This window comes from Corynebacterium sp. A21 (assembly GCF_052266655.1).
Classification (GTDB): Bacteria; Actinomycetota; Actinomycetes; order Mycobacteriales; family Mycobacteriaceae; genus Corynebacterium.
Genome location: NZ_JBQPQY010000015.1, coordinates 1 through 57,671 on the forward strand (window position 1 = coordinate 1; position 57,671 = coordinate 57,671).

The 57,671-nt window shown below is 57.0% G+C and carries 50 protein-coding genes and 3 pseudogenes (1 of these 53 running past the window's edge); 31 read left to right on the plus strand and 22 right to left on the minus strand.

What is annotated here, in order from left to right:
- Positions 1–339: 339 nt before the first annotated feature.
- The 4 genes from ACTU46_RS14440 to ACTU46_RS14455 are packed head-to-tail and all read right to left on the minus strand — an operon-like array spanning position 340 to position 3,776.
- Positions 340–1,050: a GntR family transcriptional regulator gene (locus ACTU46_RS14440; protein WP_443383054.1), complete on the minus strand. Its 711-nt coding sequence runs from the start codon at positions 1,048–1,050 to the stop codon at positions 340–342.
- A 3-nt stretch (positions 1,051–1,053) separates the two neighbouring features.
- Positions 1,054–1,812 (minus strand): maleate cis-trans isomerase family protein, encoded by a 759-nt coding sequence (locus tag ACTU46_RS14445; RefSeq protein ID WP_443383056.1) that lies wholly within the window; start codon positions 1,810–1,812, stop codon positions 1,054–1,056.
- A 3-nt stretch (positions 1,813–1,815) separates the two neighbouring features.
- The gene (locus ACTU46_RS14450; protein ID WP_443383059.1) at positions 1,816–2,703 is read right to left on the minus strand and encodes a fumarylacetoacetate hydrolase family protein; all 888 of its coding nucleotides are present in this window, start codon (positions 2,701–2,703) and stop codon (positions 1,816–1,818) included.
- 44 nt (positions 2,704–2,747) lie between these two features.
- Positions 2,748–3,776: a carbon-nitrogen hydrolase family protein gene (locus ACTU46_RS14455; RefSeq protein ID WP_443383062.1), complete on the minus strand. Its 1,029-nt coding sequence runs from the start codon at positions 3,774–3,776 to the stop codon at positions 2,748–2,750.
- A 404-nt stretch (positions 3,777–4,180) separates the two neighbouring features.
- Here ACTU46_RS14455 and ACTU46_RS14460 point away from each other — a divergent pair, with 404 nt between their 5' ends.
- From ACTU46_RS14460 to ACTU46_RS14485, 6 genes are all read left to right on the plus strand, one after another.
- Positions 4,181–5,293, plus strand: a complete 1,113-nt coding sequence (locus ACTU46_RS14460; RefSeq protein ID WP_443383064.1) for a cupin domain-containing protein — start codon at positions 4,181–4,183, stop codon at positions 5,291–5,293.
- A 23-nt stretch (positions 5,294–5,316) separates the two neighbouring features.
- Positions 5,317–5,916 (plus strand): flavin reductase family protein, encoded by a 600-nt coding sequence (locus tag ACTU46_RS14465; RefSeq protein WP_443383067.1) that lies wholly within the window; start codon positions 5,317–5,319, stop codon positions 5,914–5,916.
- 265 nt (positions 5,917–6,181) lie between these two features.
- A complete protein-coding gene (locus ACTU46_RS14470) occupies positions 6,182–6,673 on the plus strand; it encodes a hypothetical protein (RefSeq protein WP_443383070.1) in 492 nt (163 codons plus the stop codon).
- Positions 6,654–7,478: an alpha/beta hydrolase gene (locus tag ACTU46_RS14475; RefSeq protein WP_443383073.1), complete on the plus strand. Its 825-nt coding sequence runs from the start codon at positions 6,654–6,656 to the stop codon at positions 7,476–7,478. Before ACTU46_RS14470 ends, ACTU46_RS14475 begins: the two co-directional genes overlap by 20 nt.
- A gap of 58 nt (positions 7,479–7,536) precedes the next feature.
- Positions 7,537–7,665 (plus strand): hypothetical protein, encoded by a 129-nt coding sequence (locus tag ACTU46_RS14480; RefSeq protein ID WP_443383075.1) that lies wholly within the window; start codon positions 7,537–7,539, stop codon positions 7,663–7,665.
- Positions 7,662–7,868, plus strand: coding sequence for a hypothetical protein (locus ACTU46_RS14485; protein WP_443383078.1), 207 nt, complete (start codon positions 7,662–7,664; stop codon positions 7,866–7,868). The genes ACTU46_RS14480 and ACTU46_RS14485 overlap by 4 nt, the downstream gene beginning before the upstream one ends.
- Before the next feature lie 19 nt (positions 7,869–7,887).
- Here the strand turns inward: ACTU46_RS14485 and ACTU46_RS14490 are convergent.
- The 3 genes and pseudogenes from ACTU46_RS14490 to ACTU46_RS14500 form a co-directional block, all read right to left on the minus strand.
- Positions 7,888–8,283 (minus strand): annotated as a pseudogene (locus tag ACTU46_RS14490) (transposase); the annotation flags it as partial.
- Positions 8,284–8,460: 177 nt separating this feature from the next.
- Positions 8,461–8,682 carry a transposase gene (locus ACTU46_RS14495; RefSeq protein ID WP_443383081.1) on the minus strand — a complete coding sequence of 74 codons (222 nt, stop codon included), beginning with the start codon at positions 8,680–8,682 and terminating at the stop codon, positions 8,461–8,463.
- Positions 8,683–8,809: 127 nt separating this feature from the next.
- On the minus strand, positions 8,810–10,114 hold the full coding sequence (locus tag ACTU46_RS14500; protein WP_443383084.1) for an MFS transporter: 1,305 nt from the start codon (positions 10,112–10,114) through the stop codon (positions 8,810–8,812).
- A gap of 520 nt (positions 10,115–10,634) precedes the next feature.
- On the opposite strand from ACTU46_RS14500, the gene ACTU46_RS14505 reads away from it, so the two are divergent.
- The 7 genes and pseudogenes from ACTU46_RS14505 (at position 10,635) to ACTU46_RS14535 (ending at position 15,897) form a co-directional block, all read left to right on the plus strand.
- The gene (locus ACTU46_RS14505; protein ID WP_443383087.1) at positions 10,635–11,510 is read left to right on the plus strand and encodes an alpha/beta hydrolase; all 876 of its coding nucleotides are present in this window, start codon (positions 10,635–10,637) and stop codon (positions 11,508–11,510) included.
- Complete coding sequence (locus ACTU46_RS14510; protein WP_443383089.1) at positions 11,507–12,220, plus strand: YoaK family protein; 714 nt, start codon at positions 11,507–11,509, stop codon at positions 12,218–12,220. Before ACTU46_RS14505 ends, ACTU46_RS14510 begins: the two co-directional genes overlap by 4 nt.
- 103 nt (positions 12,221–12,323) lie before the next feature.
- Positions 12,324–13,214, plus strand: a pseudogene (locus tag ACTU46_RS14515) (IS5 family transposase).
- Between the two features lie 51 nt (positions 13,215–13,265).
- Positions 13,266–13,535 carry a hypothetical protein gene (locus tag ACTU46_RS14520; RefSeq protein WP_443383092.1) on the plus strand — a complete coding sequence of 90 codons (270 nt, stop codon included), beginning with the start codon at positions 13,266–13,268 and terminating at the stop codon, positions 13,533–13,535.
- 245 nt (positions 13,536–13,780) lie between these two features.
- A complete protein-coding gene (locus ACTU46_RS14525) occupies positions 13,781–14,692 on the plus strand; it encodes a type IV toxin-antitoxin system AbiEi family antitoxin domain-containing protein (RefSeq protein ID WP_443383094.1) in 912 nt (303 codons plus the stop codon).
- Positions 14,693–14,768: 76 nt separating this feature from the next.
- Complete coding sequence (locus tag ACTU46_RS14530; RefSeq protein WP_443383097.1) at positions 14,769–15,671, plus strand: nucleotidyl transferase AbiEii/AbiGii toxin family protein; 903 nt, start codon at positions 14,769–14,771, stop codon at positions 15,669–15,671.
- Between the two features lie 67 nt (positions 15,672–15,738).
- Positions 15,739–15,897 (plus strand): hypothetical protein, encoded by a 159-nt coding sequence (locus tag ACTU46_RS14535; protein WP_443383099.1) that lies wholly within the window; start codon positions 15,739–15,741, stop codon positions 15,895–15,897.
- A gap of 167 nt (positions 15,898–16,064) precedes the next feature.
- Here ACTU46_RS14535 and ACTU46_RS14540 read toward each other — a convergent pair whose 3' ends face one another.
- From ACTU46_RS14540 to mobF, 3 genes are all read right to left on the minus strand, one after another.
- Positions 16,065–16,589, minus strand: coding sequence for a hypothetical protein (locus ACTU46_RS14540; protein ID WP_443383101.1), 525 nt, complete (start codon positions 16,587–16,589; stop codon positions 16,065–16,067).
- Positions 16,590–16,934: 345 nt separating this feature from the next.
- Positions 16,935–17,210, minus strand: a complete 276-nt coding sequence (locus tag ACTU46_RS14545; RefSeq protein WP_443383104.1) for a hypothetical protein — start codon at positions 17,208–17,210, stop codon at positions 16,935–16,937.
- Complete coding sequence (gene mobF, locus ACTU46_RS14550) at positions 17,207–20,779, minus strand: MobF family relaxase (RefSeq protein ID WP_443383107.1); 3,573 nt, start codon at positions 20,777–20,779, stop codon at positions 17,207–17,209. The genes ACTU46_RS14545 and mobF overlap by 4 nt, the downstream gene beginning before the upstream one ends.
- Positions 20,780–21,004: 225 nt before the next feature.
- On the opposite strand from mobF, the gene ACTU46_RS14555 reads away from it, so the two are divergent.
- Both ACTU46_RS14555 and ACTU46_RS14560 read left to right on the plus strand, forming a co-directional pair.
- Entirely contained in the window at positions 21,005–21,187 is a 183-nt protein-coding gene (locus ACTU46_RS14555; RefSeq protein WP_443383109.1) for a hypothetical protein, read from the plus strand.
- A gap of 47 nt (positions 21,188–21,234) precedes the next feature.
- A complete protein-coding gene (locus tag ACTU46_RS14560) occupies positions 21,235–21,879 on the plus strand; it encodes a hypothetical protein (RefSeq protein WP_443383112.1) in 645 nt (214 codons plus the stop codon).
- 140 nt (positions 21,880–22,019) lie between these two features.
- On the opposite strand, the gene ACTU46_RS14565 is transcribed toward ACTU46_RS14560, so the two are convergent.
- On the minus strand, positions 22,020–22,259 hold the full coding sequence (locus ACTU46_RS14565) for a TIGR02391 family protein (protein ID WP_443383186.1): 240 nt from the start codon (positions 22,257–22,259) through the stop codon (positions 22,020–22,022).
- A gap of 333 nt (positions 22,260–22,592) precedes the next feature.
- Here ACTU46_RS14565 and ACTU46_RS14570 point away from each other — a divergent pair, with 333 nt between their 5' ends.
- The 6 genes from ACTU46_RS14570 (at position 22,593) to ACTU46_RS14595 (ending at position 31,675) form a co-directional block, all read left to right on the plus strand.
- Positions 22,593–23,516 carry a hypothetical protein gene (locus ACTU46_RS14570; protein WP_443383114.1) on the plus strand — a complete coding sequence of 308 codons (924 nt, stop codon included), beginning with the start codon at positions 22,593–22,595 and terminating at the stop codon, positions 23,514–23,516.
- 53 nt (positions 23,517–23,569) lie between these two features.
- The gene (locus tag ACTU46_RS14575; RefSeq protein WP_443383117.1) at positions 23,570–24,088 is read left to right on the plus strand and encodes a Pycsar system effector family protein; all 519 of its coding nucleotides are present in this window, start codon (positions 23,570–23,572) and stop codon (positions 24,086–24,088) included.
- A 532-nt stretch (positions 24,089–24,620) separates the two neighbouring features.
- Positions 24,621–26,276: a replication initiation protein gene (locus ACTU46_RS14580; RefSeq protein WP_443383120.1), complete on the plus strand. Its 1,656-nt coding sequence runs from the start codon at positions 24,621–24,623 to the stop codon at positions 26,274–26,276.
- A 3,500-nt stretch (positions 26,277–29,776) separates the two neighbouring features.
- Entirely contained in the window at positions 29,777–30,367 is a 591-nt protein-coding gene (locus ACTU46_RS14585; protein WP_443383123.1) for an AAA family ATPase, read from the plus strand.
- On the plus strand, positions 30,364–30,633 hold the full coding sequence (locus ACTU46_RS14590) for a hypothetical protein (protein WP_443383125.1): 270 nt from the start codon (positions 30,364–30,366) through the stop codon (positions 30,631–30,633). Before ACTU46_RS14585 ends, ACTU46_RS14590 begins: the two co-directional genes overlap by 4 nt.
- A 745-nt stretch (positions 30,634–31,378) precedes the next feature.
- A complete protein-coding gene (locus ACTU46_RS14595; protein WP_443383128.1) occupies positions 31,379–31,675 on the plus strand; it encodes a hypothetical protein in 297 nt (98 codons plus the stop codon).
- A gap of 277 nt (positions 31,676–31,952) precedes the next feature.
- Here ACTU46_RS14595 and ACTU46_RS14600 read toward each other — a convergent pair whose 3' ends face one another.
- Together ACTU46_RS14600 and ACTU46_RS14605 are read right to left on the minus strand one after the other, a co-directional pair.
- Complete coding sequence (locus tag ACTU46_RS14600) at positions 31,953–32,903, minus strand: restriction endonuclease (protein ID WP_443383130.1); 951 nt, start codon at positions 32,901–32,903, stop codon at positions 31,953–31,955.
- Between the two features lie 2 nt (positions 32,904–32,905).
- Complete coding sequence (locus tag ACTU46_RS14605) at positions 32,906–37,882, minus strand: DEAD/DEAH box helicase (RefSeq protein WP_443383133.1); 4,977 nt, start codon at positions 37,880–37,882, stop codon at positions 32,906–32,908.
- Positions 37,883–38,313: 431 nt separating this feature from the next.
- Between ACTU46_RS14605 and ACTU46_RS14610 the strand changes: the two genes are divergently transcribed.
- The 3 genes from ACTU46_RS14610 to ACTU46_RS14620 all read left to right on the plus strand — a co-directional run bounded on the left by ACTU46_RS14610 (position 38,314) and on the right by ACTU46_RS14620 (position 40,110).
- Entirely contained in the window at positions 38,314–39,003 is a 690-nt protein-coding gene (locus tag ACTU46_RS14610) for an adenylate/guanylate cyclase domain-containing protein (RefSeq protein WP_443383136.1), read from the plus strand.
- Positions 39,003–39,491 carry a Pycsar system effector family protein gene (locus ACTU46_RS14615; protein ID WP_443383139.1) on the plus strand — a complete coding sequence of 163 codons (489 nt, stop codon included), beginning with the start codon at positions 39,003–39,005 and terminating at the stop codon, positions 39,489–39,491. The genes ACTU46_RS14610 and ACTU46_RS14615 overlap by 1 nt, the downstream gene beginning before the upstream one ends.
- A 403-nt stretch (positions 39,492–39,894) precedes the next feature.
- Positions 39,895–40,110 carry a hypothetical protein gene (locus ACTU46_RS14620; protein ID WP_443383142.1) on the plus strand — a complete coding sequence of 72 codons (216 nt, stop codon included), beginning with the start codon at positions 39,895–39,897 and terminating at the stop codon, positions 40,108–40,110.
- A gap of 202 nt (positions 40,111–40,312) precedes the next feature.
- Here ACTU46_RS14620 and ACTU46_RS14625 read toward each other — a convergent pair whose 3' ends face one another.
- Positions 40,313–41,047, minus strand: a complete 735-nt coding sequence (locus ACTU46_RS14625) for an adenylate/guanylate cyclase domain-containing protein (RefSeq protein ID WP_443383145.1) — start codon at positions 41,045–41,047, stop codon at positions 40,313–40,315.
- Between the two features lie 663 nt (positions 41,048–41,710).
- Here ACTU46_RS14625 and ACTU46_RS14630 point away from each other — a divergent pair.
- Together ACTU46_RS14630 and ACTU46_RS14635 are read left to right on the plus strand one after the other, a co-directional pair.
- Positions 41,711–42,658, plus strand: a complete 948-nt coding sequence (locus tag ACTU46_RS14630; protein WP_443383147.1) for a restriction endonuclease — start codon at positions 41,711–41,713, stop codon at positions 42,656–42,658.
- A gap of 345 nt (positions 42,659–43,003) precedes the next feature.
- Positions 43,004–43,529: pseudogene (locus ACTU46_RS14635) on the plus strand (IS1634 family transposase); the annotation flags it as partial.
- A 43-nt stretch (positions 43,530–43,572) separates the two neighbouring features.
- On the opposite strand, the gene ACTU46_RS14640 reads toward ACTU46_RS14635, so the two are convergent.
- From ACTU46_RS14640 to ACTU46_RS14670, 7 genes are all read right to left on the minus strand, one after another.
- A complete protein-coding gene (locus ACTU46_RS14640; protein WP_443383150.1) occupies positions 43,573–44,403 on the minus strand; it encodes an HNH endonuclease in 831 nt (276 codons plus the stop codon).
- Positions 44,404–44,405: 2 nt separating this feature from the next.
- Positions 44,406–45,842: an AAA family ATPase gene (locus ACTU46_RS14645; RefSeq protein ID WP_443383153.1), complete on the minus strand. Its 1,437-nt coding sequence runs from the start codon at positions 45,840–45,842 to the stop codon at positions 44,406–44,408.
- A gap of 345 nt (positions 45,843–46,187) precedes the next feature.
- Positions 46,188–46,805 carry a recombinase family protein gene (locus ACTU46_RS14650; RefSeq protein WP_443383189.1) on the minus strand — a complete coding sequence of 206 codons (618 nt, stop codon included), beginning with the start codon at positions 46,803–46,805 and terminating at the stop codon, positions 46,188–46,190.
- A gap of 828 nt (positions 46,806–47,633) precedes the next feature.
- Complete coding sequence (locus ACTU46_RS14655; protein ID WP_443383156.1) at positions 47,634–49,334, minus strand: CocE/NonD family hydrolase; 1,701 nt, start codon at positions 49,332–49,334, stop codon at positions 47,634–47,636.
- A gap of 206 nt (positions 49,335–49,540) precedes the next feature.
- Positions 49,541–49,960, minus strand: a complete 420-nt coding sequence (locus ACTU46_RS14660; protein ID WP_443383158.1) for a nuclear transport factor 2 family protein — start codon at positions 49,958–49,960, stop codon at positions 49,541–49,543.
- Positions 49,957–51,576 carry a bifunctional 3-(3-hydroxy-phenyl)propionate/3-hydroxycinnamic acid hydroxylase MhpA gene (gene mhpA, locus ACTU46_RS14665; RefSeq protein ID WP_443383161.1) on the minus strand — a complete coding sequence of 540 codons (1,620 nt, stop codon included), beginning with the start codon at positions 51,574–51,576 and terminating at the stop codon, positions 49,957–49,959. Before mhpA ends, ACTU46_RS14660 begins: the two co-directional genes overlap by 4 nt.
- Positions 51,577–52,007: 431 nt before the next feature.
- Complete coding sequence (locus ACTU46_RS14670; protein ID WP_443383164.1) at positions 52,008–52,847, minus strand: IclR family transcriptional regulator domain-containing protein; 840 nt, start codon at positions 52,845–52,847, stop codon at positions 52,008–52,010.
- 153 nt (positions 52,848–53,000) lie between these two features.
- On the opposite strand from ACTU46_RS14670, the gene ACTU46_RS14675 reads away from it, so the two are divergent.
- The 5 genes from ACTU46_RS14675 to ACTU46_RS14695 all read left to right on the plus strand — a co-directional run bounded on the left by ACTU46_RS14675 (position 53,001) and on the right by ACTU46_RS14695 (position 56,594).
- Positions 53,001–54,161, plus strand: coding sequence for a CaiB/BaiF CoA transferase family protein (locus tag ACTU46_RS14675; protein ID WP_443383167.1), 1,161 nt, complete (start codon positions 53,001–53,003; stop codon positions 54,159–54,161).
- Positions 54,162–54,977 carry a citryl-CoA lyase gene (locus ACTU46_RS14680; RefSeq protein ID WP_443383170.1) on the plus strand — a complete coding sequence of 272 codons (816 nt, stop codon included), beginning with the start codon at positions 54,162–54,164 and terminating at the stop codon, positions 54,975–54,977.
- 23 nt (positions 54,978–55,000) lie between these two features.
- A complete protein-coding gene (locus ACTU46_RS14685) occupies positions 55,001–55,945 on the plus strand; it encodes a hypothetical protein (protein WP_443383173.1) in 945 nt (314 codons plus the stop codon).
- Positions 55,942–56,307 (plus strand): hypothetical protein, encoded by a 366-nt coding sequence (locus tag ACTU46_RS14690; RefSeq protein WP_443383175.1) that lies wholly within the window; start codon positions 55,942–55,944, stop codon positions 56,305–56,307. The genes ACTU46_RS14685 and ACTU46_RS14690 overlap by 4 nt, the downstream gene beginning before the upstream one ends.
- Positions 56,308–56,441: 134 nt before the next feature.
- Positions 56,442–56,594 (plus strand): hypothetical protein, encoded by a 153-nt coding sequence (locus tag ACTU46_RS14695; protein WP_443383178.1) that lies wholly within the window; start codon positions 56,442–56,444, stop codon positions 56,592–56,594.
- Between the two features lie 383 nt (positions 56,595–56,977).
- Here the strand turns inward: ACTU46_RS14695 and ACTU46_RS14700 are convergent, their stop codons facing one another.
- Positions 56,978–57,671, minus strand: partial view of a nucleotidyl transferase AbiEii/AbiGii toxin family protein gene (locus ACTU46_RS14700; RefSeq protein ID WP_443383180.1) — the 3' portion only. The gene runs 266 nt beyond the window's last position; only the last 694 of its 960 coding nucleotides appear in the window; its start codon lies off the right edge, out of view — the gene reads right to left on this strand; its stop codon occupies positions 56,978–56,980.

The window sequence follows — 57,671 nt, forward strand, 5'->3', positions numbered from 1 at the left end:
CCGGCAATCTTGCGGAATGCGCAGCCGCATCCGAGAGGGTTCTGTTGCAAACAGGAATTTCTGCTTACTCACTATCAGTAAGAGTGCAGCGCAATGCTGGTGCCGGATCCGCCGTTTTCGCCAAAACTCAGGATGCTGATGGTGTGACAGTGATTATGCCGCATCGATTACTCCGTTACTCGAACTTTGCAACAGCACCAAGTGGACTACCTGCCCGGTCCTCCGCGGCGGGAGCAGGCGCCGCAGTTCCTTGGAACTGCGACACCTCATTCCTCTCTTGAATAAATGTTTAGTACGAGAAGACGGTGATCTGCCCCGCAACAACTTCAATCCAAGAGGTCAGGCCGGCAAGGCCGGTAGGGGGAACCCGAGGTCGTGGGCGATCGCTCCCGCCGCTTCATGGTCAATGGCTTGAACTGTCAGGATCAGATGATCCCGGAGAGCCAATTCCGCCCTGTCTGGATCACCAGCTACACAGGCTGCGAGAATTTCTTCGTGTTCCTGCCGACGAAAAGCCACGACCTCAGGCGTAATTTTCGCCTCGATGCGGTACCGCTCACTGTTCGCCCACGTGGGCTCGGCCGATCGAACGGCCCAGGGTGCTTGCGCAGCCTCATAAATGGTGAAGTGAAACCCCTTGTGGGCATTACGGGCCCCCTCCAGGTCATTGATTTTGTTGCGCTCTTCCTGCAAGTCGAGAAAAGCCAACGCTCGTTCTTGTGCCTCGGTGGTGAAGCAGGTAGCCGCTTGCCGGGCGAGAAAACCCTCCAACAGGATGCGCGTGCGGTAGGTGTCAATAAGATCGGTAATAGACAACTTCCGTATACGGACCCCGCGGTAAGGTTCACTTTCAATGACGCCAAGAGCCTCCAAGCGACTCAAGGCCTCTCTGACCGGCATCATGCTCATGTCCAATAATTCGGCGAGAGCATTAATCCGTAGAGGCTGTTCCGGGCGAAATTTTCCTTCCACAATGGCGGCAAGGATCGTCTCGTAGGCCTGATCAGCTGTGGTCAGACGCTTGGGGGGCTGGATGACGTCATTATTCATGGGTTAGTACTTTCCGTTGAGAAGTTCTCCACAGTCAGGAACAAAGGTCTCGAGATCAAGAGACTTGAGCATCTGATACACCGTGGCGACGGCGGCGGAGACGACCGGTTTTCCGATAGCATCCTGCACTACCTGGATCGCTTCGAGTGAGGGCATCTGGACGCAGGCGGAGAGCACCAGAACATCCGCCTGGGAATGATCCACCTGCTTTGCCAGTTCTACGAGTGCCATCGGGTCGCGCGCTCCTACTTCGAGGTTATTGGGGATTTCCAGTGCGAGGGAATCCACTACGTCGAAACCTTCATTTTTGATATAATCCACTACTTTATCAGTAAGGGGGCGCATGTAGGGAGCGATAATGGCGACCTTCTTGGCACCCAGCACCTCAAGCGCATCGATGAGGGCGCCAGCACTGGAGACGATAGGGGCGGGATAGCCGCTTTCCTCGGTGATTTTTTCGAGGCGCTCCTTCGACTTGTGGTGGTAACCGAGTTCACGGGCCATGATCGCCACGAGGCAGGCGTAGCCGATCACATCCACTTCGGCGTCTGAAATCTCGGCGGCACACCGGTCGGAGTCGTTGTCCATGGCCAGCAGCTGTTCCTGGGTCACTTCCTTCATCCGCATGCGTGCGGAGTGGAAAGTAAAACGCTCCGGAGCAACCTCTTCCCGGCGGCGGAACATCGCGGGGATTTCCGTTTCCATGGTGACATTCGAGCTGGGGACGATCTGCCCGATGCGGTACTTGGTCTTGGTGGTCATGGCTTAAACCGCCTTCACGGGGTTGGTGAGGGTGCCGATTTTCTCGACGGTCGCTTCCACGACGTCGCCCGGCTGGAGGAACTGAGGGGGATTCATCGCCGCTCCCACGCCCTGGGGGGATCCGGTGGCGATGACATCACCGGGTTCCAGGGTCATGCCGGACGCAACGTCAGCGATGAGGGTGGGGATCTTGAACAGCATGTGCTTGGTATTGCCGTTCTGGCGTTCCTGGCCATTGACGGTGAGGCGCAGGTCCAAGTCATGGGGGTCGCCGACCTCATCGGCGGTGACCAGCACCGGGCCGAAAGGCTTGTGCGAGTCCTGGCCCTTGGAGAAGAACCACTGGCCGGAGCGTCGCTGATCTCGTGCGCTGATGTCGTTCATGATGGAGTAGCCGAAGACGTGGTCAAAGGCCTGGTCCTCGTTGAGGTCGTAATGGGTGGACTTGCCCATGACGACAGCTAGTTCGCATTCCCAGTCAAGCTGATTGGTCATCTTCTCGTTGTGCCTAATCGGCGCCCCGCAGGCGGTGACAGCGGTACCGGGGGAACTAAAGAGCACCGGACGGGGCGGAAGCTCCTGGTCGGTGTCCAGGGAACGGCTGGATTCCTCGACATGCTCGACATAGTTGAGGCCGATGCCGATGATCTTCCCTGGCCGCAGGGGCGGCAGAAGGGTCAGATCTGCCTCGGCAACGATGTCGTCAGAATTCTTCTCGGTGCAGGCCACGAGATCATCAATGTTGTAGGTGCCATTGTTGCGGACATGCTCCAGTAGCGTTGCCGGGGCCTTCGGATCTGCGGCCGGGATATCGAGGACCTTGTCGTCCCCGATGCGCACACCCCAGGACGGGTTGGTCTGGCCGGGGCGTTCAAAGCTGAGCAGCTGCATGATGTTACTCCTTGAGTTTTAGTGAGCAGGTAGTGAGTGAATGGTCAGTTTTTCGTGGGAACAGTCAGTTTTTCTTCGACAGAGCTTTCCCAGTCCGAGCCAGGTGCCTCGGGGTCCAGGAGCGTAGCGGGAGTCAGCGGAGTGCGGTTGACCTGAAGATTGAAGACGTCGAACCGGTTGTAGTGGCCGATGATGTCGTGCATCTGTTTCTGCGCGATCTGGTCCTCGATATTGATCTCAGCGAAACGCATCCCTTCCTCGTCGATGAGTTCCTCGGTGATCAGGCGCCCATCGGGCCCGAAGATGCCGCTGAACGCGGATCGCTTTCGCTCGAGCATGGCCCGGGCCTTTTCATCGTCGCCAGCGACGGCATCGATGATTTCCGGAGTGATCGCGGCGCAGGAGACAACCGTGTGGACCTTGCCCTCGAAGGAATGGGCCGCCGCACGGACCTTGATCGCCTCGACCATGTCGTAGTCCGGCGGGGCGGTGGGCAACCCGATGTAGTTGGCCACGTGCACCTGTTCACCCTGCGCCAGCAGGGAGAATCGAGCCAGGGTGTTGGTGTTCTCACCGCAGGCCAGGGCCCCGAGCTTTCCGATTCTGGTGTCATAGGTCCGCAGGCTGGAGCCATCCCCGTTACCCCAGGTGAGCTTCTCCGCCCAGGTAGGAACGAGTTTGCGATGGACTCCGAGCAGTTCGCCCTGGTCGCCGATGAACACCACCGAGTTGTACAAGGTTCCCATGGACTGCGGATGGCGCTCGTTCACGCCGATCACCACGAAGATCTCATGACGACGGGCCACCTCACGTAGTTTCTTGATCTCCGGCCCATCAATCAACACGGATGCCTTGAAAAGTTCCGGGAAACGTTTCCCACCCTCTACCGGGTTCATCGTCCAGTTCCAGTAGGGATATCCCGGAACGAACACCTCGGGCAGGGCTAATAGGGAAGCGCCGTTTGCGGCTGCGTGCGTAATGAGGGAGCACGCCTTCTCAACGGTGGCGTCGGTATCGAGATAAACGGGCGCCGCCTGGGCGGTCGCTGCGATGAATTTAGGGGGGATGTGCATGGATTCCTCCGGTCCGATGGTCAGGGTGTGAAGCTGGTCATAATTTAACACTAGCATTTGATCAAATGCAATGTTATATTGTGATCCACGGAACATTGAAAATTAATAAGGTTCCGGATCGCACCCTAATCTGCCCAGCCGCCAACCCCCGTCGCGGAGGATCGATGGACGCAAGAACGGCCGCCCGAGATTTCTAGCCGAGTCATCGAGCGAGAGCCCAAAAATTACTCCCCACAGTGCTGGGGAAATGTCACCTAAACAGTCTCTAAAGCACCACCGGATACAACGAACACAACCTCAGCCAGGACACGGATCTCGTTGACGCTAGAGGTGCGGTTACCGTCAACGGCATTGCCTCACCCCGTGCCTGATTCATACTTATCGGCATCTTTGAAGGAGCCATCATGAAAACGGACGACATGCTTGGTCGCGCTCGCGTAACCACCACCCCCGAGCTGCAAGACTTCTACAACCGCCTGGAAGATCTGGGCACCGGCGCCCTGTGGACCGTGGCCAATGACATCGAACCCTGGGAGCCTGCCCCCAAGTCCATTCCCATGCACTGGTCCTATGACGAACTTCGTCCCCTGGTGGTGGAATCGGCCAGCCTGGTCAAAGGTGATGACGCCGGCCGCCGAGTGGTCATGCTCGTCAATGAGGGACGTAAGGAAGACTCCGCTGCTGTAGGACACCTCTACAGCGGACTCCAGATCATGAATCCCGGCGAGTTCATGACCGCCCATAGCCACGCAGCTTCTGCCCTGCGTTTCGTGGTGGAAGGCGAAGGTGCCTGGACCATCGTCAACGGCGACAAGCTGAAGGTGCAGACCAATGACTTCGCCATCACCCCGCGAGGCACCTGGCATGAGCACGGCAACGAATCGGATGATTCCTTCGTCATCTGGCAGGATGGCCTCGACATCCCCCTGGTCAACACGCTCGACGCTAACTTCTACGCCGTCCACCCTGATGTGTACCAGCCTCAGCCCAAGACCATCATGACCCAGTACAAGCAGTACGGATCCGGCATCCTGGGCCCGGTTGACCGTCTGGGCTGGGAGAAGATGTACTCTCCTCTCAACGCCTACCCCTGGGAGCGCACCTACGAGGCCATGCAGAACCTTGCATCAGCCGGCGCCCCTTCCCCCGTCGACGCGTACAAGCTTGAATACGTCAACCCGGCCACCGGTGGCTCTGTGATGCCGACCATGGGCGCCCACATGCAGATGCTTCCCCCAGGCATGCACACCAAGGCCCAGCGCCACACTGGTTCTGCTGTGTACCACGTGGCTAAAGGTTCCGGCTACTCGATCATCAACGGCCAGCGTTTCGATTGGAAGGAACACGACATCTTCGTGATCCCCTCTTGGGCCTGGTACGAGCACGTCAACGAAAATGAGACGGAAGATGCCTGCCTCTTCAACTTCAACGATCACCCGGCCATCCGGTCCCTGGACCTGTGGGTGCATCAGGAAATTGATGGGGACCACGGTTTCCAGATTCTCCAGGACAAATAACCCCACCCGATAAAGGTAAAGCTATGACCAGGCTCGAAATTAGCGCCCCCGACATTAGCGCTGCCAAGGCATATCACCTGCTGACTGCCTTGGTCGTTCCCCGGCCGATTGCCTGGGTCACTACTCGATCGGCCGCAGGGGTCGACAACATCGCTCCGTTTTCATTCTGCGGTGTTGTGGCCTCCGATCCACCGCTGGTGATGTTCTCCACGGTGGGATGGAAAGACAGCACTCGCAACGCCCAGGAGACAGGTGAATTCGTTTTCCACCTCGCTCCCGCCTCCAGAATCACTCAGATCAATCGGACAGGGATCGATTATCCTGCCGATCTGGATGAATTTTTTGAGGCTGGTCTGACCAAGGAAACCTCCCTGACGGTCGCTCCGCCCCGTATCGCGGAATCGCCCGCAGCCTTGGAGTGTCGAGTAACCGACATCATCGAGCGCGGCAGTGGTGTCATGGTCATCGGTGAGGTATTGCATTTCGCGGTAAATGCACAGTGCCTAACAGCGGGGCGACCCGACTTTGACCTGCTTGATCCGGTCGGACGGCTTAATGGTCCTTTATGGGCTATGCCCGGCTCTGTTCATAACGAGCCGCGTATCAAGTACAACCCCGACTAAAGAAAGGCACCTAACCCAAGCCGCTCAAGCCCCTCTACTTTTAACTTCTCACTCTTTGGCGAACTACCACAGAAGCAGGAAGGTGTTCTACGCCTTCACCTCGCCTCCAGTAGAAGGTAAGGGACACAACGTCAATAGGAAACAGTTCTTGTTCACGTTAAGAGCACTCTTGTGACCCAGGACCGTCGCTGACACTCATGCACCTGACCATCACTAATCGGGTTACAACCTTGGGTCAGCACTCTTCGTCACCCTCGCACTCAACTTGGGCGCGGTAGCGGGATCTTTCTTCACCGCCTCGTCAGGTAAACAATTTGGCACCCTAGCCACCGGAATGGTGGCGGTGTTCATTGCTGGCGTGGCCCTCATCATTATGGGCAGCGGACCACTGACGTTCCTGATCTACGTGTGCCTGGCACTTGCTGGAATTGGCACCCACGGTTCAGCGTGCCTGGTCACAGCTACGATCGCTATGCCCTACCCACTGCACCTCCGCGGCAGTGGACTGGGATGGGGTTTTGGTATTGGCAGGATTGGCGCAGTGATGGCGCCGATCTCGGCCGGGTGGATCTTGGCCATGGGATTCCCTCCCAGTGCGAACTTCTATTGGTTCGCCGTCATGGCACTCACGGCTTCCGACCTTTTCTTCGCAGTATGGACCTTGCAGAAGAAAATCCAGCGAAACACTGAAGTATCCGTTGCAGCAAAGGACGAGAGGAGCTCTAATGAGGCCCAGTATGATCGATCCGTATCTTGACGAGCAGTACGACGCGCGAGCTTTGGTGGGCAATGCTGATGAGACCCTCGCGGAGCACCGCGTATGGAGCGACGAAGTTCGTCAGGACTTTCCACCGACTGTCATTCGCTACGGAAACCACGCCTTGGAGTTGGCTGATGTTTTCGTCGGCTCATCCCAATCTCCGGTGATCTTCTTAGTCCATGGAGGGTATTGGCGAGGTTCCAGCCGCAAAGACGTGACGTTCCTGACCTCCAGAGTAATAGCCCAGGATACCTGTGTTGTATCAGTCGACTATCCGCTTGCCCCGGATACCCCTCTGCTCGATATCATCGCCAGCGTGCAAGCTGCATACGCCTGGGTCTGCAGAAACATCGCAGACTACGGCGGAGACCCTCAAAAAATAACGGTAATCGGCCACTCCGCGGGAGCCCACCTGGTCGCCTCACTGCTCGAACCGACAGCTAACGACAACTCGTGGCAACCACCCCAGCGTTTCATAGGGGTAAGCGGACTTTACGACCTGCAACCCCTACTCGCCACCAAGACGAACTCCTGGCTGGCGCTCGACCATCAGACCGCCAAACGCCTCAGCCCCGCCCTATGGCAGTGGGAAGAGATCCACACAGAGAGTTTGCTCATCGCAGGTGCACTGGAATCGACTGAGTTTCGACGACAGTCAGACCAATTTGCACAGGTGCTCCGCAAGGCAGGCGCCCCAGTAACCAGGTACGACATCGAAGGCACAGGACATTTCGATGTTCTCAATGCCTTGATGAGCGACGACATACTGGATGTTCAAGGCCAAGAGAGCCGCCAGAGGTGAAGTGAGGCGGCCTGGGTTGGTCGGAGACTAGGTTTTACCCTAGGAGGACGAACACACCATGGCACGACCCAGTCAGTACGGCACCGCCACCCAAGAACGCGCGGTGCGCATGTACTTCGAACACCTGGAAGAAGGCGCCATCTCCAAGGCCGGCGCCCGCCGGGGATCGGCGAACTACTCGGCGTGAAGGAATCCACCTTGCGCAACTGGATCCGCAAACAGGAAAGCAGACCGAAAGCTCCTGAACCCGGGTCCCTGTCCTACGAGCGGCTCCAGGCCGCCTACGAGGAGCAGGCCAAGGAAGTCGCCAAGCTGCGTCGGGTGAATGAGATCTTGAAGACGGCGTCGGCTTTTTCGCCCAGGCTTAAGCTCGACCGCAAACTTCGGTGATCGTGGACTTCATCCGCACCTACCGCCACCGCTTCGGGGTCGAGCCAATCTGCGCCACACTCACCGCCCGTGGGATCGCGATTGCCCTTAAACCACGTTTTACGTCCACCAGGCCCGCGGCTTCGGCCCCACCAGCGGAGCCTTTGGCTTTCCTGCGGCTGACCTGGTCGGACTTTTCCGGACTGGCAAACGCAATACCGCGTTTGCGCATCTCTTTCCTGGTGTGCGGATGCGAATACGCCTTGTCCGCCAGCACGCCATCCGGCCGGCCCGGCCCCTCGCGCTGGACACTGATCTGATCCAACAGCGGAAGCACCTGTGGGTTGTCTCCAGCCTGTCCACCGGTCACGGTCACGCTCATCGGCAGGCCCCGGCCGTCTACGGCGAGGTGGATCTTGCTGCTCAATCCTCCTCGGGAAGCCCGAGTCCTTCTCCGTTGACGGCGATGGACTCGATTTCTGCACTACAGCCCCCTTTTTCGGGCCCCGGCTGCGTGCTGGTGGGCCCGGACCACGGTGGAGTCGACCGAGAGGATCGACTCGAGGTCACCGACTGCGTCGTCCTTGACGACAGCGGAGTCAAGAAGCTTCTGCTAGGTGCCGTCCAAGGTCCATGTCCTCATCTGCTCATGGGCGGTTTTCCAGGGACCGTAACGTTCGGGAAGGTCCCCCCAGGGAGCACCGGTGAATAGTTTCCAGAGGAAGGAGTTGATCACCTGGCGGTGATCGCGCCACCGGCGTCCGCCGCCGTTGGCGGGTAGCAGAGGTTCGATGTGGTGCCAGGCCTTGTCTGTGAGTTCGCTGCGTCCGATCATGCCACCAGGGATAATAGGTGAGAAGTGGATTATGGTGCCGACACGACCAAAAATTACAGGATAGGCCCTAAAGCCCAAAGTTCTCTCCGGCACTTGACTGCGCGGGAGAGAACTTTATAAGACTGCGTCACCGAGCGGTGGTTACTTCACGTTCTTGGCTATCGGTGGTTACTTCACGTTCTTGGCTATCGGTGGTTGAAGTACCTTTCGGTTCGGCTGTTCGTCGAGAAAGAAAAGCAAAACCGACAGCGGCGATGACCAGAGGAGCAGCGAAGAGCAGCACAATATCTTGCGCCGGCAGGGCGAGCCCAAGGAGGGCTCCAGTGATGAGAGGGCCAACGATCGATCCGACCCGTCCGACAGCGTCTGCCCAGCCAACTCCAGTGGGGAGGGCCGATTTGTGGTAGAGGGATACCACAATAGCGTTCTTCCCCACCTGTCCGGCAACCACACCTGCTCCAGCGATGAAGATCGTAACCAGGAGGAGCGCAGGCGACATCGATAGTTTTGCGAATGCAGCGACAGCGACAGCGCCGACAAGGGACATGATGACAAGAGCGCGAGCGCTTCCAAGTTTGGGGGACAGGAGCATCAGGATAAGGCCGCCGACGATGCCGCCTGTGCTCAGAAATGCCAGTCCCAGGCCGGCGGTGGAAGGATCGAGTCCGTAATCATGTAGCAGCGTAGGAACCCACGACTTGAGGGTGTAGCTGACAACAAACACCAGGAAAGTCACTACCCACAACGCAAGAGTGGAAGTACGTATTTCCCGACCTAAAATCTGGGATACCTGACTTGGCTGCTTACCCTCGTCATCTTTCGGTTGAGATGTGATCTCAGGAATGAAAAAGATCGCTAGCGGAACAAGCACCAGCGGGGCGATACCAGCTACCCAGAAAACTCCCGCAGTCCCGAAATGGCCAATCAGATAATTGCCCAAGAAGCCGACGACAGCAACACCTGACGTCAACCCCATGGTTACGGCAATGGCAACAGTTTGACGGCGCTTTTCTGAGACACTTCCAGTGGCCAAGACGACGGCAACTGGCATCACCAGGCCAAGTCCGATGCCGGTTACAGCGCGCGTGATCGTGAGAATGCTGATGGATTCGAAGTGAAGGGTGACAGCAGTACCGATGGTAGCTAGGCCAAATATGAGCAGGCCTAGTACCAGCATCCGACGTTGCCCGAAGCGGGCAGAGAGCGCACCACAGGACAGGTATCCGATGACGACGCCAAAATTCGTCAGGACCAAGGGATATGTAAACACCGCCGCTGAGACCGACCAGTCTTCAGATAGATGAGGGACGAGCAGAGCAAGAGCGCCGGTGTCAAAGCCATCGAGCAGCACAGCGCTGAAAGCTAGGGCGATGACGATCCAGGGGGATGACCGTCTTACCTGGCGGGTAGAAGATTCAGGGGATTTTTTCATGGGATTCCTTTGATCGAGAATCAGAAGTGACTGCCATCAAACACATGCTCCCAAAGTGACCGGGATAACAATCAGTTAGTACGCTAGCTTTATCTTTGATCAAATACAAGAGGGTCATCGGCTGTCCGGGTGTGCCAAGTGGCAGTTTCCTTTTCGGGGAAGTTTCCAAGGCTTGCGCAGGGGTGGGGGCAAAAGCACGCCTACCTGCATGGACGTGGAAATTTAGCTCGGGAAAGAATTTTCAGCCTCTTGTTCCCATTCCAAATATGATCAAATGCTGCTATCTTGTGAACGTGGGATTAAGACGTCATGGCCATGGTTTCCCTCCACCGCTCACAAAGTTCCCTCTGTTCTAGGCGCCTCGATTCAATTCGAGCACACGTCATCTGCAATGACTCCCTTTGCAAGAAAATGAGCGCCAGCCGAGGAAGGCTTAAGCAGGACTTGGTGCACTTTGCGGCAGTACCACGCATAAAGGGCTGGCTATCGCAGTCACCAATCGACTTACCAAGGAGATTTCATGACCCTGAACATGAATTACACCCAGGAAGAACTGGATCGCTGCTATGACCAGTCCGTGTGGGATTGTGACTCGGTAGCCACGATAGATAGCTACGAGGAAGCTAGTAAGCAGGTTCGTAACACGAGAAGCTACAGTTCGTACAGTTACGGTGAAACTCAACGGGAGACGGTCGATGTATTCGCGCCGGATGATGCAGATCGTAGTGCAGTTATCGTTTTCATCCACGGAGGCGCCTGGCGAGGCTTGAGCAAAAACTCAGTATCAGCGTATGCTCCGACCTTCGTTGATGCAGGCCATGTCTACGTTGCCGTGGATTTCGACAATGTCCCGGATACCACGATCTCAGGGATGGTCGACCAGTGTCGTCGCGCCCTGATATGGGTCTGGCGTCATGCAGAAGAGTTTGGAGGAGATCGAGACCGCATTATTTTGGCCGGCCATTCCTCCGGTGGCCACTTGAGCACTGTACTTCTAGGAACTGACTGGTCTTCCTATAATGTGCCCGACGATTTGATTAAGGGCGGAGCTGTCCTCAGCGGTATGTGTGATCTTGATGCTCCACAGCGCTCTGCGCGTGGAAAGTACATGAAACTTTCTGAACAACAGGTCCATGAGCTCAGCGCCATCCACTACATCGAGCGAGTTTCCTGCCCAGTGGTGGTGGCGTATGGGACAAAGGAAAGCCCAGAGTTTATCCGCCAGTCGGAAGATTACGCCCGTGCGTTGAGGGGCCATTCCCGCTTGTCGGACTTGTTCGCTCTTTCGGATGTCACCCACTTCGAAGTTCCTAATATCTTGTTGGACCCAACTGCCGACCTCACACGATCAGTTCTGGCGCTAGTGCCTTCTGAGGAATTCCGGGGCGCCAAGTGACGACTGCGCAGAAGATTGCTGACACACCCACTATCGCAGGGAAGGGTGAATCTTATGTGGTGTGGCTGATGATGATTCTTACCTTTGTTACTGGTCTCGTTGATGCAGTGGGGTATTTGGGTCTCGACCGGGTATTTGTCGGAAATATGACCGGCAACATCGTGATTTTGGGCATGGGTGCTGCAGGAGCGAACGAGCTTCCTATCATCGGCCCATTAGGGGCATTGATCTCCTTTTCTCTTGCTGCAGCGATCGCTGGGCTCGTACTCAAGAGCCAAGGGTCTGCGTGGACAACACGCATCACGTCACTCCTGGGGATTGGCGGAGCAACATTAGTGATTCTGACTGTCGTCCTCGTCATCGCTGGGCCCGAGCTCTCTCCGATTGTCCAAATTGTCGTGGCGTGCGCCACAGCGGCTGTCATGGGAGTTCAAGCTTATGTTGCAAGAAAACTTGCGGTCAAAGACATGACCACGGTCGTTGTCACCTCTACATTGACACAGCTTTCCGGTGACCTCTTTAGCAACGGTTGGCGCGGACTCTGGAACCGGCGTTTCGCAGCAATCACGGTACTATTTGCGGGAGCAGTAGTTGGGGCACTTCTCCTTACATATACCCATATGTCCTGGGCTCTCGGAATATCTGCCGCGCTAACTCTCATTGTCGCAGCTCAGGGCCATCGACATTTGAGGAACCGGGAATGCTACTAGGTTCTGTTGCGAAAGTCGTAGGGGTTGGCGTGACGGGTGGAAGTGGGGCGGCCTCCGGTGTAGCGAGGAGAGTGCGACCAAACCAGCCCAGACATCTGAGGCCTTGATTCCCACCCTAAACGCCGCGACCCGTCACGACCTCACCGATGCTCAATGGAATGTGCTCATCCCGCTGCTGCCAGCAGCATCCCGGTTCGGTAGACCACGCAGGTACGGCCTGCGGAATCTGGTCAACGGCATCCGCCACCGCATCCGAATCTGTGGCCCCTGGCGGGACGTTCCCGCCCACTACAGACCCTGGTGGCGGGTCTCCGCCTGTTCCGCTCCTGGCAACTGGTCGGTACCTGGTCGACGATCGAAGCCGCACTCCAGTCCCAAGCTGATGCCCAGGGACACCTCGACTGGGAGATCTCCGTGGATTCCACCACCGCCCGGGCGCATATCCAAGCCGCCGGGGCACGGCGAGATTCACCGCAACGCCTCGACGGCGAACCCGATAACTATGCCTTGGGCCGATCTCGGGGCGGGTTCTCCACGAAGATTCATCTGGCCTGCGACCAGCACTTACAGTCAGTATCGTTTACTCTGACTGCCGGTCAGGCCGGGGACAGCCCGTAGCTGACGCAAGTCCTGGACCAGATCCGGGTGGCCCGCCCCGGTCGCGGCTGTCCCCGGAGCAGACCGGATCGGGTATTGGCGGACAAAGCGTACTCCTCGCGGGCGAACCGGTCATATCCGCGGTGCCGGCGTATCACGGACACGATCCCGGTGAAAGAAGACCAGAAAGCCCACCGCCGGGCCATAGGTTCCTGGGGTGGGCGGCCCCCGGTCTTCGACCCCGAGGCCTATAAAGGGGCGCAACGTGTTTGAGCGATGTTTCAACGCGCTCAAGCACAACCGCGCGGTAGACACCCGCTACGATAAACTCGCTGTCCGTTTCGAGGCCGTTGTTCAGATCGCCGCCATCAATCGGTGGCTCACACGACTTTCGTAACAGGTCCTAGCACCGGTAACCGATGGTGAGCGGGCGGCTGCGATGGTGCTCTTGGAACGATTTTCCGGCACCCGTATCAACGACTTGACGGTGGGGGAGGTGGTGATCGCTGCGCGGTTATCGTGTGCGATGGCAGATCCCACCGACCGGGACTTCTATGATCCTGCGGCGCTGAAGGAATCGATGAGGATCACCTACATCTGGCATCGGGAGGAATCAGAGATACGGTTTCTTCCGGCGATGGTGGAACAGTTTTGCCCGGAGTTTCATCCCGGTGACGAGGTCATCGATGAGTTAATCACCGATATCACCAGCGGCTAACCTCCCCGCACCTCCCGGTAGTGGGCATTCCTGTGGAATACGCAGCCGCAGCCGAGAGGCATCCTGAAGCAGGCACTGTCCTCCATGCAGTAGGCCCGACGGTGGCCCCACATGCCCTCTCCTTATGTCCTTCATCATGAAGCAAGATCCCCAAATTACTTCATTAGTATCTAAAACAGATAGTTTTGAAGAAATATGGGGCCTCTTCATGCTTCGATACTATCGATATATGCCATAATTGAAGCATGAAGATCGTAGAGGCCACCGAGATCGTCCTGGACCTCGCCGCCCAACAATGGGGACTGGTCACCAGCGCCCAAGCAGGGGCCGAGGGTGTTAGCGCGGTCCTGCTGGGCCGCCTCGTGGACCGGGCCGTGCTCACGCGTATCCGATCCGGGGTATACGCCGCCGAGGCCATCCCCTGGTCCCCGGTCACCGAGATCCGGGCCCAGTGGCTCGCCCTGGAACCGAAGGTCATGGCCGTTGACCGCCTCGAGCACGCACCGTTGGCGGTGGTCTCGCACGAGTCCGCCGCGGAGCTGCACGGTATCGGCGACCTCGATGGCAACGGCATTCATTTCACCGTCCCCACCAGGCGTCAAACCCGCCAGCCCGAAGTTGTTTTCCATATCGCCAAGATCGACTCCCCTCAGTGGGAGAGTATCGAGGGGCTTGCGGTGACTACCCCGCTGCGCACGGTGAGGGATCTCGCTGCGGCCGGCCATGAACCGGGACACCTGGCTGATATGACCGGCGATATCCTCCATGCCGGACTGGCCACGCGTGAGGAGGTCGCTGACCTGCTGGCAACTATTCCGCATGTTTTCGGGATCACCCCAGGTAGCAGAGAAGACATCGCGGCGTGGCTCGATGAGCGTTTTCCCGTCCAGGTCCTGTCGACGGAGCAGCTCCTGCAGCGACAGATCGAAGCTGCGTGGGCGCCTGTCCGGGAGGAGCTGCAGGCTCTGATCACTACCCTCACCCCTCTCACGGCACTCCCGGGCAGTGCCCACGATGCTGGTGACATCACCGGCCAGGGCCTTCAAGGGGTGTCTGAACGCTTCGGGAATGAAGGACTGATCGCACGGGCGGCGGAGCTGGCGCAGCACTCGGGGGTCCCGACAAGAGTGCCCAGGCCTGGAGCGGGAATGGCCTAGATTCCGAGGTGCAACGCTTGCTTAAAAAAGACCATAAGCCTTCAAATACCAACAATGGTAAGGAGCATCCCTGATCATGAGTGAGCCAAAAAGCCGGCACGGCCAGATCAAACACGCCCTCCTCCAGGACAGTCGTAATCAGGGGATGGCCTTAAATGACGTCTACAACCGCTTCTTCCGGGAGCTGTTCCTGGGGGAACTCGGAACCCGCGACCAGGGATGGGTCCTTAAAGGAGGGACCAACCTGTATTGCCGGATCGATCAGGCCCGGCATACCCGGGACCTGGATCTCTACCGGCAAGATGACCCCACCTCCTACCGGGAGGCCGCCAAGGACCTGGTCGAGATCATGGACGGAACAAAGATTGGCCCGTATACCTTCACTCTCACCGCACCTAAAGCAGCATCCCTCCAGGGGACCATTGACAGCATCCAGCTCACGGCCCATGTCCATCAGGGAGTGAGCAAGCTAGCGCATTTCCACATCGATGTCAGCGGTGACCTGCAGGTCCCCGCCGTAACCGAAAAGCTCACGGTGGAACGCTCTGATAGCCTCGACCTGGCGTTTGTGGGCCGGGAATACACGATCAGGTCCTATCCGATCGAAAACCAGCTCGCCGACAAGGTCTGTGCGATGTACGAGGTCCACGGCTCGAGAGTCTCCACCCGGTACCGCGATCTCTACGACATTGCCCTGATCACGTTATCGCTTGACGTCAACGGTACTGAGTTTTCTACGGCATTGCGGGTCCAGGAGAAGATCCGCGGACTTGTCCTGCCAGCTCTCCTTCACCTGCCGGGAGCGGAATGGGAAGCCGGCTATCGGGGGCTGGGGAAGAATTCTCCCCGGCTGCGGAAAGAGATCACCGACGTCCATGATGCACTCCGGATTGCCGGCGCACTGGTTGATCCTGTCCTCGCCGCTGCCGCGAACGAGTTCTCCGGTACGTGGTCCCCGGGCAACGGCACCTGGGCATAGGTTCTCTCACCCTCACTGCGGGCGGGCCTTGGGGGCTGGGTAGTTTCCCACCATGAAAATATGGAACATGTGTTCTATTGTTGTGGGTATGGATACCACCCGGAAGGCGTTTCGCCTCGTTCCCGCTTCTGACCTGAGCACCTATCTCGCCTGCGATATTCCCGACGAAGACGACGACTATGTCCAGTTCGACGAGATCCCCTCCATCGATATCAACGACCTCTAAGGGGCGCGGCCCCACAGGCAACCGGCACCATCACTGCAGGACGTCATAGCGTTGTTATGTTTAACGTTGTAGCGCCACAACATACATATGTTTAGGCTCCTGGGGAGCGAGGGGCCCGCTATGAGAACCACGGCCATTATCCCCCTACCAGTGGTTTTCAGATGTATTTATGTGACATCCAGTGAGCGGTTCTCGAGGGTGAACGTCACCTGCCCCTGGGACTTAAGCTCTTCGAGCACCACCTCTAGGGCGTTATTGTCCAGCCCGATCTCGTATCCCACTTCGCGCCACAGCGGGCCGACACCGTGGACGGACCGGTAGGAGCTGATGATCTCTCGGATCTTCTCCACAGCTTCAGGACGGGTGAGAAAGTGCCTGCCCTGTTCCTGATTACGTTCGAGTACTCGTTGCTGCCACTTGGGGAACTCTTTTTCGACGGCCTCTCGGTAGGGGGTTATCCCGGCCAGGACTAGTTCATTGGCGCATTGCCCCTTGGGGCTAAGCAGGTGGTACCGCATGACCACCCGGGCCAGCTCCTCCACGCGCTGCTGGGTGACCTCGCAGCCGAGGAACTCCAGCCACTGCCGGGCAAGTTCGTGGCGACGTTCCCGGCTGATGCGCGGTTTATGAGGAATCGGAGCTGACCAGCGTTTTGGGTTGTCCCACGCTTCTGCACTCGTTGTCTTATCCATATACCCTCCCGGTGTCATCCTGTATTCCTGACCGCACATCCTACGGGGTACGCGGCACGTGCTCACCCATCGTGTTCGTGGGTGAAGCCCCGCAGTGACGCGCTGTGAGCCCCAGAATCCTCGCGCTTCGACTCACACCTTCTTCACGCTTTATAACAGGGCAAGTCGACTGCGTAGCGGCGACGCGGCAGCTCTCCCACCACTCGAGCACGCGGCAGGGACACTTCGATGCCTTCGGGTGTCAACTCGCGTCTGTCGCGCTGTGAGCACCAGAATCCTCGCGCCTTGAGCCCCGCTTCTCGACCGCCTCCCCGCATCACAGCAGGTTACAGCAGGAGAAAGGCGCTACTCATCGGTGGTGGCGTTATGCCGTTCGATCAGCCGGCGCAACCGGTTCGGATGCATACCGGTGCAGTTAGCCAGATCCGACACCGACATCCCACCCTCCTGTAGCCGGGCAACAACGACGGCGAATTTCTCCTCACGCTCTGCGATCTCTTCTGCCAGTTCTGCAGCCGTGTCCAGGTCCGTGACCTGCTGCTCATAGCGTTGGCGGAGAGCATCTATCGCCGCTTGTGCCCGCTTACCGGGCGCTCCCCGCCTCGAAGAATGCATGGTCATGACAGCTCCATTCCTCCATCCAAGTCGTGTCCCAGTGCCGGCGGCTGCTGCTGACCAGCATCCACGGCCGTGCCCACCGACGAGGACGACAGCGACCGGGCCAGCCAGTCCTCATCCCAGGGATCGCCACCGGCCCCGATCCTTTCGATTAACGACGTATCTATGGCGTTGTGCTGCCGGCGGTTCCGATCCACCCTTATCACCTCATCCGAGCTCTGCTCACGCCAGGTCGCCTCTGCCTGCACCACCTCCGGCTGGTCCAGGGCTGCGACCAGGTTGTTTAAGTGCTCTGCCTGCGTACTCGCAGCACTGAGCTGCTCGCTACTCGGGCGCAGACGCTGCGCCTCCAACACCTCATCAAGCCGCTGCTGCACCTGATCCAGCTGGCCACGATCCTGTTCTGCCTGGGTGGTGGCCCGATCCAAGTGCTCCTTCGCTGCACGCAGATTGCCACCCCGCATCCATCGGGAGACCATCGGCCGGTTTTCCTCCCCAGCCACCTCACGACGAGCATCCCGGAGCTGCTGCTCCGACTGCTGTGAGACATCACGGCACTGCTCGACCTGCTGGGACAGGGTAGAACACTGCTGGTCGGCCTGCACCGCACGCATCGCCCGATCCTGGAGTTGTTCTGCCGTAGCCACGGCCTCGGCATGTTCACTACGGACCTGCTCCGGTGCCGAAACCATCCTGCCCAGCAGCTCATCCGACACATCAGCCAACGGACGCGTGTCCAAGGACTCGCGCACGATCTGCGATGGTGTCTGCTCCTTGACCGGTTTCTTCACCGCGTTCGGGTTCCGGGCAAACTCCTCAAACCGCACCCGACGCCTGACCTGCCGGTCAGCCATGACCGTAGCCATCCGCGTTCCCTCGAACGGCGAGACATCCACGCGTTGGTTACTCGACAACCGGGCCAACTCGAAGTCCCGTCGGGCCCCACGCCACACCTGGTGCGGGGACACATCCGACCGATCCCTCAATGCTGCCTGAATCAACAACTCCCGGGCATAGGCCGTGGACTCCCGACGCTCCTCCACACTCAGGTGATGATGCGCAGTATCCGGGTCCCCGGCCTGGGTCTCCATCAGATACAGGTGATTATGCACCCGACCACGGGTCATGGGCACATAGACGCCGGCCTTATCGACCTGCCCGATCCCAGCCACCACATGACAGGTATCCACCGTCGCCCCCTGGGCAGAATGCCCAGTCGAGGCATACCCCAACTGCACATGGGCACGCACATACTCGGCCGGCAAGGTCACGCTCGCCCCAGCCTCATCCAACCGACGAGCAGCGATTTTTCCATCCCTGTGGATCTCGGTGATCTCCCAACGCTGACCATTACGCACCACATCACCGGTACTGGTCGGCAGATCGTAGTCATTGCGCCTGGTCAAGACCACATCACCCACATGGCCCCGATAGGCTCCCTGCAACCGCACGCTCGGGCCACCGGTGTCGATAGCCCCATCGGCCTTGCGTACCTGCTGGGCGCCGAGATTCAGGGCCTCGACATCCTCCTTCGTCGCCGCCACCAGCAACGACTCATATCCCTGGTCTGTGTCTGCAATCCACGCCGCCAACGCATCATTCAACATCGCCGAGGTCGAACCGGCATGCAACCGGCCGTTGTGTGCGTACCAGTCCGCAGCCCGGGTGGCATCAGTCTCGCCACCGTGACGCAACCACTGCGAGGCGCGGCGCTCACCCGGATCCTTCTGCCGAAACACCTCATCCAACTCCACTACATCGGGCAGCTCATACGACAAGGTCGCCAACATCCCAGACCGCGCCTTAACCGCCGAATACTGATGCGGATCACCGACCAACACCACCCGCGCCTCCGCAGCCGCCGCCACCTCCAACAGCTTCACGACATCCGAAGTGGCGACCATGCCAGCCTCATCCACCACCAGGACCATCTCGCTGTTCCAGCCGAGCCTCACAGCGATCTGAGCCGGTGACAGGTCCTCCGTGCCGACCAGGGCACGCGCGATCGTCGACGAGGAATGCGCGACCTGCTCACCGACCATGACATCGGCAGCCTTACCCGTCGGGGCCAACCCGACGACAGTTTTACCCGCCTGCTCCCACGCCCTGCGGGCGGCCTTCAACGACGACGTCTTACCGGCACCGGCCGGCGCCATGACCACCGAGGCCCGATACGGCGAGCGCACAACCGCACGCATCGCCTGTGCCTGGGACTCTGACAGCTTTCCCTCGATCGGCATGATCGACGTCGCCGGCACCCCCTGATCGACCCGGGCAGTGGCCAGATCAATCCCCCGGTTCACCTCCTCAACCACCGGCTCGGCGGTAAACCGCTGTGAGCCCTCCCGCGCGGTTTTCGTATAACTCCGCGCGGCATCCGGGTTGACCGACCACGCGGCACCGGAGTCCATCACCTCATCGACCAGGCCCTCCACGACCCTGTGCACTCGTGCGGGGTCCATGTCGACGGGCATCATCTCGGCGGTTTTCTCCACCAGATCCGCCCGGGTAAACGTCGACCGCTCAGCAGTCACCGCAACCAACACCGCCTCCGGTGTCGGCACTACCACCCCAAAATTCCGCTCAGAAGACATCGCCGTAGCAGGGACCAGTCCGTCGATCACGGCACGCACCTGGGCTGCGGTCGACGCCTGATGCCACCCCTGCTGCAACTCCTCCAACGGGGTCTCGGTGTCCTTGGCCCGGCGGGTAATCTTCTGCCCCATCCGCGACAACCCAGCCTCACTCTCGAGCCCGTTCTCGGCCTTCCACAGATCAATCTCCCGCATCCGGGTGGAATACTCCGCCAACAATTCCCGATCATCCAGACCCGAAATCTCCGCACACCCATTGTCTACCTCAGCCCACTTCACGCCCAAGGTCTCCGACAAGGTCGATCGCAACACCGCTTGGTAGAGAATCCCGGCGGCCCTAGCTTCGTGGTACAGCGACTTTGAATCCACCGTCCGCGACTTCCCATCCGCACACAACTGACGATTGCTCAACAACACATGCGAGTGCACATGCGGATCCCCCGCACGCGAGGTCCGGTGCTCATATTTCACTCCTGACAGCGCCTCGACCCGATCGATGACCATCTCCTCTGGATCCCAGTCTGAGGCTTTCCGGGTGTAGCCAGCGTGCTCCGACAGATACACCAGAGCCACATTCACGGCCCTGGCGTGGGCCTGATCCACCGCCTCACGCGTCGCGGCCGAGGCACTCAACCCCCAGATCAACGAGACGCTTTTCGGAGCACACAACGTCAGGTCAAACCCCGGAACCCCACTCGATCCAGGCCGACGACCCAAAGATTTACCGCTCGGAGCTTGCGCCTGATTAAACCATTTCTGCACCGTCGAACCGTCCACCACCGCACCGGTATCGGTGCCGAGAAATTCCGCAACGGCGGCTTGTTGGGAGTCAGTTCGGGCCACGATCCAGGCCTGCGCGGGACGCGTTCCATCCTCTGAATAGTAGGCATCCGGCCCCAGATTCTGTGCCGGGGGCTGCTCGACAGTGGACTCATAATAGGCCACGGACTCACTGTGCATCCGCGCAATCGTCAACACCGCCGTGACCTCCTACTCCTGACAGAAACCCCAGCTCAACGGGGGCGAAAAAGTTGCAAGTTTACTGCCAATGTACCAAAGAATATCAGTGGTGGCGGCTGCCTTGGCTACAACGTAGCCAAGGCAGCTCGAGATGGCGCCACTGACAGCGAAGTCAGGGGCGCGGTGTCTGTGCGCTGTTTCATGTGGGAACCGGTGTCTTGGGGTGCGGAGTCTAAAACAGGTATGACACTGATACTGGACACCGAGAACACGATCATGATCGCCGAGGATGCTGCCGACATGGCGAGACAACTCAGCGTCCTCCTGGAGGATGAGCCCGATGACGACACACTCGTCTACCTCGCCGCAGCAGTGCTTGGGTGCGAGGTCCTCGATGTCATCATCACCCGTGTGGAGAGCTCATGATCTCTGTTTCTCACCATCGCCGGGCTTGGCCCGTTAGCGTGATCACCATGGATCCTTCATTGCGCCTGGCGAGCCTGACCGCGTTCTACTTCGGCGCCCACGTCGCCGCAGACCCCGCCTCCCCCGAGACGATCAGAACCGTGTCGACGCGGGCCTACCGCGACCTCAGCCGCACCCTTCACGGCATCGGCACCCACCCCGACAAAGCCACCCTGCTCGAGGACACCCACACCTCACTCCAACAGTTCACCGCAGACCTCGACACCGTTGACTCGCAGGATACGTTCGATGCCCTCCACGACAAGTGGTGCAGAGACAGGATCCACTTTTTTGACGAGTACCCGCACCCGGACAGGAAGGAGTTCGCCCTCACCTACGGGCAAGCCCAGAAGTGGCTCAACATGACCATGAAATACCTCTCTGTGCTCGACCACCCCGCCGTTACCCGCGTCTACCCCTACCTGCACGTCCCCATCGACTCGATCATCTTCAAGGAAGCCGCACACCCCACCGCTGACATAAGCGTCCCCCGCCCACCCGGAGGGGTCGCCTGGTCACGGCTCGACCGAGACCACTACCGGAACTATCAACGTCGTCTCCAAGACAGCATCACGGACCGTAGCGACGGCACGCTCACCCCGTTGGATTGGGAAGCGCAGGCGTGGATAGCGCGCTCCTCAGAGCACGACTAGACAAAGCTCACCGATCTCACGATGGTGAGGCAGTGGCGTGGCTGGCGGCCGTGGTACTCAGATGCGACGCCTGCAACGTCATCATCACCTGCTCTCTAGTCCTCCAGCAAGATCAGCATCAACAGACGCACCCTACGTCATTAAAATCTCTCTTCCGGCGTGAGTGCACCGGTCCGGAGGTCTTCTATCAACTCGCTGTGCTCGTACCGCAGTTGCGTCAATAGGAGGCTTCCCAGACCAAGCACCCCGATGGCATAGCGACGTGCATCGTCACGTCTTTGGAGACGATGACGGTCAACGTTGCTCAACGCCTGCGTGAACCCCATCGCTAGTGACCGCCATCCTTCGAATCTGGCTAGTAGTACTTCCAGGAAGGCCAGGAGCGGATCGTCCTCTTATTCGGTCTCTTCGTTGGGATCCCCATCCGGACACTATCCGGATTGCCGTTCAGCGAAGATCAAAACGATCTTTACTAGAATGTTTGTTCGGTAGGTCGATCGGGGTGTTCGAGGCAATGGTTACGATATCAACAAGCTCTCGAAAATGAGATCTGGATCTGAAGAAGACCGGGATCTGGCATTAGTAGAGCTTTCAGCCTTTCCCTCGTGGGGGAGGGGGAAGGCCGAACTAAAGATTCTTCGTCGTTCCCTGCTTCCTCAAGCCCGGTATTTCCTCTTTCTCCAATGCAATGGCTCAAGATAGGACGTGTAGAGATGGCATCAGTTGATTTGTCAGAGCTCCTCGCTGACCTCGACAACGTTGTAAAAGATGAGCTCTCGTCGACCCCAGAGGTTGTCGACAAGGGTGATGACCTTAAAGTCGAAGAATTGCCCATCACTGCGCGTAAATGGCACAAACTCGACGACGTAGTCGCGGTAGTGGCCGATCTAAAAAACTCCACCAAGTTGGGCACCAACAAATGGGCAGCATCCACCGCCAGTATCTACCAAGCTTCCACCGGTGGTGTAGTGGAAATTTTCAATCAGTTCAAGGCAGATTTCATCGCCATCCAGGGCGACGGCGCATTCGCCCTATTCTGGGGCGAGCACCGCTACGAGCGGGCACTTTGCGCGGGAATTACCGTCAAGACTTTCAGTCGGGGCATGGTGGAACGGCTTGAGAGGAAATGGCCCGACAACCTACCCGAAACCGGGCTCAAAGTCGGGATCGCTAGTAACCGGCTACTCGCTAAACGGGTCGGAACACCCCGAAATCCTGCTCAGCAGGAGCCTGTATGGGCAGGCAAGGCAGTTAATTACGCCGCCAAGGCCGCCCAGGGAGCGGACCGTGACGAGCTCATAGTTACGGGAAGCGTGTGGGATGAAGTTGAAAAGAACGATTACTTGGCGGTCAGCTGCCCCTGCGGAGGCCCAGGGTTGGGCATCTGGGCGGATACCGAGATCAAAAGACTGCCTGACAACGATCCGGAGGCTCAGGGACGAGTACTAAGCGCGTGCTGGTGTGACACTCATGGTGCAGAGTATTGTGCAGCGGTTCTCGCCGGAGATCGACGGCGTGAAGATGTGAGGGAACTGCGTGCAGAAGTCCAACTCAGCCAAATGCGCACCGCCATCTGGGAAAAAGCCCATAACGAGCGACAGTCTCGGAGGGCACGAAAACGAGGCCTTACCTCATGATATGGGGACGGCGAAGAGCCAATAAGCCAGTTCAACACGAGCTGACATCCACTGTGCAACCAGAATTAGAGCAGGCCTGGAAAACACTCGCACTGGTTACTGACTGGCTGAGACACGCGGAGGCGAAACTCGGCATCATCCTGGGCTTCACAGGGGTCAGCGCTGGTGTGCTGTTTAACTTGGTCAAAGAACAAGCGAATGGAAGCTGTGTATTAAACAGTGCAGCTGCGATCTGTTGCGTGGCGGTGGTGGTAGCCGGCACCTTCGCCATGCTCGGTTTGCTCCCCGTGATCCACCTCGGCCGCAAGCACCGCGAAGAAGAAACAGTGATCAACCCGCTCTACTTCCATGATATCGCCCATAATTATGTGAAAGCTTCCTCCTATATCGGTGTCCTGGGGCCGCTAACTACTGCGCCAGATGATTTAGTTCGTCATATTGGACAGCAGGTGCACGCTAATGCTTCTGTAGCAAGTCGTAAGTATCGATTTGCCAGCTGGGCTATGTGGGCCCTGCTTGTAGATCTACTAGCGCTTGGAAGTGTCGCGGCGATCGCTGCTCTCGGATGGTGAACTAGAATGGTGGGCCTTTATTTGATGCTCAAGCTCAAGAGAAAACCCACTAGTTCAACAGATGTCTCTGCTTTCTATGCAGAGATAGGATCTGGCCCCCGTTGGTGCTGTTTCAAACAGGAATTCCATATAACTAACTATTTGTTAGCATTCAGCGCAGCGCTGGTGCCAGATCCGCTGTTTTCGTTGAAAACGCGAGTTTGCAACAGCACCTCGACGACTCCCCCAATGAGGACACCCTCGTCTACCTGGCAGCCGCTGTACTGGGCTGTGACATCTTGGATGCCATCATCACTCACAGCACCTAAAAATCCCGGCCCACCAACGGAAATAGGTATTATAAACAAAGAGAATGGGCAGCTCACGGCATATTTCCGACACGCCGAGAATATCGGGCACCGTCCGCCACCCACCAGCTAGAGTGGTGCTCAGAAAATAGAAGAAGACCCCGGTTGCCGCCGGAGTCTTCTGGGTACAAGGCCGATCCTGGCAGATCTCCTTGTTCTCACTCGAATCTTTTTACAACCTCGAGGTGAGCTGTATCAACAGCATAGCAAGCCAACGCACACAGGCAACACCACTGCAGCGGGAGTGTCATCACGACACCCCGCCCACCTATGTCCCGGTCACACCCGGCGACCACGCCCCCTCCCTGTGGTCAGATACCCGCCGCTACACCCACGAGACCACCTACCGCGATGAGCTCGAAACCTGGTTTGCCACCCACATCGCCGACCACACCACCCACGAACTCTCCGACCACGGCTGGTGCCACCACGACGCCACCATCCTGCTCGACCACCTCGGCCGAGACGCCCTACACTGCGCCAAAGACCGCGCCTCCATCCCCAAAGCCTGGTCCGCCGCCCGCGACGCAGCCGGCCACCGCACACCCCTGGTCTGGCCCAGAGAACGCGCCCACCTCGCGGAATACATCCACCTCACCAACCGCACCTATGCCGCCGTCATCGTCATCGACGTCGACCACATCGGCTCCCCCGGCGGCCGCCTATCCGACCTCGACCTCGAAGTCAGCGAGCAACTAGAAAAACTCGTCGCCCTGAACCTGGGCCCCAACTGGGTGGGTATCAACCCGGAATCCGGGAAATCCCAACTGCTCTGGTACATCGACCCCGCCTTCCGCACCGAAGGAGCCGACTCCAAACCCTGGAAACTCCTCGAGGCCGTCCACACCGAGCTGCAGGGCTATTTCGCCGCCGATAAAAACTTCGCCCACGGCTGGTCTCGCAATCCGATCTACCACGGGGATAATCTAGGGGCATACCGCTGGTACGCCCAGCACCACGAGGTCTTCCACATGCGCCTGCTCTCCGCAGGACTGTGGATGCTCCAGGGAAAGACGGTAGCCACCATGGAAGACCACAGCGTCCTCGACCGACAACACACCCCACGCTTTCACAGCGGCCGCGAACTCATCCTCGCCGCCCGCGCCAACACCGCCGCCGCCCGACTGAAAACCCAGCGCGACACACAAGCCCAGGAGATCCTCGCCGCCCTGGAGGATGAGGAACTCGGTGCGCTGTTCGCCGCCTCGGATGAAAACATCATCGACGGGGTCCGCATCATCTGGCAGTCCCCCGGACGCGCCCAGCGCGATGTCACCGCCTTCCAACACGCACTGAAAACCGCGGGAAAGCTTCACCGGGCGGGTAAGAAGATGACCGATGACGCGATCATCGATGCCTACCGCCAGGCCTACGAGGTCGCCCAAACCGTGGGGGCGGACGGGCGCAACCGCGAGGAGCCACCGATGCGGGATCTCCGCTCCCTGGCACGGCGTGTGCGCGGCTATGTCTCCGGCAACAAACGCCCCTCCCCCACCGCGGCCAAGGAAACCCCCGAGGGCGGAAAAATGAACTCCTCCGAGAAGAAAGCCCTCGCAACCCTAGGACGACGAGGAGGAACGAAAGCCGCAGAACGGTGGGAGAAAGACCCGGAGGGGGATTATGCGCGTGGTCGGCGAGCTGAGTTGCGGAAGACTCAGAAAAGAAAGAGAGTTCAGGGGCAAACCAGCCGTGCTCGAGTGCAGGCAGCCGTCGGTGAGTACTACGCGCAGCATGATCGGGTACCCGCCTGGGCTGAAATTATGGCTGAAACAGGGCTTTCCAGGGCAACTGTGGCCAGGCATCTAGCTGCTTTGCGCTCAGCTGGAATGCTTCCCGATTAGGGGTCTCACACCATAAGCAATAATACGGTGCCCCTGTATAGGTAAAGGGTGGGTACTCTTGAAATTTTGGTTTTGTCGCTTTCCTTTGTGCAGGTGCTGGTCATCTTTTGGTGTCGCTGGAGGGTGAACTGTCTTGGAGGCTTAGGTCACCTGGATGCATGCGTAGATAGTTTTCGACTTAGCCATCAGGATTGCTGCTGAGACCTCTGACCGGTGGTCAATCATCGCGCGAACCAGGTGCTTGCCGCATACCCTTTGGCCCGCGAGGGGGACCGTCGGCGTATTTGAATTGATCGTTAGCGGTGCGATGTCCTACCTCTGTCTGGAGCAAAAATAATTGGGCAAAGACAAACCCGATCCCCCTCAATGAGGGTGCCGACAAAAAACTACATAACCAACTGACCTGCGAGATTTCATAAAAGCGCTCCCAGGGAGCGGACTGTCCGTGGACTCTCCCCCGGCATCGGCTCAGCGCGCGAGCTTGCGTGAACACCCGTGTGCCAGAATGGGTGGGAACTTACGAACCTGTCATTTGGAGGCTAAAAGAGACTCACACATTCACTCACCGTCGTTGACGGCATCACATCTGAATAGTGGAGGGTTCACCCACCCCATCACATCTTGGCCGGACCAACCATCCGGTTGATACGAGGCTAACCACCTTGTTCGTGATGGAGGGACAAGAAAACCCCGGCGACCAGGCCGGGGTTTTATGTCTTGGGGAGAAACAGTATCGAGCTGTTTTCTCAAGTTCCCTCCCACCACAGAAGGGAACAGCTTGCATCACGCTGTCTCCCAGGATAGTCGTACCCTCCTGCCGCCCGCAATGCGCGCAGAAACGGTTCCTTCTACCTGGGATTATTCATATTTTGAGGCCCCCGTCGGGGGCAACGAGGGTACGTATAACGGTTATGCCGTTATACGTACAACAACAGTTTCTGCACCGTGCACTCCTGTTAAATCGAGGCGAGTATCCCAATTCCACGGTGCACATGAATCACTTGAGAAAAGACAACAACATTGGCTGAAGACAGGCCGTGATCGGCGACCGAGAATCCCTCGGTGGAGGATCGCTGCAAGCCTTGCCGCAGCCGCTATAGCGCCGTTTATAGAAGAATATGGAGATGTTCCGCCCGAGGTCAGCGAAAATGAGGCTAACTCCATTGCCTTGGGTTTAAACCTGATGCGGAATGCAGCGCTGAGTGCACTATCTGCGGATACCGCGCGAGGTGAGTTGGCATCTTGGCGTAAAGCCATCCCCGACCTCGGTGAAGATTTTCTTGTTGCACGCGACATTCTCACCGTCTACGAAACACAGATGATCGAGAATCTATCCATCGATCGGGAAAAAGTGGCACCCTACGTTGCCCGCCTCAATAGGGCTCAACCGTCTACAAACTCCTGGTCCAGACCCGTCCCTGAGGGGGTGAAACGAGGCACTTGGACCGGGAAAATCCCGTGGTTGGAACACACAGAGAAATATCTCCTCCAGGTCCTCTCCGGTCCTGGATGCGCCATCAGCCCAGCAAATCTCCACTCTCTTCTACAGACAATGCTTTCACTAGTTGATTCATTCGGAAAGAATCTCACCGCCTCACACGAGACGATTGCGCAGCTTGCCATCGCTGAGTACCGCTGCACTCTATCTGTAGCTACTGCAAAACAACGCGTCCGTACCATTCGCCGGCTTCTAGAAGGAGGCGGGTTCCTCATTACTCATCGCGTAGGAGGGCACCTGACCAGTCTCGAGCGGCTGGCCGCACGAAACTACCATGGGGGTAACCAAAACCGTTGTGCCAGTACATGCGATCTCACTCTACCTACCCACCTGCGACCGACTCCCCCACTTGCATCACACGGGCCTGCCTACGCTGAAGGATTGGCTGTGCGGCTGGCCGACCGGGACCGCCCGAACCTGAAAAAATCCACCTACACCTGTGGTTCCGGTTTTCCTTCTCCTTTATGTATTAAGAGGGTTGCTCACGCAAGCGCGCACGCGCGCGAACAACAAGTTGATTCTTCGAAAAAGACAAAACCCTTAATTCCGTCGCTTCGCGCACGGAAAATCGCAGACGACCTGACCCGGAAGGGTCTCCGCTCCGGTGCAGAAAGTGGCCCCTACAACCATCTCGTAGGCGAAAAACGAGGTCAGCTACGGCTTGGTCTAGTCGCCCAGCTCATCGAAAAGTTCACCCCGAGCTGGGCTGACACTCGCCACGTCATGCAGGGTCTGGCGCACGCTGGCACCGCCCGCTCCACCGGATTCATTGCCCTGGGTCTACGAACCCGGCCTAAAAACTCTGCAGCGTGGCTCACCACTGTCCTACAGGGCATTTGCTGGGGTCAGGCTGCTGAGTGGCCAGCGTGGTCCGTAACCGCCCGGGCCTTCGGGGTGGACTGGTCTGGAATTCGGCACCGATGGAAGGACTGCTCTAGTCGTCTGGAGTCATCGACTGAAACAGAAAATCAGAGTCCCGCGACCACTCAGCAGTACAAGCAACACCTCAGGAAAATTCGCCGAATCCTGAACAGAAAGAAGGCTGATCAGTGACAACTCGAGTTGAAGCTGAGATCGACATATTCATCAAGAATCCAGCCTCAAAAATGTTGAGACTCATCTGTCGGAGTTGTTTAGCTGTCGGAAATGGTTTCCTGAGATACAAGGGACCGACAGATACCAGCTTTACAGCTTTACAGCTTTACGGTAACTGTATAACTGTAAAAAAGTGGCGAGCAGTCACTACCTAGCGCTCCCATCCATTTGAAAATGTATCGTTGGCAGAAGCGACAGAAATACAGCTTTACAGTTGCCGTAAAGCTGTATAAAAGGGAAGCTGTATAACCGGTCTCGGAACCCCTTGGTCGTGTGCTGGCGATTCCACTTCTCTCTAGGGGTGGCGATCCTGGAGGGGCCAGCCTGTGTGGAGCTTTTTCTAGCATCGACGGGCGAGAGTTGGAATCCGTCTGGCCGCCTTCGCACCTCCGCTTCAAACGTGAAAAAGCGCTGAGATAGCGACATGTGAGGTGATGCCCAACTACGTAGAAACCTCAAGTTCTGGTTACTTGTAGCTGTCGTCCATGATTGCTGGAAATTGGGCACCGCTTAGTCTGCATAAATACAGCTATACAGTTTTACGGCCGCTGTAAAGCTGTATAGCTGGGCGGGGTTTAATGTGTGGATGTCGATCTTTAATATTGGGGCTTTGGAATTTCATCAGCGGGATCGGCCGCATCTTAGGCGCCCATTTTGGCACTGCCCTTTGTGTAGGTGGTGAATGATTGCTCTCCGCGATGAGTTCGAACCATGCGTATTTTTCACTCTCGGAAGAATGGTTTTTCTCGCATGACGAGCCCCTTATTTCACTTGGTCAGCGCCGAGGCGATAGGGGGATGTCCGTCGGAGATGGTGCTGATCCCATATTGCAGTATTTACAGCTTTACAGTTGCCATAAAGCTGTAAAGCTGTATTATTGGGATGTAGCCAATTGAGGAGTCAGAAAATGATCATCAGCATCGTCAATGCAAAAGGTGGGGTCGGCAAGACGACCACTTCAATGTATCTTGCGGCCGCCTTTGTCGCTCAGGGAAAGTCGGTCAAAGTTATCGACCTTGACCGCCAGGGTACGGCGATTGACTGGTTTGAACGTGCTGAGGATTCTGGGGATCCGCTCCCGTTTGCGGTTGAGAACACGATCCCACGTCGTCTAGAGCGCATTGCAAGGCTTGCCGGCAATGATGAGGTGCTTATCGTGGACACCCCGCCCGGTGATCCAGAGGCCATTCAGGTTGCAATCAAAGAAGCGGACTTCGTTGTCGTCCCCACTCGGGCAACCAATGCGGATCTTGCCCGTGTTTGGGAGATACAGCCAGAACTAGAGAAGAAGCAGTACGCTGCACTGATTACCTTTGCTCGTTCTGGGACCAGTTCTTTGGAGGTCGTTCTGGAAGCGCTTAAGGATAATGGTGTACCTGTCTTTGAGAAGACCATCCCATTGCGAGAGAATATCCACTCGACTTTCGGATATATTCCGGGCCCAGACACACACGGTTATGACAGCGTGGCGCAGCAGATCGTGGAGATTGTTAAATGAGTACGACTCGAGATCGAGTGGCAGGCAACGTAGGTCCGAAAAGGAAGGCCAGCAATGTCGCGAGTGAATCGGATGTGACAAAAACTGGGGTTGAGTCAACATTCCGAAATGATGATTCCGCAAAAACGCTGAAAAAGTTGACGATCCAGATTGATATTGATCTCCATAAATCACTCAAACTGGTTGCGGCTCAAGAGGGGCTCACCATGCGGGAGATTATCGAAGATCAACTGTATAAATATGTGAATTCAAAGCTCGGAAAATAGGCCCTCACCATGAGAAATGCAAATACAGCTTTACGGTTACCGTAAAGCTGTATTTACATTTATGGGTTCTGGTCCTTCCCTGAAGGAACTTTTCTAACACATACTTAAACAGGATTGGTGCTATCGGAAGCTGCATTCATGCGTTAGGTGCAACTTCTCGTAGCCTCGAATTAGGGCTATCTGCGCGTGGTGCTGGGCCAGTGTCTCCTTTTTTCGATCATCAGCTTGATGGCTTCGAGCTGCTTGTCTAGTCGGTGCGCATAGTGCGGTGTATGTCAGAGAACAGCTGCCGGGCGATCTCAGCGAGGATTCTGCGTCCTTATTCTTCGACTTGGGAAGATGGTGGGGAGGGAGCGAGCTTGGATGGTGGCCGGGTTAGTGGGAAGGCATCGACCCCGCCGAGTCCGGAACAGGCGAAGACCAAGCCAACCCCTTGACCACCGCAGGGGCCGGTCAGGGGTCTTTGGCCGGGTAGGGTTGAGGGGTGAGATTGTTGCTTCCCTCCACCCTCCCGCTGTGGGATATGCCGCACCCACCTCGGGCGGTATCGGGGTCGGTGGCCACCGACCGGCATCTTCCGCTTACGCCACGTGCGGTGCGTCGTTTCTGGGCGCAGGTCGTGCGTGGTGAAGGGGAGCGGTGTTGGATCTGGTGTGGGGCTATCTCTTACCCGGATGGCTATGGTCGGTTTACCTGGCAGACCGGTGGGGTTAGGCGTACTGTCTCCGCTCATCGGGTTGCTTTGATGATTGACCAGGGTGGGGAACTGGGGGAGGGGGTCATCGGGGAGCACGGGTGTTGTGAGCCGTTGTGTGTCCGCGTCGATGAAGCCCATCTGTGGCCGGCCACCCAATCCGAGAATATCCGCCACGCTGTCCAGCTTGGACGCCATCAAGGAAATATTTCTGTCACCGGCAGTCACCACCGGTGGGAGCGCTCCGTATTGGTCCGTGACGCGGTGCGTGGTGGTGGGGGTGATCATGCTTACCGGCTGGCGGGGCAGCGGCTTAATGTTGGTGAGGATCAGCTGGCGTTGTGGTAGGTCGCACGGGGGAAGCGCCCAATAGGCCCCTGGTTATTGGGCGGGGTTTGTGGGTGCTTGTGTTGCGGTTGGTCGATCCTGCTTGTCGGTGGGATCGCAACCTCATACCCCGAGATGAAGGTGTGTAGGTGCTGACGGATGCCCTGGTGCCACTAGCGCTACTGATGCTGCGTGGACAACACGATGCTGGACCGGGTGGGTGTCCGCTCTGTGTCGACGGTGATGAGGCCGTCGCGCTCGGCCCGCGGGGAGGCTTTGTCCCCGCCAGCTTGGTTGGCTACTCGAAGTAGTCCTGGTCCAGCTCGAGGGTGACGTAGGTCCGCTGCACCTGCACCCCGACCCGGTAGTGCATCATCAGATCCACCAGTCGTTCCCCGTCAATTAAGACCAGATGGGTCGGAATTGCAGCGGCATAGGTGTGTGCGGAGGTAGTGAAGGCACTGGTCGTGAAGAACACGCCCTTCTGGGCGGCCTGCCCGTGCAGCGCCCCGACAAACGCCTGGATATCGGGCTGGCCAACGTTGTTGCCCTCGGCGTAGCGTTTGGCCTGGATATAGATCTTGTCCAGGCCCAGTGCGTCTTCGTCGATGACCCCATCAATTCCCCCGTCATGGCTGCGCCCAATCGCAGCGCCTTTGCCGTGCGCACCGCCGTACCCCATCGCGAGCAACACATCCACAACCACCTGTTCGAAGAACTCCGGAGCAGCCTCTCGAAGCGCTGCGAGTAGCTCCACGCCCACCCGCTGGCGGTTGGCGTTTTCGGCGGTGTCCATCACCTCCCCGGAATTCTGCAGACTCGGTACTTCCTCGCTCCGTGGCTCCGCCGATTCAGTTGAGATCGATGGCTTCACCCAATACGGACCAAAAAATGTATTGGCCTCGCCGTAGGTCATGCCCTGAGGGTGTTCCTGCAGCCAGGCCTGACCTGCCTCAGTGATGCGGTAGCGTCCCCGCGAGACAGCTTCAATTAACTGAGCCTTTGACAGGTGCTGTACCGCCCAGCTCAACCGATCGTCGATACGCAGCCCGCCTGAGTTTAAGGTTTCAGTCATGCCCGCCTGCGAGACCCCGGAGATCTTCCGGGCCGTCGAGATGATGTCTCGACGGCGCCTCACCTCACCATCGGTCATTGTCTGCAGGACTGGTGCCGTTAGCCGGGACCAGGGTGGGATCTCCGAATCAGCAGGATCGACATATAGCTGGTCAGCAGGCATGGAATCGCTCATTTCTATGCCTTGTCCGCAAGGCTGTTGACGATCTGCTGGGTCTCCACTGCTACGCGCGTGACTTTACCGATCAGCTCCACGATGTGGCGCGGGTTGCCGACTTCGTCTGCCCAGTCATTGGGGTCATTGACAATGCCCGAGGCCTTATCTGTTTTCACCTGGTAGCGGTCGATGATCCACGCCAGCGCCGAGCGCGACCCGAGCATATATTCCTCGGCCTCCAAGGGGATGCCCGCGATCGTGACCTTTGGGTTATAGATCATTGTGGTGCGATCATCGACCAGCTTGGTGGTCTCCGGGTCGCGGATCTTCTTCCATTTCAGTTTGGTGACCCGCCAGGTTTCCCGGTCGTCCTGGTCAGCGGTTTGCTTGACCTGGATGTCCAGCGGCCACGGCTCCACGTTCTCGTAGCCGATATGCAGCGTCATCAGCTCCCGGCCGGCAGTCGAGAGTTGGTCGAAGCGGGCCCGGTCAGCCGGGGTCTCGATATGGGGCAGCATCTTCTTCAAATCAGCTGCATAGGCCTCCCGGTATCCGGGGTCGTGGAGCTGGCCGTAGACGAAGTAGAAGATATCGTCCTTGGACACAGCCTGACCGAGAGCGTCCCGGTAGAGCACCAGGATCTCATCGGTGATGTTATCCACCCGGCGATGCCCCTCCAGAACCTCACCCTCGGTCCCTGGTTCACCCGCGACAGCCTGGGCCCCTGCGAAGTCCAGCATCCCCTCCGGAGCCTCCACCAGTTCCCAGATCCAGCGAGAGAAGAACTGCCCTCCCGACCCTGCACCAGTGACATGAAGATTAGGAAGCAGGTTAGTTGCGACTATTGAAAAAGGGACTGCAGAACCTGCTCCTACCTGGTAAATACCTAGATTATCGTGGTGTGGGGTCGGGAACATGGAGGGAAGTTGACCCCGCTCGTGGTTGAGATAGCGGTCGAAATAGCCATGCTGATTACTAAAGGGACGGTATAAGGCTGTGACATAGCCCTGTGGGTTTTCAGCTACCGGGATGTTTTTAGCGGCCGTTGTTCTGAGCGATCGTGACCATTTTACCTTTGTCCCATCAGCGTGATCTGGGTTCTGTGTGAGGAAGTCATTGACGCCAGATTCCGTGAAGGGAGATCTTTCCACGCCATGATCATGGAAACTAGAGCGTGCTGAGTTATAACCCTTGATGAGATGTTGCACAGAGCTCCGCAGTTTATTTGCAGAGTAGTTGTAAACCCAGGCATCTCTGCCGGTTTCGAGTCCACGCGAATAGGACTCAAAAAACCGCGTGACACCGGTGTTCTTTTTATCCCCCAGCACCGGCCAGGTGGAAAAGTCATCCGAGCGCTGGCTGACCCAATCACCATGACTATTGGGCTGGATCTCAGCCCACTCCATCGTGGCGATCTCGGAGCGATTGACGATCTTCAGTTTCTCCTCGGTGGTGAGGTAGTCGCCGATATCCCGGTAATGGATCCGGCACCCTTCCACACCGGGACGCTTGACCCCGATGAAGATCGCCACCGTATTACGGCTACCAGAGCCGAAGACCTTGCCGCCCTCCCTCCGGGACTGTTCACCCGCAGTGCGCTGATTACCCCGCAGGTTGAACACGTAGATATCGGAGTAGTCCGCAGCCAGGCTCAACCGCACCCCATCAGCGGTATTACCGTCAACCCACCCACCATTGGATACGAACGCGACTACACCCTGGTCCTCGATCCGGTCCGTGGCCCAGCGGAAGGCCCGCAGGTAGGAGTCATAGAGACTGTTCTTGTTCGTGCCGGTGGATCGTGCGACAAACGTCTGCTCGATCTTCCCATCCAGGGTCGGGTACTTGATGTTGGCGTTGAGATCATTCGCACTGGTCTGCCCCACCGAATACGGTGGGTTGCCCACGATCACCTGGATCGGGGAGTGTTTCTGCCGCTCGATCCGGGCATTGTTCTGGGCGAATACCTCCGCATCCAGCGTGTCATCGTCTTCATGGACCTGGAAGGTATCAGCCAAAGCGATCCCCTCAAACGGCTCATACCCCGGGGCATCGACACCCTCGCGCAGTGCTTTCTCCCCCAACAAGGCGTGATACGTCGTCTCAATATTCACCGCTGCCACGTAGTAGGCCAGCAGCATGATCTCGGTGGCATGCAACTCAGCGGCATACTTGCGGGCCAGATCCGCCGGTTTAATCAGCCCGGACTGCAGCAGACGCACCATGAAGGTGCCCGTCCCGGTAAAGGGATCTAAGACATGGACACCCTCATCGCTCAGCCCCCGGCCGAAGTGCTCCTTTGAGACATCATCAGCGGCACGCAAGATGAAATCCACGATCTCGACCGGGGTATAGACAATGCCTAAGGCCTCGGACTGCTTCTTGAAGGCCTTTTTGAAAAACCGCTCATAGAGATCCTTGATCACCGACTGCTTCCCCGCCGCGGAGGTCACCTCCGAGGCACGCACCCTCACCGAGGCATAGAAGGAATCAAGCTTCTCAGTCTCGGCATCCAGCTTGGAGTCATCAAGGGCTGTGACCATGCGCTGCATGACCTTCGAGACCGGGTTATGCGAGGCGAAATCATGCTCAGCAAACAGCGCATCAAACACCGGGGCGGTAATCAGATGCTGGGAGAGCATATTCACCGCATCCTCCGCCGTGATCGACTCATTGAGGTTGCCGCGCAGACCCTCCACAAACGCCTCGAACTCTGTGCGTACCTGCGGGGAGGCATCGACGAGCAGGGCGTTGATCCGCGCGGTCTGGGCGGCGGCGATATCGGCGACATCATCAGCCCAGTCCTCCCAATAACCCCGGTCACCGACCTTGGTCACAATCTTGGTGTACATCGCCTCCTGCCAGGCCTGAAGCGAAAACAAAGTCATCTGGGCCGACTGGTCCAGGCGTTCTTCCTCACTGGTGGGCTCGGTGCCCTGATCGGCGATATGGTCCACCTCGATCTTCGCCGCCAGCTCCTCCAACCCCTGGATATCGCCTTGCCCGGTGGTATTGACCGCGATGGAGTTGACCATCGCGTTAAACCGATCATCATGGGCCCGCAAGGCATTGAGCACCTGCCAGACCACCCGGAAGCGACGGTTATCCGCCAACGCCTGGGACGGGACAACACCGGCAGGAACACCCACGGGCAAAATGATGTAGCCATAATCCTTGCCCTCGGCTTTGCGCATCACCCGGCCGACGGACTGGACGACATCGACCATGGAGTTACGGGGATTGAGAAAAAGCACCGCATCCAGGGCCGGCACATCCACCCCCTCCGACAGGCACCGGGCGTTGGACAGGATCCTGACTTCGTTGCCGGGGAGGGGGGATTTAAGCCAGGAGAGTTTCTGGCCGCGTTCCAGGGCATTCATCGTGCCATCCACATGCCGGGCCGCCACGGTCAGGTCCAGGTTCAGGCCACTGATCTCGGGGTTGAGTACGCTTTTCTCCCGCAAGGTCTCGGTGTACTGCTCAATGACCCGGGGGAAGGCCTCGGCGACCTGCGTTGATGCTTTAATATCCTGGGCAAAGGCCACCGCACGCTGCATCGGGGCCGCACCGGTCTCGAACCCCGTGGAGGTGTCCTGATCCCTGCCGGAGCGTTTGGCCAGCCCATTCCAGCAGCCGATGATCTTGGAGGTCACATCCAGGGTGAGATCACCCTCCACACTGGTGGCTGCGCGTTGCGCGGTTTCCGCGGCGACATCCTCATCGACGGCCAGGACCAGGACCTTGTAGTCGGTGAGCAGGCCTTTTTCCACGGCTTCGCCAAAGCCCAGGCGGTGGAATTCCGGGCCGTAGATCGCCTCATCATCCATGGAGGCGACCTCGGCAAAATGTTCCTCGGCTTTGCCCTTGGTGGCTTCATCAAACAGTCGCGGGGTTGCGGTCATATACAACCGCTTGGTGGCCTGGAGATAGTCCGCATCATGGATCCGGGTGAAGTGCGAGGGGTCTTCCCCGGCCAGGGTGACTCCGGTGGTGCGGTGGGCTTCATCGCAGATCACCAGGTCAAACGGGTCTGCCCCCGCTTGTTGGGCGGCATGGACGGCAGGAAGGGACTGGTAGGTGCTAAACACCACCTGCAGACCAGCAGCACGTCGACCACCACTGGCCAGCGCTGCGGCGAGTTCCGTGCCATCGGTGGTGACCGGGATTTCCAGGTCATAGGCCTTGATATCCTCAGCCGCCTTGGAGACCTTCCTATCCGAGCACACCGCAAAAGAGCGCAGGTCGAGTGCGGAGTTGGCGGTCCATTCCCGCAGGGTCTGTCCCAGCAGAGAGATCGAGGGGACCACGAACAAGATCTTCGCGCGGCCGCCGTTGTGTTGGGCGACCTGTTCGGCGAGCTTGAGGGAGGTAAAGGTCTTTCCCGTGCCACAAGCCATGATCAGTTTGCCCCGGTCATGGGTGGCAAAACCCTCGAGGGTTTTCGCAATCGCCTCGGCCTGATGGGGGCGGGGCTCAAACCGTGGTTTGGGTGCCAGGTCAATGGCGAGTTCAGAGCCGGGGTAGGCGATATCCCAGTTGATGGGGGATTCGGCGATCGCATCCAGGCCGATGCGTTGGACCGGGATGGTTTGGTCTTCGATGGCGGCTTCGGCGTTTTTGCCCCACCGGTCGGTGGTGGAGATGATCATCCGGTTGGTGAAACGCTGCGGGCCGTCTGGGGTGGTGAAGGTTTTCCCTGATTCGGTGAAGAAGCTATCCAAATGGGATTTTTGCAGGTGGGTGGTGGGTTCGTAGAATTTGCACTGGATCGCTGTCCAGGTCCCGTCCTCCCGGTTACGGGCGACGAGGTCCACTCCGTTGTCGGGGCGCCCACCGTTGTGTTCCCAGTCGTTCCACCGGCTGACGTGTTCGTAGCGGTTGCTCAGGACCGGGTCGAGGTGGAAGTAGCGGACCATGAGGTCTTCGAAACGGTAACCGCGCTCCGCGTTGGTGGGGAGTTCCTGGAGTGCGGCGATGACATCTTTGACCGTGGACATAACCACTATCTTGCCAGGGCGAATACTGGAACGATTCATCTCATCCGACTAGTGCCCGGCATCGTCTCCTGATCCTTCTGCGTCATGAGGCGATCGCGAGGTGTGCGGGTCGAAGGTAGTCGATGGGTGCGGTGTGGTCCTCGGAGTAGGTCTTGCTTGACATGGTGGCAGATTACCTTTCCCAGCATCATGCTGGTGTCAGGGTGTCCACCAAACAGGGGTCAGGTCCCCGCTACAGTCAAGAATTCGCTGGGTGTGTAACAGCCAATTACGATATAGGGGAGCTGTCCCAGCAGCAAGGCGCATTAATCTTACTATCAGAACCATTCGCAGGAGCACCTCGTATCGCAACAGCGACCTGCTAGGTTATTTAGCAGCCATCCAGCTCTAACCCCGAGGAGACAAACTTGTTGCCGTCTATTGAATCTAGCGTGGACGACATCATGAAAGAACCCTGGAATATCACGGATGGGACAGTAATCCCTAAAACCGAAGACGTCGTGATGAAGAATGGCGGGCGCCTTGTTGAAGCAACTTACGTCTACGCTGATTTGGCGGACTCAAGTTCAATCGCGCAGAGCCTTAAGAAAGAAGCTGCAGCAAAGATCATCCGAGCCTTTGTCAACAGCTCTACACGGATTCTACGCAACTTCGGTGGTGAAATACGGTCGTTTGACGGTGACCGTGTGATGGCCATTTACATAGGTGATGACAAGAATTGGAACGCAGTCCGCGCTGCCTTTGCAATCAATTGGGCGGTTCTTGAGATTATCCGCCCCGCGATCAAATCAAACTGGACCGACGGTGAAGATTTTTACAACATCAGTCACCGTGTCGGTGTCGACACAGGAACGTCTCTGATCGTTCGTGGCGGTGCCCGCAATAACAATGACCTCATCTCAGTCGGTGGAGCACCAAACATTGCAGCTAAACTCAGCGACCTGAAAACCGGTTATTCAACGCACATTACCGAACGCGTGCGCGCGGACCTTACTGACGACTTACTCTACTACAAGTCAAATGATGTCCTTCTAGATTGCTGGTCCAAGTTGCCCGCTTCGGTGACAATCGGTGGTAAGCCGAACACTGTCTATGGATCCAATATCCAGTGGGGCATTTGATGACTCCCGACCCGGTCGATACTGCCTGGAAGATTCACGCGGTCTTAGTTGACTGGACGGGAAAAGTAGACACAAAAGCATCGTTTGCGTTGACGATTGAGAGCGCGCTCCTAGCTGGGGTTGTCACCTTATCCAGTGAGGGTCGAGTCTTTCACCATCTTCATGGTTGGGCGGTAGTTTGGTACGTGCTCGGCATCCTCTTGCTCGTCGCTGGCGTTCTCTGCGCAGCATGGGTCGTCCGCCCTCGCCTTCGCGCAGGGAATCTTGAGGCCGAGGCCGCCGATAACTTCGTTTATTTTGGCCATTTGCGGCATCTAACACCTGAAATAGTGCAGGAGCGATTACAAGGTACGGCCCTTATCTCCGTGTTATCGAAACAGCTCGTCGAAATGAGCAAAATCACCTGGAAGAAGCATAGGCTCGTGCAGTGGTCTATGAGCCTTGCCCCGATTGGTGTTGTAGCACTGGGCATATGTGCGACCTACTGACCAAATCATTTGAAAGGGAAGAGCAACCACTTCCGCGGAGTTGACCCATCATGTGCCTGGCCAAGCGGCGGTGCAATGTCATCTACGCGATGTTGACCTGTGGCTAACACTTTAGGGAGGTCCCATCCAGAGTGGCTGCTTTACCCCCTCACGATCAGCTGGTCAACGGCATCAAGGTTGACTAGTCACTCAACTGCGCTTTTCTTCAGAATAAACAGCTACCCCCGAATCGCCTATCCGATTACAGTGCCATTTCGGGGTTGTTGGTCGGGGATGTCCGCGTAGTTGGTAGGCCCCTTCCATATACCCGGTAGGGACAGTGATTTTGGGGAAATCTTCTTGGTGGCAGCCCCTGCAACCCGGCAGGGTTGCGACACGGTTTCACACCAAGGAGACAACTCCCATGGCTCAATTCAAAGAGATCATGGCCCTACGCCTGGACAACCGCAGCTACTCGAACATCGCAGCAGCCCTGGGTTGCTCGAATCGGGACATCGCCAAAGTCCAAGCCATCATCGATGATCACATCAACAACGGGCGTCGTGTGCAGATCGGTGATTACGACATGCGGCGTCACTTGGCGCAGGCTGATCGTGAAGAGTCAGATCACGACAGCTAGGTAATCCCGTCGCGAGTGCAACCGGGGCCGACATCAGTCACGATGTCGGCCCTACCATGTGTGCGGAGACAGGCCCTACCGCCTCATCGGAAGACCCCGACCACAAACCCGCTCCTGGCAATTACAGGGCCTAACCTCTTGACAAAAACAAGAGACACCCCCGGAAACAAGACGGTAGACCGCATTGAGCGAGCTACTGAGATCATGAAAATGACCAGTAGTAACTGCTGCGATAGTAGGAGTAGCTCCCGTCCCCCATGCTCAGTGAGTATGGTCCCTCCCACATGCTCGTACCGTTGGAAAATTTGTGGGAATCCGAGAGTCTGTTGTAAGTGCCCTGACCGATTCGAGTCACGTAACCCGCTTTGGTCCCATCATCGCGCATGTCGCTCAGTTTGGCTGCGAGATTGGGAGCGGCGCCGATCGAGATCATGTCGTCGCTGCCTCGGAAGCCAGCACGGGCTAAAAGGGCATCTCCGGTTGCAATGCCACTGGACTGACTTAGTGTCCAGCCAACTTTTTGGAGGGCAGGAATCTCCTGGTGAAGCGCAGGTGTCACGATTGTGTCGACTGCCCACTTGATACGCATCGCAGATTTGATGGCACGGTCTTCCTTGTTCGGGCCGGTGAAGACGCCCATTACGCGATCGCCGTCGAAACTACGGATGTGGCCTTCTAAGTTGCGGATGATTTTCGTGCTGACGTTGAGAAAAGCGCGGAAGGTTTGGGCTGCAGCTTCCTTGTCTGCGGCTGCTGCCAGACCTGATGAGTTGAGCATATCCGTGTAAAGGTAGGTCGCAGAGATGACCTTGCCTTCGGAGTATCCGAGGTCGACAGCTTCCGGGACCGATGTAGTGGAGGTCTGCTTCTTGGTGATAGTCATCGGTTGTCTAACTGTTTTATCGAGCTGTGCATTAACTTCGTCGAATAGGCCCATGTTTCCTCCAATTGTCTACAAGATCCGACATTACCTAACGCTGCAACTTTCGTAACATCAGGTTGTCCTACGCTCCTTAGTGGGAGCCCTACGGTGGCCAAGGATCATTGAATATTTGCAGTCACAAGAGCCAGTGATGGTGTGCTTGGGAACCACTTTCCTCGAGCGCTGTTGGTCTCTTTGAGAGCCATTCGTGTCGTTCAGCAGCGCCACCACCTTTAGGTCCCTTTAAGGGCTCTTCCGGATCTAGAGTGCGTTGATCTTTCCCTGCAGCCCTCCGGAGTGAATCAGTGACCGCAAGATGTAGTGGTTGAGGTTCTAGAAGAGTTAAAGCCAGGGAATAACGGATCGTAGTGCCTGTGGAGCGGTAGTGGATGGTCGACACCACTACTGGCTCCCATCCGCACCATCACTGGCTCCCAAGGGCCCGAACGTGTGGCTCCCATAGATACGAATATTCATCATATAGTTAACCTTTAAATCAATTGTCTTAATAGGGCATGCCCTAATGGGGCATTTTTAGTCGGCAGGAATTTAATGAAACCTAGGTGTTCGTAGCTTCTCCACTCAACTTTGCAACAGCACCCAGCCGGTTTATGGGGTAAATGAGAGGACCAAGTTCACTAATCGCAGGTAATCGAGACGGTTGAGTATTCTCAATGAATGGCCCAAGCTCAGTACATGAAATCATCAGCCAGGATTGCCCCCAGTGCCTACATGGCTTTGCGGAAGGCACTGGCCTGCACTACACACTTTAGGGACGAACAGCGACGGCTGGTCTATACGTGCCTAGGTGCCGATCATTTTAAAGTAATGAGTGATATTCCTTTTAGCGATCAACACAAGGCCAAAAGCGCAGACGAAATTGTCGACAGGTTGATCGCTAACGAAGATGAGATGAAAGAGGCGAGCATTGACATGATGCTCTCGCTATCTCAGATGAGCAGATTCCCGGATATCGAAAGGCAAACGGAGCCAGAGCGAGCTGGACTGTTAGCGGCAGCACGAGACTCTGTCCAAGAATTAAAAAAGCATATAGATCCCTTCATCGAGCGATTGAATCGCGTGCAAAGAATCCAAGAAGAACAGGAGCGAGAGGAGTCGCGAAGAGCACATCGGCGAGTGTTCGATCAGGGGCTTTCAGATCTTCAGGATCGTTTTCTCGCTTTGCAGCAAGGGCTCAATCCTCAGCAACGGGGAAGAGATTTTGAGAATCTAGTTTACGACCTCTTTCAACTTCATGACTTCCGCCCGAAACATTCCTATTCGCTCGAATATGAGCAGATCGACGGTTACTTTGAATTCCAAGGTGACGGCTTTATCGTCGAATGTAAATGGGAGCAAGAGAATTCAGGGGTAAATATTGCCCATATACTCACTACAAAAGTCAATGAAAAAGGACGTAACACGCTCGGGGTTTTAGTTACAAACGCGGGCCTGGCAAAAACGACCATCGAACGTTATTCAACTGCAAGCACCTTTATGTCGGTGACAGGACATGAACTCTATCTAGTGCTTGACGGGCGAATCAGCCTAGAAGAAATGCTGAACGAGAAGCGTCGACACCTTTATGCGACTGGATCCTGCTATTTCCCCTACCTCGATACCTAGTGTCCTGCGTCTTTAATTCGTTGTGAGTTTTTTGTAGCATTGGACTATGGCGCAACGAGGACCAGCATTGGCCGCATTGACACTGTCAGAAGATGAGCGTGACCAGCTGGAGCGCTAGGTCAGGCGCCGTAAATCGGCGCAGGATCTCACACTGCGGTCCCGGATCGTGCTGGAATGCGCAACCGGGGCATTAAACTCGGAAGTAGCCCGACGTCTAGGGATCTCGTTGCCGACGGTTGATTTCGACAGCCCAGACTTCTCAGCTATGCTCGCCCGCGACCAGCGTGTGGCGTTCTGAGGTGTTGATTCCAGCGTGTCCACGATGACTTTTTCAACTCGGTGGATGCTCGTCGTACGCTTCGCGGGATTGAGGAACTAGTCGGCAAAGCCGAGAAAGCCATGGCAGGCAAGATCTCGGTCAAACGCAACCTGTTCACAGAAGATGACGGCCAAGGACAAGCAGGTCAACTGGGAATTATTGGAACACAATAAGCCGTTGGCAGAGATAAAGGGTACGAGACGAACCAGGTTGATGTGCCCCTTGCACAGGTGATTCAGGCCTACCTGCAATTGCTCAAGATTGAGAAATCATTCCGGATGTCGAGATCAGATCTCAAGGCCCCGGCCGATCTATCACAGGAAGTGTGACTCGATTGATGTGCACCTGACGGTGATGGCTGCGATGCTAATGGGCCACTTTTTGGAGCAGAAGTTCGGGTTGTCACTCAAACGACTGGTCCGCGCGTTGAAGAAATGCTGAACCTTTGAAGTCGAGGTTTCCGGGCGCACGGTTCACACAGGATCACAGCTCCCGAATGATGCCGCTGTTTTGATCAAGAATCTAACTTTTCCAGGTCGAGGGGTGCACTAAATTGAGCCAAGTCGGGATTAAGAAGCGCAAAAGAGAAGCTCCCTTAGCCACTCATATCAAGAAATTTGAATCCTCCGTTACAGAACTCAACTGAGTTAGAGACCGCCACAAGTAGGGCTGATTTCCAATGGTTTTGACCATGGGTTCGGGCCACACTCTTCGCCTCGCGATGCAAGTATTTTTCTACCGTCCCTGCCCCTCCATCCGCAAAATACTCCTTGATAGCTTCATATTTCTCATCGAGTAACTCAATCGCTTGCTCAGCATAAATCTTCTCTAGCTTGAAATAGCTAAATTGCATGGTGAGAACTTGGAATATTTCATCCGTCATGCCAGGAGTGCGAACGATGCGAAATGAAGGAAGAACCACCCCATCGAGACTTAATGTTGCAGTAAGGAAAGCATCATTGTTAGGAAGCTCGTCAAGATAGGCATGGATAAATACTGGCTTTCCATCGGGGGTTCGATAGTCTTCCCCTTTTTGTTTGTTGCAGGTTCCGCACACTGGTACCAGATTTAGCGTGTATGCAGAGAACTCTGGAAAAAGTTCCTTAGGAAGGTAATGATCCAGTTCAGCTGTAGCGCGTAGACCACATAAGCAACACGTCCGACTACGTGCAAGAATCTTCGCCCCCTCATCGGCTAAAGAACCTGATCTCAGGATTTCGTAGTTTGAACGGAGTTTCGCAGCCGTTACGCTATCCCCGATTACGGTTGATAAATTAGAAATCTCCCCTTCTGCGTACCTCAAGTACGCCTCGAGGACCGTGCTTTCTGCGTTCTTAAGAATCCCAACTGTCGCTTTACGACGAGGCTTCTTCAGGTTTTTGTAGAGTTTCTCTTCATCTATTTGGGGACGTGTAAGAGTGCGCATGGTTATCGATGCTCTCTTTGCGCTCGCACCACCAGTGCGCGTGCCTGACTACTTAAACCAAGTGGGAAAAGATCCTCTACCTCGTCTAAGGATCTCTTGGAAGCGAGGTCACGAATCACAGCTCGATAGTCCGCTACCGTATTATCTAATCCGAATGCTTCGTGGGTAAGCTCTCCCAGACCTGCACCAAAAGTCTCAAGTTGTGGGTTGAAGACACGCACTTTATCTCCGAACCTCTCAACTACTTGAACGTCTTTTGCGGGCACTTCCTGGAGAACAACCGGACTATGTGTGGCAATTATCGCGAATGAGTCAAAACCTTCAAGCAGGCGCTGCGTACCCCGCAAAAGGGCAGCCAAAAGTGGAGGATGAAGGTGGGTTTCGGGTTCATCGATCAAAACTAACGAGCGGCTACGGAGATGTGCCGCAAGCTGGACAATGATGTTGATTACGATCTTTTGTCCAGCGCTTAATTTACTCAACTTTTCCGCAGATAGATCATGATCTTTTATCCATTCTGACAGGCTTAAACCAGCTCTGCCGAACGAAGGATCTTTGTCGATATCCGCTAGAGCTTCCTTAAGCGCAGCCGTATCACGACTGCAAGCCAATCGAAATGCACTTGCTACTTCCTCGTCCAAGTCACTGATTGACTTCAGCTGCAAGCTAGCTTGGCCATTCTGAAGACGGCGAAGTCCGCAATACGTATAACCAAAGTATGTATTTGATGGAGACTTATCGGCATCATTAAAATTTCGACCTTTCTCATCAGTTAAAGGGGGAAGTTCAAACGTATCGAAGGCACTGTACGACACCGCAGTTACAGCACTAAACGCTAGGCTTCCGCTCCCTTTCTGAGACCCGTTATTCTGACCTACTTTGCTTGTTTCCCTAGCAATGTCTGCAAGCAACCGCGTCTTACCGACACCGTTGTAACCGATCAGAACTTTGCAGCGGCCAGGTAGGGGACCCGAATCATCGAAGCCAAACTGTATCTCTGCCTCAATATCACGACTATAATGAGTAAAAGAGGCCACTCCCTCCGTAGCCTTAGTCCCGCTAAAAATCGTTTGAGCAGTAGAAAGCGTATGCTCTGCCTGTCCAAACCGGAGAAGGGACGTTCTCCATCCTTTTTCTTGCTCAAACGCAGAGGAAATCTCTTCATTTGTAGCAGCATCACGCATGGACTGTAGAAAAGCATCGCGTTCATCTTTCGGAAGGGCAGCCAGTTTCTCGTAATACTCGATGTCCTGCCCCAGAGAGCAATAACGATCGTCCAATGAGTCAAAAACTGAGGTGTCAAATGGTGTGTCCCCACTCTCTTGACCACTTTGCAAGATCTTCACCCCTCCCAAATCGACAACTTCTCCTTGCCTTCGATACAACTTTGCATAAAAAAAAGTCTTGAAGCCGAAATCATCCCACGTATTTCTTCGCAAGATAACGTAATTTTCCTTAGGTAGGAAATTGGACTTCCCCGGAGTCTCGATTATAAATTTCAATGTTGGTCCTTTCCTATATGTGCGACTTTCATCGAACATGGGTAATCAAAGAGACGGTGCTTTTGTTAACTTAAGTTAACAACAGAACCAGTCGAAATCCCTATTTTCAATAGCGCCCCAATAAATTAGTAAGCGGAAAATCTTGGGCGCAGCGGCACCCTCACAGGGAGGGCCGTGAGCGGAAAGTTTCTTTTTCAGTTTTTCGCAGTTATACCTCATACATAAGGCTCTCATGTCCAGTCTGTGGAAAACCACGAGCTGCCCGAGTCCTGCCCAAGCGGGCTAGCTGCTGGCTAGAAGTTTCCGACCGTCCTCGCGCAACTCCCCGGTCGGGGAGACATGCCGGTAGAGGGTTTGTCGGGTGATGCCGAGTTCCTTGCACAAGGCTCCGACGCTGGTTTCGGGTTGCCCCATCGAGGCCATGGCCAGGCGGACTTTGGCCGGGGTCATCTTGAAGGGTCGCCCACCTGTGCGTCCGCGGGCTCTGGCGGAGTCGAGGCCGGCTTTGGTGCGCTCGGAGATCAACTCGCGCTCAAACTCGGCGAGTGCGGCAAAGATCCCGAAGACCAGCTTGCCCTGGGCGGTAGTGGTGTCCACGGCAGCACCCTGGCCGGTGAGGACTTTCAGGCCGACACCGCGGTCGTTGAGGTCGTGGACGATGTTGACCAGGTGGCGAAGATTCCTCCCGAGCCGATCCAGTTTCCATACCAGGAGGGTGTCGCCGACTCGGAGTGCTTTCAGACAGGAGGTGAGTTCGGGGCGGTCTTCCTTTTTGCCCGAGGCCTTATCTTCATAGATATGGTCGGGGTCCACACCGGCGGCGATCAGGGCGTCGTGCTGGAGGTCGGTGGTTTGTGACCCGTCTGCTTTTGACACCCGCATGTAGCCAATGACGGTCATGATCTTCTCCTCGTGGTTGTGCGGTGGCATGGGACCATGGCCTTGACGCGGTGCCTTTTTGTCGTAGACACTTCCCGCGCTCACCATTATCCGAATGCCCAATGACACTTATGAAAACTATCTATATTTGGGTCGGCAACTGCCCGGAAGTGCCGATAGGTCATGCCTGGGAAATCTGTCCCTTTTTTAGTTTTGGCCATGAATGGATCTGCGTAACTGAAGAATCCTGAAAACACTGTCACTTTATCACTCGAAGGTAGCCTTCACGTGACGTAGGTAAAATAACGGGTTGTGTGACATTTTTGGTTTTCGCGACCTGTGTCAATGGTGTCCGTTTCATCTGTCACGTAAACGTTCGTTTTCGACACAACCGATAGGGCCCACCAAATATGTGACGATCGACGCTCGGAGATGCCGTAGTGAGATGAACTATTTTTGTGAATCAGAATGGTTAACATTTCTTGATGGCACCGCAATGAATGAGATGACACGGACGCCTAATCGTGAGGTCACGACATGAAGGCGAGGGCTGTGATTTGACAAGTCACCATAGGTTGATGTGATGGGAACCTCGCGGGCGAGCTTGGGTGTGGACTACTTCCGAAGATGGCTAGGTGATGAGTCCGGCTTGGAGGAGCGTCTTTTTCAAAGAGTGAAGCATCCTGGGCCGTTCTGATTGTTGAGGCATCTTCATCCCTGCCGGCGGAAGCGGCTTCGACCCCTAGTCCACTCACTCCGAGTGGCTATTCGACTTACTCGGTTTCGGTGTTGGGATCGCTTAAAGCCGCCAACTGAAGTTGCTAAATAACCGCCAAACGAAGCTGCAAGTCACAGGTCAGCCATTACTGGCAAGACGGGGATAAGGAGCCGGGCGGAGGTTTCGGGGCCTGTGTGGAGACGGGTGTGTCCGGTTTGCAAGGTATCCCACTGTCGTGTTTCTCCACCCTCCCACTGTCCCGGTTGCGACCATGATTGGATCACAAGACGCAGTGTTTCTCCTGCTCGGAATGTTGTTCCAGAGGGCATGAGGGGGATTGTGAGTTCGGTGATCTGGCCCGGTGTGAGAGGGGTGTCAACGCTTAGGTCAAGCACCGGCCGCCATTCGGTGGATCGGGTGGGGCTTAGGGTGCGTTTGGATGCTCGCAGCCAACCACGTGTGACAGGTCCGTTAGCGTTGCCTCCGGAAGCCGAGAAAAAGTAGACCTCATTGCCTGCTCGGTCAAGTTTTTCCACCCCTATGAAAAGGTCGATGTCATCGGTGTCGATGGATTCGGCGAACAGTTTGAGGGACATGTGTCCAACAAGATCGGTGTCTTCAGTGAAGGTGTAATCGAACACGGCCCGGTTGTCGGTACTATTCACTGGTTGGGGGCCGAATTCGGCGCTAGCAGCGCTGATGGGTTGGTCGGGGGTGAGGGTATTGGTGTCAGCGTCGAGGTAGAGGGATTGGTAATCCGTTCCTTCTACCGGCCAGTTGGTGGTTTCGAGAATCTTAAAGGTGTGACGGTCTTCGTTGATCTCGAGTCGCACCGGTGGAACATCAATCATTTCGTCACCGGAGTTTTTGAGGAACCGGTCGAAAAATCGCTTTTGAAGGGCGAGTTCCTCCTTTCCATAGAAGGCACCCCACTTTTGGCGTCGGTGGTTGTACAGATACTTATGCTCGCTCTTGATACGAGTGAATGCATCGAAGGTGTCCCATGAGTGCAGTTCCTGGTCGGAAAAACTCGCGCAGATGAGGGCCGGCACTGAGATCGTGGAGGTGTTATGTTCCCAGTCGAATAGTACTGGTTCGGGCCCGGAAGCTGCGTGGTTGGTGTTGGGGCCAAACCAGTGCTGCCCAATCCAGGCGGGAAATGCGGTTTCTGGGATCCCCCCATAACCACCGGCAGGACCGGATTCATTGACCCCTTCCCAAGGGATGATCGCTTTCAGCTGGGAGGGAGCAGGATCCTTGGCCACCATCCATTGCACAGCACACAACGCTGAGACACCGAGCATGCCGACATTGCCGGTGCACCAGTCTTGGGTTTCGAGCCATGCCATGATGTCGTGCCAGCGCTCCTCGATTCCGGGGGCTGCATCCGGATTGGAGCCTGATTTGCCGAAGCCGGGATGGTCAACGAGCAAGACAGCGTAGCCGTTAGGTACCCAGTACCCGGGGTCGGGAGCCTCGAAAGGTGTGTGGTCGGAGACGGTTACACTACCGAGGTAGAACCCGCCACCAGGAACATTTCCCTGCGGTGCGTCCCGAAAGTAGTGCCACTGGTCGTAGTCGTCCTTGCCGTATGGGGTAGACGTCGCGATAACAGGTACCACCTGGCCGTCGGAGGGGCGGAACACTGTGCCGGCCAGTTCGACTCCGTCGCTCATGGGGATATCGATATACTCGACCAGCACTTCTTCAGGCAGAGGGGTCTGAATAAAATCAAACGGGTGGTCATCAAGAAAATTCGCTTCGCCTTCCGGAGGTAGCGAGGTGGGGCGGGTCCAGCCCACCGTCGTGGTGGTGTTAGGGGTGTGAGTCATGGGAGGCTCCTAGGTAGGTTTTCTGGATTTGGGGAATATGGGTTTCGCATCGGTGACCATGCTGTGCACTGGGATACGGTCCACGAGGCTTGGGGTAACGGCCCGCCTCCGGCAACGAGGTCAGTAGAATCCGCTCACGTCGAGAACAGATGATTCATTAACGATGATCCGCCGGGCGGGTTTCTAGGGATTAATGGGGATAGCCACTACTTAGCGAGAACGTGGTGATCGGCCCAGCGTAGAGCTGAGTTGGTTCGTGTGAAGTGACCGTAATAACCTCCGATGGATTCACAATGTGGTTGATGTGGTTCTGCCAGGGACCATCGTTGGTAGTAGGCCTGGTAAGTAGCTGAATCATCACGGCTGGTGACCACCAAATTCGACACAATATGTCGGGTGGGGGCAGATGACGGGAAGACAGTGGTGTAAAACCGTGTGATCTCTTCTGCGCCGTCGTAGGGGGGCTGGTCTTTGAAGTGGAGTCTGGCGTGGGCGAGCAAGAGACCTGCAGCGTCAGGGTCTTGTTGGTCCATGGCTGCTGCATACTGCGCCAGTTTGTTGCTAATGACCTGGTGGTCTGTAGACAGCAACAGGTGGTCAGCGTTAAGAAAATTAGGTGGGTTCATGGAACAGTTGCGATGAGTTCGGGGCGCTGGTCGACTGCTACATTGTTGGCAGCTAGAGCGTGCAGGAAATCCGTGGCCAGCTGGCTGGTCGAATACTGCTCGGTGGCGATGCCATAGACGTAGTAGTCCGGTCGGACGAGCACTGCTCGGGCCGCATGATCCTGGAACCACTGCCGGTATGTTCCTGTCGAATCCACGGCAATGGAATCTTGGAGTTCAGTCCCCAGAGTGATGATCTGGAAACCTCGAGAGGTAAGACTGCGTCTAGTGTCCTCATTTAGGCTGGTTCCGGCGGCCGCGTCGGCGAGTAACAGTACGCCGGAGGGGCCAAAAACATCATCGAATAGTAATTCTCCCTCTTGAGTCTGCACCTGTGCCTGAATGAACAGGGTTCCACCGGCTGCATCGTGGATATGTATTCCATCCCCTAGGCGCGGAAGGGGGCGGGGTGTCATGGTGGTTCCCGCGGCGATGTCGGTGAGCATCGCGGTATCACGCTTTGTGACTGCTTCTGGTTCGGTGAGGCAGATGACCTCGCCCAGCTGCATGGATCGTTCAATGAAGTGGCGGACATGTTCGGCTCGTTCAGTGCCGTAGGTGTCAAGGAGCTCGGTGCCAGCCTGATTGCGCAGGACCAAGTCGAGCTTCCATTCAAGGTTCACCGCGTCTCGGAGGCCTGAGCACATACCCTGTCCCTGGAAAGGCGGCATCAGATGTGCGGAATCGCCCGCGAGCAGAAGCCGGCCGGAGCGCCACTTATCACACCAGCGAGCCTGGAAAGTGTAGATGACGTGGCGTTCCACCGTAGCGTTTTCCGGGGTCACGCCCCAGGGTGCCAGCAGCTCCCAGACCTTGTCATCCGTATTGAGCTCTTCCTTTGTTTCGTGCTCGAGGCGCATGAACTCGAAACGCTGCCGTCCGGGGCCGGCGGGAACAACCGTCGTGGGTCTTGCTGGGTTGCAGAACTGAGAAGCCGACGGGTGGATATCCAGCGGTTGTGTGGGCATCAGATCCACCACCAGCCAGTCATGGAAGTAACCCAGGTCGGTCATGGTCGTGCCGATCCAGTCGCGGACTTTGCTGTTAGCCCCGTCTGCTCCGATCAGATATCGCGCGTGCAGCTCACGGTGCTCACCCGCCGCATTGCTGATCCGCAGTTGGACGCCCGATTCGGATTCTTCATGACTCAGCGCCTCCCATCCTCGCAGCATGGTGATGGAGTCTAGGTCCTGGACCTGCCTGTCGAGGTGATCCTCCATGGCTGGCTGATGGAAAAAATAGCTGACATTCCACCCGGACGGCCCCGGCACGCTCCAATCGAGCTTCAGGATCGTTTCGTGGGCAGCGTTGCGCCATTCGTAGAAGTTGTCGTAGGCCTTTACTGCATGCGGCATTTTGTCTGGTCCAGCTCCCACGGACTGGAATAGTCGAGCGATTTCATCGTCGAAGTGCACTGCGCGTGGTAGTGGGTACGTCTTTTCTTGGCGCTCGACGATGGCCACCCGGTGTCCACGTAAGCCCAATTTTAGTGCCAGCAGACGCCCGGTGGGGCCGTATCCGATAATGGCCACGTCAAAATCCGTGCGTGGCGGGGGATGCGGGGTTAAAGAAGCCATGTCGTTTCTTTCTGTGATCTTTGTGGCGGTCCGGATCGAACCCTTACCGGAATGTCCGCCATGCGGACACCTGTACGTTTATGTGAAACGATCATCACACAGCGCCCGTCATGTGTCAAGGGTCACTGCGGAAGCGTTCTGCCATCCCCGCCAGGGGGCAGGGGCGTCGATACGTTTGGCCATTCATGGCCGCCCTGAGGGGGTCAGTTACTTCCGACCGGCCGAAAGGGGACTTCTTTAAGTAGCCCTCCCGGGGCCCATACCTTCCCCCGAGCAGGCAAGATGGAGCCCGGGGCGCGATGTCCATGTTTCCGGCGCGTGGGCTCGGGTGGCCGGGATCGTCCCGGGCGATTGGTAGCCGCAGGGCCCCGTGAGGGGCAGGGGCCTCCTGGCAGGGCCATCACTTCAGCACCTGGTCCTGTCCTGGAATGTCACTTGACCGTTTTCGCTGGTCGGGACTGCCAGCGCCCCCAGTCGGCACTTGTCCGTGCCGCTGCTTCCCGCAGGAGTGGCAGGTGCTCGTTGAGTAGCGTATCGATACTGGTTTCCTGGGCATGCACGGTGACGTTCATGGAGGCCCGCACCGCCCCCTCGGCATCGGCGACACCCACCGACACCGATCGCACCCCAGGTGCGAGCTCCTCGTCAACCAGGGACCACCCCTGCTGGCGGACCTGATCCAGAATCTCCAGGACCTGGACATCGTCGAGGGCCGGCTCTTCGGGAAGGCCGGAGCGTGAAGGTTCGCTTAATATTTCGAGAGCTTTTTCGGGGGGCAGGTCGGCCAGCAATACTCGACCCTGGGAGGTGCGCATGGCCGGAAAGCGAGTGCCGATATTTACGCGCAGTGCAATGATCTTCGGAACAGCCACCCGGGCAACATATACGATGTCCGACCCGTCCAGCTGTGCCATGGACGACGATTCCCTGGTCTGCCCCACCAGCCACTCCAGGTGCGGGCAGGCGAGGTCCCACAGCCCCAGTGAGCCAACGTAGGCCATACCCAGCTCCAACACCTTCGGGGTGAGCGAGAATACGCGGTCGTGCATGTGGACATATCCCAGCTCCTGCAGCGTCAGCAGGATGCGACGCGCCGTGGGGCGTGTTAGGTCTACTGCCTGCGCCACTTGGGTGAGGCTCATTTCAGGCTGTTCGGCGGAAAAGCTCCGCACCACCGACAGCCCCCGCGCTAGCGATTCGATGAAATCGGTTCCGCGATTTTGCTCTTTCATGGTGCTCCTAATTTCTTTTGGCAGTGACGCTTGACACATCCCAGTTTTACCCGCATGCTAGAGACACACTATATCGGACAATTGTCCGCACTGCGGACAGTCTGTGAACTTCGGGCTGTCCCGGCAGAAAGGAATCCTGTGAGTAGTTTCTCTGAACCAACTAATTCCGGACCTCCCAGGCCACTTGAAGGCGTGGTAGTTGCTGATTTCTCCCGAGTTCTGGCCGGCCCCTATGCCACAATGCTGCTGGCGGATATGGGTGCCGAGGTGATCAAAGTGGAAAGCCCCCAGGGGGACGACACACGCAGTTGGGTGCCGCCGATGCGCCCAGACGGGGTCTCGACCTACTACACCTCGATTAACCGGAACAAGAAGTCGGTGGTGCTGAACTTCAAGGACGAGGTGGACCGGGCTGATGCCCAGGCACTGGCTCGACGGGCTGACGTAGTCATCGAAAACTTCAAGCCTGGAGGTCTGGCTCGTTTTGGTCTGGATTACGGCACCGTCGTGGCGGAAAATCCACAGGTCATCTACTGCTCAATTAGCGGATTTGGCTCCGCTGACGGTGCGTCCCTACCGGGCTATGACCTCATTGTTCAGGCCATGTCCGGATTAATGAGCCTGACCGGGGATCCGGACGGCTCCCCCTATCGGGCAGGTATCAGCGTTTTTGACGTCATGGCAGGGCTACATTCCACCATCGGCATCCTGGCCGCCCTACGCCACCGGGATACTACTGGGGTCGGGCAACACATCGAGACCAGCTTGATGGCCTCCGCAATGAGTGGGCTGGTTAACCAGACTGCCGCCTATGTTGCAGGCGGAGTAGTGCCGCACCGGATGGGAAACGCCCACCCCAGCCTGTTCCCCTATGAACCTCTGCCCACCGCCGACAATGACCTCATCGTCACCGCTGGCAACAACGCTCAGTTCCGAAAGCTGTGCGGGGTTCTCGGCATACCCGATGTTGCCGATGATCCTCGATTTATGGAAAACAGCGACCGGACCACTAACCGAGAGCTCCTTCGTCCATTATTAGTTGATCGTCTGAAGACGGCCTCAGCTGAGCACTGGTTCGAAAAGCTCAACGAAGTCGGAGTTCCCAACGGCCCGATTAACTCCATCGGCGAGGGCATAGAGTACGCCACCAAACTCGGCCTAGAGCCGGTGGTCACCGCAGGCCAGGGAGAACGTTCCATACCCGTGGTGCGCAACCCCATCACCTTCTCTCAGACCCCTCCGCGTTACGACCTGGCCCCACCGGAACTGGGCGAGCATACCGACCTAGTCCGAGCATGGCTCAGAGACCTAGACACCAACACCAGCACCCTTGTATCTCTGGAGACTACGTAGATGACATCCAACAGCGATAATAACCTTCAGTTTCCCACGTCATTAGGCACGTCTTCGGCCACTGAGATCCGGTTACTGGGCCAGGATCTGGCGCAGGATCTGATGGGCAAGGTCACCTTCGGGGAATTGGCCTACTGGTTGGTAGCCATGCGCCGTCCCACCCCCGGAGAACTGCGGGTGTTTGAGTCCGTTCTCGTGGCCTTGGCAGATCATGGTTTCACCCCCACCGCGATCGCTGCCCGCGTTACTTACCTCAGCGCCCCTGATTCGCTTCAGGGAGCCCTGGCTGCCGGGCTGCTCGGTGGTGGTTCCCGATTCCTGGGAGTTACCGAGGACTGCGGCCAGTTCCTGGCCGCAGTCCTCGCCCATCATAAGGGCGCCCTGCCGGAAACAGACGAGGAGTGGGACCTTATGGCACAGGAGGCGCTCCGCACTCAACGCGCGGCCGGAAAATATGTTCCGGGCCTCGGCCATCCCAACCACAAGGACGGAGATCCCCGCACCCCCGTACTTATCGGTATTGCCGAAGAGGAAGGACTGCGTGGTCCGCATCTTCGCCTGTTCGAGGCGATCGGCCGGATGAGCCAGACAGTGCTTGGACGACGCCTACCGCTCAACGGGGCTGGAGTGTGTGGGGCTGCCTTGGCTGACTTGGGACTGCCCACTGACCTCCTACGTGGATTTGCGCTATTGGCGCGTGCTGCCGGCCTGCTGGGCCAGATCGCTGAAGAAAAGCGTAACCCCATTGCCCACGACATCTACATGACCGTGGATCGCAATGCGGTCTACGTCGACCCCCATGAAAATAGAAAATAACTGAGAAGATAAGGATTACCGAGATGGCTGATCTGACGGCCGTACTGGCCAGTACGCATCATCCCTTTTACCTCAAGGCAACCACCGACAACTCCGAGAACCGGATGCCGCAGGCCGACGAGTGGCAGCGCAAGGTGGAGGCCTACCGTGAGACGCTGACCGCTGCCGAGCCTGATGTTCTGGTGATGGTGGGTGCCGACCACTTTCACCAGTTCTTCCTGGACAACTACCCCACCTTCCTGATCGGCAAGCAAGAACAGTACGACGCCACCTTCTACAACGAGGAACGCGAGTTCGGTATCCCCAAGTATCTCCTTGACGGGGACGTAGATCTGTCCAACTACCTCCACGAAAGTCTGCTCGACGCGGGATTCGACTTTTCTTTTAGCCACGAGCTGAAAATTGATCACTCGATTATCTGCCCCATCATCACCGTCCGACCAGAAGCCGACCTCCCGATCGTGCCGATCTACACGAATATCTTCGCCCCGCCTCTACCGTCACCGAAACGTTTCTGGGATCTCGGCAGAGCTATTCGCAAGATCATTGACCAGTACCCCTCCGACAAAAAGGTTGCCGCCATCGGCACCGGGCACCTGTCCCTGGAACTGGGAGGTCCCCGGATGTTCGGCGACCACGGCCCGGACCCGGAGTTTGATGCGAAAGCCATCGAATGGCTGTCCACCGGAAACATCGACGCGATCCTCGACAACGTCACCCACAAGTCGATGGCTGCTGCCGGCAACGCCACCCATGGCTTCATGGATCTCATCCTCATGATGGGCATCGCTGGAGGGGAGCAGGCTGACTATGTCGATCAACTGGACCTTTACCACACCCGGGAGATGTTCATGACCTGGCATCCGACCAAGAACGACCAGCTGACCACAGCTACCGAACGAGCTGCTGAATCCTCCGGCGCCAGCCTCGGCCCGGTTTACGCCGTCAAGGAAGGAGCCTCGGCATGAGCAAGTACTACGTCAACAAATTCCTCTACACAGTAGACCGCGATCCTGAGTGGGTGGCCCGGTACAAAGAAGATCCCGTTGCGACCATCACTGCCTGGGAACGGGAGGTAGGCCCATGGCTCAACGCTACCGAGAAGACCAGCTGGCTCTCCTTCACCGAGGAAGAACGCCACGCCCTAGAGACTTATGACTATGAGTGGCTCTTCGAATATGGAGCCCACTTCTTCCTGTATCTGACCCTGTTTATCGGACTCTTCGAGGACGACTGGATCAACGAGAAGGGACCACTGTCTTACCAGCGAGAATGGGCACTTCGGCTCGAAAACTGGACCGGTAAGGAATATCCTTCTGTGGCGCTATAGGGGCAGACCATACCGATTCAGCCCTATTCCGCAGTTGTCGGGGTCGGCACAGGGGTCGAGGACGGATTATTTGCAGCCTGGCGTAGGGATCTAGAATTCGTGCTCAAGGACGACCGTTACGCCTCTGCAAAGTATTGCTCGTCGGAACCGACTTCGGTACTGGATCCTCCCAGGAACCGGCTGTGTGGGCGTTGCTGGATTATGGCTTCCTGGTAGTGATTAGCCCCCGCTTCGCAGATATTTTCTGCCAGAACGCCGGAAAGCTGGGTTACTCACGGCACAGGTGAGCAAGGGGGGGAGATCGAGCAGTTCTGGGAAGCTGTGGAGACTTCGCCCGGCATTGAGGTTAACGTCGACCTAAGAGAATGCACCATCAACGCAGACTCCCTCAGCCTTGGCTTCTTGTGCTGGCGCCTTCTCGAGGCCTTGATGACATTGATCTGATTATGGAGCAGGAAGAGCTCGTAACCGTTTTCGAGAAAAATCGGTTCGGGTGGCTGCCTATCATCACAATTTGAGTGATAGTGTCCGGCGTCTTTAATTCGGCTATGGGCTGCCGACAGCATCATGCGTCATGGTCAAGGGGATCGGAAGGTCGTTCACATTCGCCCCACCGTTTATCTCCTGCAGGGCAGTGTAGACCTCGTGTCAGTGTCATCTTGGGGTGCTGTCATGAAGAAGATATCTGCCATGAGTAAGAGATAGGGTCCCATTGTCCTGTCATGATGGCTCCTGCCAGTATCGGGTCCAGGCAGCGGCCGGCGACATCCACGGAGACCTCCAGCGGGTGGTAGGCCACGGGGTATTCAGCGAAGTCTTTCGCTGCCCTGGGGAAATTCTCCACCCACCTCGGGGACGGGGCCTGAAGTTGCTGCGGCAGGACAATACCGCGTCGCTGCTGCTCATGGTCTAAGACTTCTCTCAGCCGCGCGGCATCAATCCGAGACGAGCTGATTAAACGAACGAGGTCGGCCAGATCGCGGTACCGGGTGGAGGGTTCATCTTTGTTCCGTCCGTGGAGCTCATACATCGCGCAGATCTTATCGGCCAGGTGATTTTCCACCGCCACCACCGGAATGTCGGGCAAGTCAGCCAGGGTTTCATGCTCAATCACCGGAGATAGTGGGAGCATATCGACAGGCCCGTGGTCATGGCGGCGATTGGTGATGTCGATGATGAAGGTGTCAAAGATCCGGTTACCGAGCCAGACTGTCACGGTGATCTTCGCGGTTTTTGAGCCGTATCCAAAGCTGTCGGGATCAGAGTGTGCGTCGATATCCCCCAACTCGAAACGGAACGGATCAGACGACATACCCGCATTGACCAGTGCCTGGAGTTCTTCTCTCACCGGAGCGGGATCCTCC

Excerpts from the sequence above, each read along its gene's own strand:
- ACTU46_RS14440 (WP_443383054.1), bottom strand. The coding sequence starts at position 1,050 with ATGAATAATGACGTCATCCAGCCCCCCAAGCGTCTGACCACAGCTGAT.
- ACTU46_RS14445 (WP_443383056.1), bottom strand. The coding sequence starts at position 1,812 with ATGACCACCAAGACCAAGTACCGCATCGGGCAGATCGTCCCCAGCTCG.
- ACTU46_RS14450 (WP_443383059.1), bottom strand. The coding sequence starts at position 2,703 with ATGCAGCTGCTCAGCTTTGAACGCCCCGGCCAGACCAACCCGTCCTGG.
- ACTU46_RS14455 (WP_443383062.1), bottom strand. The coding sequence starts at position 3,776 with ATGCACATCCCCCCTAAATTCATCGCAGCGACCGCCCAGGCGGCGCCC.
- ACTU46_RS14460 (WP_443383064.1), top strand. The coding sequence starts at position 4,181 with ATGAAAACGGACGACATGCTTGGTCGCGCTCGCGTAACCACCACCCCC.
- ACTU46_RS14465 (WP_443383067.1), top strand. The coding sequence starts at position 5,317 with ATGACCAGGCTCGAAATTAGCGCCCCCGACATTAGCGCTGCCAAGGCA.
- ACTU46_RS14475 (WP_443383073.1), top strand. The coding sequence starts at position 6,654 with ATGATCGATCCGTATCTTGACGAGCAGTACGACGCGCGAGCTTTGGTG.
- ACTU46_RS14480 (WP_443383075.1), top strand. The coding sequence starts at position 7,537 with ATGGCACGACCCAGTCAGTACGGCACCGCCACCCAAGAACGCGCGGTG.
- ACTU46_RS14495 (WP_443383081.1), bottom strand. The coding sequence starts at position 8,682 with ATGATCGGACGCAGCGAACTCACAGACAAGGCCTGGCACCACATCGAA.
- ACTU46_RS14500 (WP_443383084.1), bottom strand. The coding sequence starts at position 10,114 with ATGAAAAAATCCCCTGAATCTTCTACCCGCCAGGTAAGACGGTCATCC.
- ACTU46_RS14505 (WP_443383087.1), top strand. The coding sequence starts at position 10,635 with ATGACCCTGAACATGAATTACACCCAGGAAGAACTGGATCGCTGCTAT.
- ACTU46_RS14525 (WP_443383094.1), top strand. The coding sequence starts at position 13,781 with ATGAAGATCGTAGAGGCCACCGAGATCGTCCTGGACCTCGCCGCCCAA.
- ACTU46_RS14530 (WP_443383097.1), top strand. The coding sequence starts at position 14,769 with ATGAGTGAGCCAAAAAGCCGGCACGGCCAGATCAAACACGCCCTCCTC.
- ACTU46_RS14535 (WP_443383099.1), top strand. The coding sequence starts at position 15,739 with ATGTGTTCTATTGTTGTGGGTATGGATACCACCCGGAAGGCGTTTCGC.
- ACTU46_RS14540 (WP_443383101.1), bottom strand. The coding sequence starts at position 16,589 with ATGGATAAGACAACGAGTGCAGAAGCGTGGGACAACCCAAAACGCTGG.
- ACTU46_RS14545 (WP_443383104.1), bottom strand. The coding sequence starts at position 17,210 with ATGACCATGCATTCTTCGAGGCGGGGAGCGCCCGGTAAGCGGGCACAA.
- ACTU46_RS14555 (WP_443383109.1), top strand. The coding sequence starts at position 21,005 with ATGACACTGATACTGGACACCGAGAACACGATCATGATCGCCGAGGAT.
- ACTU46_RS14560 (WP_443383112.1), top strand. The coding sequence starts at position 21,235 with ATGGATCCTTCATTGCGCCTGGCGAGCCTGACCGCGTTCTACTTCGGC.
- ACTU46_RS14570 (WP_443383114.1), top strand. The coding sequence starts at position 22,593 with ATGGCATCAGTTGATTTGTCAGAGCTCCTCGCTGACCTCGACAACGTT.
- ACTU46_RS14585 (WP_443383123.1), top strand. The coding sequence starts at position 29,777 with ATGATCATCAGCATCGTCAATGCAAAAGGTGGGGTCGGCAAGACGACC.
- ACTU46_RS14590 (WP_443383125.1), top strand. The coding sequence starts at position 30,364 with ATGAGTACGACTCGAGATCGAGTGGCAGGCAACGTAGGTCCGAAAAGG.
- ACTU46_RS14595 (WP_443383128.1), top strand. The coding sequence starts at position 31,379 with ATGATTGACCAGGGTGGGGAACTGGGGGAGGGGGTCATCGGGGAGCAC.
- ACTU46_RS14600 (WP_443383130.1), bottom strand. The coding sequence starts at position 32,903 with ATGAGCGATTCCATGCCTGCTGACCAGCTATATGTCGATCCTGCTGAT.
- ACTU46_RS14605 (WP_443383133.1), bottom strand. The coding sequence starts at position 37,882 with ATGTCCACGGTCAAAGATGTCATCGCCGCACTCCAGGAACTCCCCACC.
- ACTU46_RS14615 (WP_443383139.1), top strand. The coding sequence starts at position 39,003 with ATGACTCCCGACCCGGTCGATACTGCCTGGAAGATTCACGCGGTCTTA.
- ACTU46_RS14620 (WP_443383142.1), top strand. The coding sequence starts at position 39,895 with ATGGCTCAATTCAAAGAGATCATGGCCCTACGCCTGGACAACCGCAGC.
- ACTU46_RS14625 (WP_443383145.1), bottom strand. The coding sequence starts at position 41,047 with ATGGGCCTATTCGACGAAGTTAATGCACAGCTCGATAAAACAGTTAGA.
- ACTU46_RS14630 (WP_443383147.1), top strand. The coding sequence starts at position 41,711 with ATGGCCCAAGCTCAGTACATGAAATCATCAGCCAGGATTGCCCCCAGT.
- ACTU46_RS14640 (WP_443383150.1), bottom strand. The coding sequence starts at position 44,403 with ATGCGCACTCTTACACGTCCCCAAATAGATGAAGAGAAACTCTACAAA.
- ACTU46_RS14650 (WP_443383189.1), bottom strand. The coding sequence starts at position 46,805 with ATGACCGTCATTGGCTACATGCGGGTGTCAAAAGCAGACGGGTCACAA.
- ACTU46_RS14655 (WP_443383156.1), bottom strand. The coding sequence starts at position 49,334 with ATGACTCACACCCCTAACACCACCACGACGGTGGGCTGGACCCGCCCC.
- ACTU46_RS14660 (WP_443383158.1), bottom strand. The coding sequence starts at position 49,960 with ATGAACCCACCTAATTTTCTTAACGCTGACCACCTGTTGCTGTCTACA.
- mhpA (WP_443383161.1), bottom strand. The coding sequence starts at position 51,576 with ATGGCTTCTTTAACCCCGCATCCCCCGCCACGCACGGATTTTGACGTG.
- ACTU46_RS14670 (WP_443383164.1), bottom strand. The coding sequence starts at position 52,847 with ATGTGTCAAGCGTCACTGCCAAAAGAAATTAGGAGCACCATGAAAGAG.
- ACTU46_RS14680 (WP_443383170.1), top strand. The coding sequence starts at position 54,162 with ATGACATCCAACAGCGATAATAACCTTCAGTTTCCCACGTCATTAGGC.
- ACTU46_RS14685 (WP_443383173.1), top strand. The coding sequence starts at position 55,001 with ATGGCTGATCTGACGGCCGTACTGGCCAGTACGCATCATCCCTTTTAC.
- ACTU46_RS14690 (WP_443383175.1), top strand. The coding sequence starts at position 55,942 with ATGAGCAAGTACTACGTCAACAAATTCCTCTACACAGTAGACCGCGAT.